The sequence below is a fragment of the Paenarthrobacter sp. CC6 genome, assembly GCF_040560085.1.
GTDB classification, from domain to species: domain Bacteria; phylum Actinomycetota; class Actinomycetes; order Actinomycetales; family Micrococcaceae; genus Arthrobacter; species Arthrobacter nicotinovorans.
Genome location: NZ_JARDAN010000009.1, coordinates 57,672 through 113,808 on the forward strand (window position 1 = coordinate 57,672; position 56,137 = coordinate 113,808).

Below are 56,137 nucleotides of genomic sequence, written 5' to 3' on the forward strand. Positions count from 1 at the left end.
GCCGAGTACGGTGAGGGCCAGGTTTCCAAGCTCCATGGCATGGGTCCAGTGGCCATCGCCCAGCTTGAGGATGCCATGGAGGAATCGGGAATCACCTACGGTACTGCCGGCGGCTAGGGTTTTGTTGCCCGGGGTGACTATCTTCCCGTGGGAGCGGGATAGGGTGAATTCATGACTGAATACCGACGCCTTGGCCATTCCGGACTGACCGTCTCAGCTGTAGGGCTGGGCTGCAACAACCTGGGGCGTGCCAATACGCCCACGGAGTCCCAGGAAGGCACTGACGCAGTTGTCCGCGCCGCCGTTGAAGCAGGGGTGACGTTCTTCGACGTCGCCGATGTCTACGGACGCGAGCCGGGGCTCAGCGAAACCATGCTGGGAAAGGCTCTGAAGGGCCGCCGGGACGATGTCGTGATCGGCACGAAGTTCGGCATGGACATGCGCGGGGTGAACGGCAATGACTTCGATGCCCGTGGTTCGCGGCGGTACATCGTCAAGGCCGTCGAAGCCTCCCTGCGCCGGCTGGACACTGACTGGATCGACCTTTACCAGTTCCACACGCCTGATCCCCGGACGCCGATTGAGGAAACTCTGGCTGCCCTGGATGACCTGGTCTCCAGCGGCAAAGTCCGTTACATCGGGCATTCCAACTTTGCCGGCTGGCAAATAGCGCAGGCCGAGTATGTGGGACGCGAATCAGGTGGTGTCCGCTTCATTTCCACGCAGAACCACTACAACCTGCTGGACCGCCGCGCCGAGCTTGAGGTCCTTCCCGCGGCACAGGCGTTCTCCCTGGGCGTGTTGCCGTACTTCCCCCTCGCCAACGGGCTGCTCACGGGAAAGTATTCGGCGGGCAAGGCGCCGGAGGGCTCCAGGCTGAGCCATACACGGACCAACCTGGTGCACGACGCCGACTGGGAGCAGCTGGGCCGCTTCGGCCAGTTCGCCAAGGAGCGCGGCATCAGCGAGTTGCAGTTGGCTTTCTCCTGGCTCGCTGCCCAACCCGGAGTCAGCAGCGTTATCGCCGGTGCGACGCGGCCCGAACAGGTCCGCGAGAATGCTGAAGCGGTCTGCTGGGTACCAACCCAGGAAGACCGTGACGAGCTGGACGACATCTTCCCGAAATCGCCCAAGGTGGCGCTCTTCTGATCCGATACAGAACTGGCCGGCCCCGGAGCAACTGCTCCGGGGCCGGCCTGTTTTACTGTTTGGCCTGTTCCACTCTTTGGATTAGGCCGGTGCGGAAGCTACGCCAGGCGCCAGGAAGCGCTTGCCGTTGACCCGCTCGGAGGCACCCACCCGGTCCAGGTAAGGGGTGATGCCGCCCAGGAACATTGGCCATCCCGCACCCATGATGACGCACAGGTCGATGTCCTCGGGGCCGGCCACGACGCCCTCTTCGAGCATGAGCCCGATTTCTTCGGCCAGGGCATCCTGAGTGCGGCGAAGCACTTCTTCCCCGGTGGAGGGGGTGTTGCCGAACGACATGATGGCCAGCGTCTCAGCGGGAATGACCGGTTTCCCATCGGATCCCGGGACCCACAAGGACTTCACGCCGTTGTCGATCAGTTTTTGCAGGTTCTGCGAAACCGGGAAGCGGTCCCCGAATGCCGCGTGCAAGGATTCCTGGACGTGCTGGGCCACCGGAAGCCCCACCATGGCGCTGAGGGTGAACGGGGACATGGGCAAGCCCATCGGACGCAGTGCGGTATCGGCAACCTCTGCCGGGGTTCCCTCGTCGAACGCTGCGATGACCTCGCCCATGAGGCGAAGCAGGATGCGGTTCACAACAAAGGCGGCCGCGTCCTTGACCAGCACTGCGGTCTTCTTTAGTCCCTTGGCCAGTTCGAAGGCTGTAGCGAGGACAGCATCGTCGGTCTTCGGTGCCTTTACGATCTCAAGAAGGGGCATGACGGCCACCGGGTTGAAGAAGTGGAAGCCGACCAGGCGCTCCGGGTGCTTCAGGTCTTCTGCCATGGCGGTCACGGACAGCGACGACGTATTGGTGGCCAAAATGCACTCCGGGGAGACAATTTCTTCCACCTCTGCGAAGACCTGCTTCTTGATATGCAGTTCTTCGAAGACGGCTTCAATCACGAAATCGGCGTCGGCAAAGGCTTCCTTGGAGACGGAGCCTGTGACCAGGGCCTTGGTCCTGTTCGCGGCGTCAGGCTTGATCCGCTTTTTCGCCAGCATTTTGTCCACCTCGGAGTGGACGTAAGCTACTCCCTTGTCCACGCGAGCCTGGTCGATGTCCGTCATGACCACGGGGACCTTCAGCTGCCGCGCGAACAGCAATGCCAACTGGCTGGCCATGAGGCCCGCACCCACGACGCCGATCTTGGTGACAGGACGTGCCAACTTGCGGTCCGGGGCTCCGGCCGGGCGCTTGGAACGCTTTTGCACCAGGTCCAGGAAGGCGTACACGGTGGAACGGAACTCATCGGTCTGCATGAGGCCGGCGAGGGTTTCGCATTCGAGCTCTGCCGACTCCTGCTGCGTCATGGTCCTGTTGGCTTCCATGACGTCCAGTACCTTGGCCGGTGCAGGCGAGGCGTTGGAGGTTTTGGCCTCAACGAAGGCACGTCCTGCCGCTACCGCAGCGGCCCAGCGGGCGGCCACCGCATCATCGCTTGCCTCAACGGCGTTCTTGCGCTCCGGCACCTCTTCACTTGCGATGACGCGTGCAGCCCAGGCCAGGGACTGTTCCACGAAGTCGGCGGGCTCAAAGATGGCGTCGGCTATCCCCAGCTCGTAGGCCTGCGGCCCGGTGAGCGTCCTGTTGTTGCTCAGCGGGTTCTCGATCATCACCTTGACCGCATTCTCCGGACCGACCAGGCGCGGGAGGATGTAGACGCCGCCCCATCCCGGGACCAGGCCGATGAAGGCTTCCGGAAGCGCCAGCGCGCCGGCACCCGTGGAGACGGTTCTGTACGTGGACTGGAGGGCGATTTCCAGGCCTCCGCCGAGGGCCAGGCCGTTGATGAACGCGAAACTCGGGACGCCGAGATCGGCCAAGGTTGCGTAGACGGCGTGCCCGAGCTGGGCCATCCAGAGACCGTGTTCGCGCTCCTTGAGGGTTTTCACGGCCGAGAGGTCGGCGCCGGCAACCAGGAAATACGGCTTGCCTGTGACACCGACACCCACGATTTCGCCCCGCGAGGCCCGTTCTTTGAGACCGTCAAGGACGCTGCCGAGCTCTACCAGCGTGTTGGGGCCGAGGGTGGTGGGCTTGGAATGGTCCAAACCGTTATCCAGGGTGATGAGGGCAAAGGTCCCCACTCCGCCGGGGAGCTGGATGTCCTGGACGTAGGAGTGTGTGACGACCTCGTCGGGGAACAGTGCGGCGAGCTTCTGGAATTCTGCGGCGCTCATGCGGCGGCTCCTTCAGTGGGGGCGGTGGTTGCGGTCGTGACCGGCTCAGGGGTGGACGATGCGTAGTCGGCGTGGTGGGGGTTCTCCCAGATCACCGTTGCGCCCATTCCCAGGCCGATGCACATGGTGGTGATGCCGTAGCGGACGGACGGGTCCTCTTCGAACTGGCGCGCGAGCTGGTTCATCAGCCTGACGCCTGAGGAAGCCAGCGGATGTCCGACGGCGATCGCCCCGCCATAGCGGTTGACGCGCGGGTCGTCATCGGCAATCCCGAAGTGGTCCAGGAAGCTCAGTACCTGGACGGCGAATGCCTCGTTGATTTCGAACAGGCCGATGTCCTCGATGCCCAGCCCGGCGTTCTTCAGTGCCTTCTCGGTGGCCGGGACAGGGCCGATGCCCATGACTTCGGGCTCGACGCCGGCGAAAGCGTAGGATACGAGGCGCATTTTGACGGAAAGCCCGAGTTCCTCGGCGGCTTCCGCTGAGGCCAGGACGGCGGCCGTGGCCCCGTCGTTCAACCCTGCGGCATTTCCCGCAGTGACGCGGCCGTGTGCGCGGAACGGAGTGCGCAGTTCAGCCAGGTCCTCAACGGTGGTGCCTGGACGCGGCGGTTCGTCCGTGGTGTGCAGCGCCCATCCCTGACCGGGTTTCATGGTGGCGACGGGCACGAGGTCTTGCTGGATCTGTTCGTTGCTGTAGGCGGCGGCCAGCTTGGCCTGCGAGGCTGCTGCGTAAGCGTCCGTCCGGTCCTTGGTGATCGCCGGGAAGCGGTCGTGCAGGTTTTCGGCGGTGTTGCCCATGTTCAGGGCTGCAGGGTCAACCAGTCGCTCGGACATGAAACGCGGGTTGGGGTCCGCGCCCGCGCCCATGGGGTGGTTGCCCATGTGTTCCACGCCGCCTGCGATGACGACGTCGTAGGCGCCGAAGCCGATGCCGCTGGCCGTCGTCGTTACCGCGGTCATGGCACCTGCGCACATGCGGTCGATGGCGAAGCCGGGAACGGAACGGGGGAGGCCGGCCAGGAGGGCCGCCGTGCGGCCGATGGTCAGGCCTTGATCTCCGGTCTGGGTGGTGGCGGCGATGGCTACTTCGTCGACGCGCTCCGCGGGAAGCGAGGGGTTTCGCCTCATGAGTTCGCGGATGCATTTCACTACCAGGTCATCGGCGCGGGTCCCGGCGTAGATACCCTTTTCGCCAGCTTTGCCAAAAGGCGTGCGGACACCGTCCACGAAGACGACGTCCCGGACGTTGCGCTGGGCAGTGCGTGATGGACTCATGTATTTACTCCTCGTTGAGACATGGCACCGTGTCCCGCGGGGCGGGGTCCGGTTGGCATTACTGCAATGTTACTCATGGGTAACTTAGCGTGCAAGGCCATGGGCTTCTGCCCACCGCATCCGGCACGCAAATGGCCCGCCGCCACGAACGTACGTTCGGGCAACGGGCCATTGCGACGGCGGTGACCACTAGGAGTCCTTGGACTGCTGTGCTTCGTTGGCCTTGGATTCCTTGGTTGGCAGCGGGCTCGGGTTTAAGCAGGCCTCGGTCAGGATGGGGGCGGCGATGGCGATTTGCCACTCCCTTGCGCCAAGCGTCCGAAGTTCCTGCGAAACGGTCTCCAGCGATACGTCCGTTGGTGGCCGCCAGGCTATGCGCCTGAGGTAGTCCGGAGTCAGCAGGTTCTCCACGGGCAAGTTGAGTTCGTCAGCCTTGGCTTGGAGGGCCGGCCTTGCCGTGGCCAGCCGCGCTGCTGCCTCCGGGTCCCGGTCTGCCCAGACCCGGGGAGGCGGCGGGGCATTTGTGGGCAGATGCAGCGGAGGAAGGTCCGTCATGGATCTGGCGTTCGTGATGCAGCGCAGCCATCGGGGAGCTTCCCGTTGCGCTGACCTGCCGTGGAACCCCTTTGTGGCCAGAAGCTGGGGGACGGTAGTTGGCATGGCCTTGGCGGCGGCCACCAGGGCTGAATCAGGGATGAGCCGGCCAGGTGCGACGTCGCGTTTGCGGGCCAGCTGGTCGCGTTCCTGCCACAGTTCCCGGACGGCTGCCAGCTGGCGGCGGTCACGGATCTGATGGAGACCGGAGGTCTTACGCCATGGTTCGACCCTGGGTGCCGGGACACCTGCGGCGAGGATGCCGGCGAATTCCTGTTCGGCGTACTCCAGCTTGCCGTCGGCCTCCAGGAGTTCAATAAGTTCTTCGCGCAGCTCGGCGAGGACTTCGACGTCGAGCGCTGCGTACCGCAACCAGGGTTCGGGCAGTGGCCGAGTCGACCAGTCAGCGGCAGAGTGTTCTTTGGCGAGACCGAAACCGAGCAGTTGTTCGATAACAGCCGCCAGGCCGACGCGGGGGAGCCCTGCGAGCCGCGCCGCAAGTTCCGTATCGAACAGCTTGTCCGGCCACATGCCGAGCTCGGACAGGCAAGGCAGGTCCTGGGTGGCGGCGTGAAGGATCCATTCCACCCCGCGCAGGGCGTCGTTGACGATGTCCAGGTTGTCGAACGGTTCGGGGTCGATGAGCCAGGTCCCGGCTCCTTCGCGACGGATCTGCACCAGGAAGGCACGCTGGCCGTAGCGGAAACCGGAAGCCCGCTCGGCATCGACGCCGGCAGGTCCGGTGCCGGCTGCTATTGCGGCTGCGCATCGTTCAAGTCCGGCAGGTGTGTCGATGACCAGGGGTACGCCCTCGCGTGGGGTGTCGAGATCAATGACTTCAGGGACGTGGCTGTCAAAGCCGTCAACCTTGATGTGGGTGGTGGGATCAGCAACCGGATCGCCGGCTGTGGTGTTTTCCAGGTTTTCAGGGGTCATGGTGGCTTAAGCTTACCGATTTGTCGCGTAACGGGGCGCTTTTGCCTTCGCCAGCGCAGCGGTTACGGCGCGGGTGGCCGTCAATTGCGCCTCCTGTTGGGCAGGCCGGTGACCCCGGGTGGCAGTGGAGGCAGTCCGGCGAAAGTGCACACCATGTCGGACCAGGCTTCCAGATGTGATTGGACATCCGCGCCGTCAGGCGTCCAGGAGGCCCGGAGTTCTATGTCGATGGTGTCGGGCCGCTCAGCCAGGGTGCCGAAGCTTTCGGAAAGGATCCGGGTAGCAGTGCCGCCGGCAGCCCGGTAAGGGGCTGAACGGTGTTCCAGGGCTTCGACGAGCCACGTCCAGGCCACGGAACCGAGCATGGAGTCGTTGCCCATTTCCGCATCCATTTGGGCCCGGATATACGTGACGATCCTGAACTCGCCCTCCCACACGGCCGATCCGTCCGGATCGTAGAGCAGGATGAAGCGGCCTGTGGCCAGTTCGTCCTCGTCTTCGCTGGAGGGGCTGCCGGCCTGGCTCTTGGCAAAGGCCTTGGCTGCCGGTCCATGCACGGGAACCTGGCGGGTGGCGGCGGTGGGGCTGAAGACTTCAGCGCCCAAGGCCACTGCATAAGGGGCCAAACGTGCGGGGGCGGGGATCTCATCAAGCCGCAACTCGCTGCGGCACTGGGCTTTTCGTAGCGTTCCCAAGGCGAAGAGAAAGTCCTGGGGAACTTGTGCGAGGGCGTTCACACTCGCAGATTATGCGTCCGGGGCGGCGAACCTGTGCAGGCTCGCCGCCCCGGACGGCAGGCGTATCAGCGTTACGCCAGTTCCTGCTTGATCGCCGCAACGAAGGTGTCGATGTCTTCTTCGGTGGTGTCGAACGAGCACATCCAGCGGACCTCGCGCCGGGCGGCATCCCAATCGTAGAACGCGAAGGACTTCCGCAGGCGGTCGGCAGCGCCTTCCGGGAGGATGGCGAAGACGCCGTTGGACTGCGTCGCCTGGGTGGGCTCGACGCCGTCGATCCCTTCAACGGCACTCCGCAGGCGGGTGGCCATGGCGTTGGCGTGAGCGGCGGACCGCAGCCACAGCCCGTCCTCCAGGAGTGCGATGAACTGGGCGGAGATGAAGCGCATCTTCGAAGCCAGCTGCATGTTCATCTTCCGCAGGAACTTCAGGCCGTCGGCGGCTTCAGGGTTGAGGGCCACCACCACTTCGCCGAAGAGCAGGCCGTTCTTGGTCCCTCCGAATGAGAGGATGTCCACGCCGGCGTCGCGGGTAAATGCACGCAAGGGAACGTCCAGGTGGGCAGCGGCGTTTGCCAGCCGCGCGCCGTCCATGTGCAGCTTCATGCCCTTGGAGTGGGCGTGGTCGGCAATGGCGCGAACTTCTTCCGGCGTGTAGCAGGTGCCGAGTTCCGTTGTCTGCGTGATGGAAACAACCAGAGGTTGTGCACGGTGCTCGTCGCCCCAGCCCCAGGCCTCACGATCGATGAGCTCCGGGGTGAGTTTTCCGTCCTCAGTGGGGACCTGCAGGAGCTTGATCCCGCCGATACGTTCCGGAGCCCCGTTCTCGTCCATGTTGATGTGTGCGGTGGAGGCGCAGATAACGGCCCCCCAGCGCGGCAGCAGCGACTGCAGCGACAGGACATTGGCGCCGGTGCCGTTGAAAACCGGGAAGGTCTCGATGCCTTCGCCGAACTGCTGCTCCAGGACGGCCTGCAGCCGGGCCGTGTACACGTCCTCGCCATAGGAAACCTGGTGTCCACCGTTGGCGGCCGCCAAGGCCGCAAGGATCTCCGGGTGCACGCCTGAGTAGTTGTCGGAAGCAAAACCCCTGACCGTGGGGTCGTGCAGCCGGCTGCCCTCGGAAATGTGGCCCGTGCTGGGCATTGCCTCTGTTGTGCTCGTCACTTGTTCATTCACGCTTTCAAGTCTATTTGGCCAGCAGGATCCGCTGGCCGTTCAGGATGGAGGCAGGTTGATCGAAAAGGCCGACGGCGGCAGTGGCCAGTTCTTCGACGTCGGTATGTCCGGGGAACCGCCGTTCGGGATGTGCGCGCCTCATGGTTTCGTCCACGAGCGCCTTGACCACGAACACCACGGCGGCACTGTGCTGTCCGCTGGCGTCTGTGTCGACGGACTGGGCGCGCCGGAAGCCATCAGCCACCGCAAGCGTCCAAGCTTCTGCAGCGGCCTTCGCAGCAGCGTAACTGGCTGCGGCCGCGGTTGGGCTGGATACCGCGGTTGACGACACCATGGCGAACCGGCCATGCGGCGACGCTTCGAGTTGGCTGTAGAACACCCTGGTCACGTTCCGCAGCGTGGTAACGGCGCTGTGTTCCAGCGCCTCCCAATCAGCATCCGTCTGGTCTTCGATGCCCTTGGCCCCGCGCCAACCACCGACGAGGTGGATTACTCCGTCGACGCCCCCAAAGCCGCGGTCCGCGATCATCGAAGCCAGCCCACGAACGGATTCCAGGTCGCCGAGATCGCACACGAGGGGAGTCACAGCGCCGCCGGCCTCCCGCGCGGCCGCCTCGATCCGGGTCTGGTCCGAACCAACAGTCAGGACCCGGTGGCCGGCAGTGGACAAGGCCCGGGCGGCAGCGACGCCCGAAGCGCCGCTGCCGCCCGTTACCAAAACTGTCAGTGGGGACATCAGGTCGCCGTGGCGCCCGTGATGCCGGTGGTGGATTCGATGACGGGACGCATCTTCTTCTCCAAGGCTTCGTAGAACATGGACAGGGGGAACTCATCGTCCAGGACCTGATCGGTCAGCCCGCGGGGGCCCCCGTCCAAGGGCAGGGCGTCCGGGCCCTTTGCCCAGACCGAAGCCGGGTGCGGGGTGACGGTGCTTGAGATCAGCTCATAGGCGGCCAGCCAGTGGGCAGCCTTGGGACGATCAATGGAACGCCAGTATAGTTCCTCGATTTTGGCGCCGAGTTCAACGACGACAGCCGCTGCGTCATCCCAGTCGATGGAGAGCTTGCTGTCGGTCCAGTGGAGTACGTGGTGCTGGTGCATCCAGGCGAACAGGAGCTGCCCGCCCAGGCCGTCGTAGTTGCGGACGCGGTTGCCGGTGATGGCGAAGCGGAAGATCCGGTCGAAGATGACTGCGTACTGGACAAGCTTTGCGTGCTTGCGGGCATCGGGGTCGGCGTTCTCGTCCTTTTCGATCAGGACGGATTCGCGGAAGGCGGTCAGGTCGCAGCGCAGTTCTTCAAGGGAGTAGAGGAAGAAGGGCATCCGCTGCTTGATCATGAACGGATCAAACGGAAGGTCGCCGCGCATGTGGGTGCGGTCGTGGATCAGGTCCCACATGACGAACGTTCGCTGGGTGAGCTCCTGGTCCTCGATCAGCTGGGCAGCGTCCTCGGGCAGTTCCAGAGAGGTTGTTTCCGCGGCAGCCTTGAGCACCCGGCGGAAGCGGGCGGCCTCGCGGTCGGCGAAGATGGCTCCCCACGTGAACGTGGGTGTCTCGCGCACCGCCACGGTCTCCGGGAAGAGCACTGCGGAGTTGGTGTCATAGCCGGGGGTGAAGTCAACGAACCGGATGGGGACGAAGAGCTTGTTGGAGTACTCCCCGGCCTCCAGGCCGTCAATGAATTCCGGCCAGATGACCTCGATCAGTACAGCCTCGACCAAGCGGTTGGTGCTGCCGTTCTGCGTGTACATGGGGAAGACCACCAGATGCTGGAGGCCGTCGATGCGCTGCTTCTGTGGTTGGAAAGCCTGGAGGGAATCCAGGAAGTCCGGGACGCCGAAGCCGTTGCCGGCCCAACGCTTGAAATCCTCCACGAGCAGCGCCAGGTACTGGGCGTCGTGATCGAAGCTGGGGGCGAGGGCCGTGATGGACTTGGTGATGGTGGCTACGAGCCTTGCCGCCTCATCGTGGGCAGAGGGATCGGCGATGGATCCGTCCTGCTCCTGGTACCCCTGGAGGGACGTGGCAGCGGCTTTGAGGGCTACCCATTCAGCGTTGTCGGCGGTGACACGCGGGAGGGTGGCGATAGCGGTGGTGGTCATGGTGCTCGGCCCTTTCCGAAGTTGTTATTGCTTCTGGGCCGAGCGTAGCAAGCGAATAGCATCGCTAATTCAAGAATGGACTGAGCATAAGAAACTCTTGCTCATAGCCCCCGAACTTGGACCTTTAGATCCAGTTCGGGGGACACAGAGCCGCCTACCGCTCTTCCGGGTCGACCAGACGGAGCGATATGGAGTTGATGCAGAACCGCTGGTCCGTCGGCGTGCCATAACCCTCGCCCTCGAAAACGTGTCCCAGGTGCGAATCACAGTTGGCACACCGTACCTCCACCCGGTCCATGCCCATGGTGCGGTCATGGAGGTACCTGACAGTACCTTCGGCCAACGGCGCCCAGAAGGACGGCCACCCGCAGTGCGAGTCAAACTTCTCCTTGCTGGTGAACAACTCGCTGCCGCAGGCCCGGCACTGGTAGACACCCTCGGTGTGCGTGTCCCAGTACTCGCCCGTATAAGGGCGCTCAGTGCCGGCCTGGCGCAGCACGCGGTATTCCTCAGGGGTCAACTCCTCGCGCCACTGGGCATCGCTCTTCTCCAGTGGCACTGAAGGTGTCTTGCTGATGTTTTCAGGAGTGTTCATGTCTTATGCAACGCTCACGAGTCGCCGATAAATCCCGAACCCGCGTACAAGTGGAGCACCGGAAGCCCCAACTGGTCCTGGGCCTTGTTGGCCCAATCCGTGTGGAGCGTGTCAGAGATGGCATGGGGCCGGGTAATGACCACTGCCTGCGCCGCATCCACCTCCCGGACCTTGGCCACCAAGCCGTCGACAGCACCGCCGTCGACGATTTCGCCGGTAACACCGCCACCCAGGCCTTCCAGCGCTGCCAGGGAAGTCGACAACGTCACCGCGGCTTCCGCACGCTCAGCCGCTGGATCCGGTGACTGGGCAGTAAGTTCCCGGAACGCCTTCGCCACATCAAGCAACGAAAGGTTCTCGAGGAAATCCACCAAAAGGTGGCGCTCAGTATTGGCAGGAACCAGCACTACCAACGGCGCGTCCCCGCCGTCGATCAGTTTGGCGATGTTCACGCGGTCGTCGGGGCCAAGGGGCTCTTCAGTCAGGATGACTATGGGATCACTCATGGCTACAGCGTAGTCCCGGGGAACGGCGTCCGCAGGGTTTCCGCGCCCGATTCGGCCCAACCTTCGCCGCGCGGGCCCAGCCTGCACCAGCCCACGCCGACTCACGGCAAAATGGAACCATGGCATCAATGACAAGGCCAGCGAGCGACGCTGCTGAGAAAAAACTGTCCCCCCGCGCCAAGTGGGCCATTGGAGGTTTCCTTGCCGGCGCCACCATTGCGGGACTTGTCGGCGCCGGTTCCTCTGCGCTCGCCGTCTACTTTGCCCGCCGGGTCATCACGCCCGCCGCACGGCACGAGGACCAGGAAGTCCTGGCCGTCATCCGGGGAGACAACGGCCTGCAGGTCATCCTGGCTGCCACGCCCGACTCGACCATCGACGGCGTCTTCAGCCTGTTCTTCTCAGGTGGAAAGGGACACGCCAGGATAGGCCGGATCGTCTCCTACCTGCCCGCCGAACAGACCGTCCTCCGGGAAGTCGAGGAGGTCTACAGCGGCGATCTTTCGGAAGCACGCCGGGCGTGGTGGAGCGGCGCTACCTACCCCGATCCGTCCGCGATCGGCCTTGCGGCCGAGGATGTTGAGATCGACGTCGACGGCGGAAAGGCGCCTGCGTGGTTGATCCGCGCCGATGCCTCGTCGCCGGCGCCGGTCTGGGCGATCATGGTCCATGGCCGGGGAGCCACCCGGCTCGAAGGTCTCCGGGCAGTCCGCACCGCCCGGGACCTTGGCCTGGACAGCCTGCTCATCTCCTACCGGAACGACGGACTGGCACCTTCCGCCCTGGACGGCCGCTACGGTCTGGGCTCCACGGAATGGCGTGATGTGGAGTCAGCGATCGAATACGCCTTGGAGAACGGCGCACGTGAAGTGGTGCTTTTCGGTTGGTCCATGGGCGGTGCAATCAGCCTGCAGACTGCGGACCTTTCCAAATACCGGCAAGTCATCAGGGCCTTGGTTTTGGATGCTCCGGTGATCAACTGGGTGGACGTCATGGCCCACCACGCCGAAATGAACAGGATCCCCTATACCGTGGGGCGTTACGGGCAACTGATGCTGGGCCATCCCCTGGGACGCAGGCTGACGGGGCTCGCAGCACCCGTGGACCTCAAAGCCATGGACTGGGACAGCCGCGCCGTTGAGTTGCGCACTCCAACGTTGCTGATCCACAGTGTGGACGACGACTACGTTCCTTTCGGGCCCTCGGCCAGTCTCGCCGAAAAGAACCCCGAGATGGTGACATTCGAGCCGTTCCACGGTGCCCGCCACACCAAGGAATGGAACGTGGATCCGGAGCGTTGGGAGCGCTTGGTGCGGTCGTGGCTCCAGGCCCAGCTCGCACCCCGGAAGAACCCGGGCCAGTCGGGCGACGCCGAGCGTCCGGCGGCCGCGGGGCCAGCAGTCTGAGGTCAGTTGCGTCCTGTGCCGATCGGCCCGGTGACGCCGTTGGTGAGCCGAAGCAGGTCCGCAGGAGCGAGCTCAATGTCCAGGCCCCGACGGCCACCGGAGACCAGTATGGTCTCAAATACCAGGGCTGATTCGTCCAGGACCGTGGGGGAGGGCTGGCGTTGCCCCAGCGGTGATATACCGCCCAGGACGTAGCCAGTGCGGCGTTCAGCAGCTTTGGGATCTGCCATCGCCGCTTTCTTGGACCCGAGGGCCGCAGCTGCGGCCTTCAGGTCCAGGTTCCCGGACACGGGGACAATGGCAACGGCCAACTTGCCTTCCACGTCCACCATCAGCGTCTTGAAGACACGGTCGGGATCAATGCCCAGGACCTCCGCCGCTTCCAACCCGTAGCTGCTTGCAGCGGGATCATGCGCGTAGGGGTGCAGGACGAAGGGAACGCCGGCCGCAGCGAGTGCTGCTGTTGCCGGCGTTCCCTGTGAAGTCAATTTCCTTGCCATACCGAGTGGCGTTGCCTTTCAGTGTTCCAAACGGCTTGCGGCCGCAACCTTCCGCTTGATGCGGCCGAGCATCGCTGTCATTCCCCGCATCCGCAAGGGCGTGATGGCCCGGGTCAGGCCCAGGAGCTCGGGCATGTCGTCAGGCACCGCAAGGATCTCCTTGGCAGTCAGTCCGTCCAGCCCCTCATGCAGCACCCCTGCGAAACCCCGGGTAGTCGGTGCTTCCGGCGGTGCTTTGAAGAAGAGACGGTATGAACGCTCGCCGTCGGCGTTCTTCTCTGACTCAATCGTCAGGAACAGCGGGGACTGGCATTCCACGACCTGCTCCAGCAGTTCCGGGTGGTCCTTCAGACGCTCCGGCAGCTCAGGCAGGCCTCTGGAGAACTCCAGGAGGAGCTGGAGGCGGTCAGGTTCCGTCAACGCCTGGAAGTCGTCAACAATTTCCGCCAGGGCGGTGGGCAAGGTGTTCGTACTCATCTCTTCCAGCTTACGCACAAAGGTGCTGAGAGCGCGGTACTAGCTGTGGACCAAGGCGGAGGGAACTGTACCCCGTTCGGCTCCCTTGACGATGGGAACCCGCACTGCGTTGCCCCACTCGGTCCACGAGCCGTCGTAGTTGCGCACTGTGTCGAAGCCCAGGAGGTACTTCAGGGCGAACCAGGTGTGGCTGGACCGCTCGCCGATGCGGCAGTACGCCACGACATCGTCGCCCGGCTTCAGCCCCGCCTCGCCCAGGTAGAGGGCTTCAAGTTCTTCGCGGCTGCGGTAGGTGCCGTCTTCCGCTGCAGCCCGGGCCCACGGGATCGAGGCGGCCGTGGGAATGTGGCCGCCACGCAAGGCGCCCTCTTCGGGGTAGGCAGGCATGTGGGTGCGCTGGCCGGTGTATTCCTCGGGGGAGCGGACGTCGATCAAGGGGTTGCCCAAATGTGCCAGGACATCCTCCTTGAAGGCCCGGATGGGAGCGTCGTCGCGCTCGACCTCGGGGTACTCGCCCGCAGCAGGCCGGGAGACCTCAGTGGTCAGCTCGCGGCCCTCGGCGATCCATTTGTCGCGTCCGCCATCAAGGAGGCGGACATCCTGGTGACCGAACAACGTGAAGACCCACAGGGCGTAGGCAGCCCACCAGTTGGACTTGTCGCCGTAGATCACCACAGTGCTGTCGCGCGAGATGCCCTTGGAAGCGGCGAGGGCAGCGAAGGCTGCCCCGTCGACGTAGTCCCGGGTGACTTCATCGTTCAGGTCGGTGTGCCAGTCGATCTTGACTGCTCCCGGGATGTGCCCGGTTTCGTACAGCAGGACGTCCTCGTCGGACTCGACCAGCACCAACTTGCCGTCGGCTACAGCGCCGTCAGCAATTGCTGCCGCGAGCCACTCGGTGGAAACGAGGCGTTCAGGGTTCGCGTAAGAGGCAAACTTTTCGTTTTGTTCAACGGGGTAGGACATGATGGCCTTTCACTGACAACGGACGGAGCCAGGCCGTGGAAGGTGGTGCAGGTGCGGGCCCGGCCTGCTTCAACACTAACCACGGGCTGCGCGGATTGCTTCCCGGTGGTCATACGGTGAAACATGGGCTTGGTCACGTGTCAGTTACCGTGGCGTCCGTTGCCGGTATTCTTGCTGGGGACCCAATGCCGAAGGAACGGACCACCGTGGTAAAGATCGAACAACTGGCTGCCCGCACGCCGGCAGTTTCCGTGGAGGAACTCCTCAAGGGTTTCTACCCGTCTCCCCGGTTCGGAGAGGTTTCGTTCGACAGTTACAGGCCCGATCCTTCCCAACCAAGCCAGGCCAACGCCGTGAAACTCCTGTCGGCATTTGCCGATGGCGTAGGCAACGGCAATGACGCTGGACTCTTCAAGAAGCTCTTCGCCAAGAAGGCACCGGCCACGAGGGCCGGGATCTACCTCGATGGCGGATTCGGCGTGGGTAAGACCCACCTCCTGGCGTCCCTTTGGCACAGGTCTCCAGGCCCCAAGGCGTTTGGAACGTTCGTGGAATACACCAACCTGGTGGGGGCGTTGTCGTTCCGCAAGACCGTGGAAGCGCTGAGCAACTACAAACTGGTGTGCATCGACGAATTCGAACTCGATGATCCCGGAGACACGGTGCTGATGTCCCGCCTCATGCGGGAACTCGCCGACGCCGGTGTGAAGCTTGCTGCCACGTCGAACACCCTGCCTGGTTCACTGGGCGAAGGCCGCTTCGCCGCCGTCGACTTCCAGCGGGAAATCCAGGTACTCGCGGACCAATTCGACGTCGTCAGGATCGACGGCGAGGACTTCCGCCACCGTGGCCTTCCCGCCGCGCCGGCACCGCTCAAGACCGAAGAACTCAAGCACCGGATGCGCACTGAGTTCGACGGGAAGACCGTGGCGGTGGATGATTTCCGCACCTTGGTCAACCATCTGGCTGCGGTGCACCCCAGCCGGTACCGTCAACTCATTTCCGGCGTGGAGGCCGTGGTGTGGAGCGACGTCGAAACCATTACGGAACAGGCCGTCGCGCTCCGTTTCGTGGTGCTGGCCGACCGGCTCTATGACAAAGATGTGCCCATTCTGGCCAGTGGCGTTCCCTTCGACCAGCTCTTCACCGAAGAGATGATGACGGGCGGATACATGAAGAAGTACTTCCGCGCCGTTTCGCGCCTGACCGCCCTGGCCCGCGAAGCACAAAATCACGAACCTGCCTGAATCAGACCGCTTTTCGGGGTCCGCGGTCCTTCAACACCCAGCGGATAACGATTCCGCCTGCCAAGGCCCAGAACGCTGCGCCGACACCGGCGAAAGCAATTCCTGAAGCTGCCAGCAGGAAAGTGATGCAGGCCGGTATCCTCTCCTCAGCCACTGCCAGCGCAGACGAGATCGAGGCTGCCAAAGTACCCAGCAACGCGAGGCCCGCGACGGCCTCAAGGAGTCCCGGGGGCGCTGCCGCGACAACCGTAACGAGCGCTGCCGACGCCGCCGCGAGGACCAGATACGCCAAACCGGAGACGAAGGCGGCGATCCAGCGCCGGCCGTGATCCTTGCCTGCTTCCTCCCCGGCGGCAAGCGCGGCGCTTAGCGCTGCCAGGTTGATCGCATGGCCGCCGAACGGTGCGCCGGCAATGGTTCCGGCTCCGGTCACCAGCATGGACGGCCGCCACGGGGTGGTGTATCCAAAGGACTTCAAGACAGCTACGCCGGGAATGTTTTGCGACGCCATGGTGACCACGAACAACGGCAGCGCCAAGCCGATGGCAGCCTCCACGGAGAACACCGGCGTTGTCCATTCCAGCCGCGGGAGGAGGCTCTCAGCCGGGATCTGTACGCCCGAGGACATGATGTGGATCCCAATCACGGCCAGTGCCACCAGCAGCGATGCAGGAACGGACCAGCGCGGCGCGAATTTCATCAGCACAATCCAGCACAACAGCACCGGGGCGATCAACGCCGGTGCCGTACCCAGCGACTTGAAGGGTGCAAGGCACAAGGGGAGCAGGACACCTGCGAGCATGGCCTGGGCCAAGGCCGTGGGAATCTTTGCCATCAACCTCCCGAGCAACGGAACCAACCCCGTGAGGACGATCAGCACCCCGACCAACAGGAAGGCACCCACGGCCGCCGGCCACCCGCCGTCGACCGTTCCTGCGGTCACAAGGAGCGCCGCACCGGGAGTTGACCACGCGAGGGTCACCGGCATCCTGCTCCGCCAGGACAGCCAGAGGATGCCCAGACCAAAAGTCAGGGTCAGGGCCAGCAATCCGCTGGAGGCTTGTCCTTGATCCGCGCCTACTGCCCTGAGTCCAGCAAGGACGACAGCGAATGATGAAGTGAACCCGACCAAGGCTGTCACGATGCCTGCAGTGATCGGCGGTCCCAAAGCGTCCCGGGTGGCACGGCTGTTGGTGGTTGTCGGGGAGGCTGAAGGCATAAGCTCCAAAATACCTGACCTGTTGGCGGCCGTTGCAAACGCCAACAGCACCGGTTAAACGCCAAGGGCACCGGTGGCGCCTCTCGGCGGGACCGGTGCCCCCTTGACGTATCTGGTACGGCGGCTCAGGCAGCTACGGCTGCTTCGGCTCATCCGTGACGGGAGCCTGCTCAGGCTGACCGTCGTTCTTGGCCACGAAGTCGGAAGCGGCGTTCTGGACCTTGTCGACGTGACCGGCGTACTTGCCGCCCGTCTTTTCGTCCACAAAATCCCCGGCCTTTTCGATGCCATTCTTGATGGCTTCTTCGTTGCCTTGAATGAGACCCTGAGCCTTGCCCTTCAGGTCGTCAATTAAACCCACGGGCACCTCCCTTCCATCGCGGAGCCAGTTCGCTCCTCCGCGTCCGACCCTAACACCAGTTCCCTGAGGTGCCAAGGGCTCAAACGCGGCCTGTGGATAACTAGGCCAACGGTTCGTTGGCGACCTTGTGCCGCGGGCTGTCCGGGTTCATCAGGGAATGCTTGCGGCCGTAGGCGAAATAGATCACCAGGCCGATGATGAGCCAGACGCCGAACCGTACCCAGGTTTCCCAATGGAGCTGGAACATCAGGAACGCCGATGCCAGCACGCCGAAGGCGGGAACAAGGGGCATGAGCGGCAGGCGGAAGGTACGCGCTGCGTTCGGCTTGGTGTACCGGAAGACGATCACCGAAACACAGACCACGACGAAGGCTGCCAGGATGCCGATGTTGGTCAGGTCCGCAACTTCCTTGATCGGGAAGACACCAGCCAGGAAGGCCGAGGCGATGCCTGCGATCCACGTGACACGCTGCGGGGTGCCGTGGCGGTCAGTCTTGGCAAACCAGCCGGGCAGCAGCCCGTCGCGGCTCATGGAGAACCAAACGCGGGTGACACCCAGGAGGAACGTCAGCATCACGGTCAGGATGGACAGCACCGCGAACACCGAAATGATGGTGGCAATGACCGGGAGGCCGACGCCGGTGAACGCCGAGGCGAAGCCGGCGGTCGGGTTGATGTCCTTGTAGTTCTGCATTCCTGTAAGGACGAGGGTTGCGGCAACATAGAGCAGCATGGCGATGATCAGCGACAGGATGATGGCCTTGGGCATGTGCTTCTTGCCGTCCTTGGCTTCCTCCGCTGCAGTACTCATGGCGTCGTAACCAAAGACCGCGAAGAAGACGGTCGCGGCACCAGCCACAACGGGGCCGAAACCGCTGGGCATGAACGGGTTGTAGTTCTCGGTGTTCACGTAGAAGATGCCGAGCCCGATGATGAACAGGATCAGGATGACCTTGATGGCCACGGCCACCAGTTCGAATCGGCCGAACGCCTTGGTTCCACGGCTCAGGATCCAGGTCACCAGAAGGCAGACGAGGATGGCGGGAAGATTGATGATGCCGCCCTTGCCTTCATCGGCAGTGGACGTCATCCAGGTTGGCATGTGGATGCCAATGCCGGAGAGGAAGGCGTCGAAGTAGCCGGAAATGCCGATAGCTACCACCGCCACGATGGCGATGTATTCAAGCAGCAAGTCCCAGCCGATGAACCAGCCGATGATTTCGCCCAGCGCAACGTAGCCGTAGGTATACGCCGATCCGGCGCGGGGGATCATGCCGGCGAATTCGGCATAGGACAAGGCAGCCGCCCCGGAGGCGAGTCCGGCGATCAGGAAGGAAAACAGAACGGCCGGGCCTACGCCCGGGTTGCTCTCGCTGCCGTGGGCAACCAGGCCCGCAAGGGAGAAAATTCCGACGCCGATAATTCCGCCGACGCCGATGGCCGTCAGCTGCCAAAGGCCAAGACTCTTAAAGAGCCCGCTGTGCTTGCTTTCTTCCTCGATATCGTCGATGGGCTTGCGCCTCAGGACGGACTGTGAAGCCGTCTTTACATTCATGGGGGGGTACTCCTGCCGGTAGGCGTGGAACGGTGATGAGCTCGCAGTACATTATTGCGAGCGGAATCACATTAGATAAAGCGACTTCTTCCGAGGGGTATCGGTTACTTCTCATGATGAATTGGGTCGCAGGTAAATGAGGGCATAAAAAAAGCAGCTCCTGGGAGCTGCTTTTCGTGGAGCGGACGACGAGATTCGAACTCGCGACATCCACCTTGGCAAGGTGGTGCTCTACCAGCTGAGCTACGTCCGCACATGTTGCCTGCCAGACTGGGTCTGGCTTTCAACAACAAACAAGTTGCCTTGTTCTGGTGGGCGATACTGGGATCGAACCAGTGACCTCTTCCGTGTCAGGGAAGCGCGCTACCGCTGCGCCAATCGCCCGTTACCGGGTCCTGCAATGAGGAGAGCGGACGACGAGATTCGAACTCGCGACATCCACCTTGGCAAGGTGGTGCTCTACCAGCTGAGCTACGTCCGCACATGTTGCCTGCCAGACTGGGTCCGGCTTTCAACAACAAACAAGTTGCCTTGTTCTGGTGGGCGATACTGGGATCGAACCAGTGACCTCTTCCGTGTCAGGGAAGCGCGCTACCGCTGCGCCAATCGCCCATGCATCCAGCAAAAGCCGGAAGACATGGTTTTCACCGAGGTGGGTACGGGATTCGAACCCGTGTATACGGCTTTGCAGGCCGCTGCCTCGCCTCTCGGCCAACCCACCGTGTAAGCAGGATTCCGGGGAATACTTGCCTTGACAGTGCCTTGCGAGCGGACGACGAGATTCGAACTCGCGACATCCACCTTGGCAAGGTGGTGCTCTACCAGCTGAGCTACGTCCGCAGTGCGGTTCCGACGGGCAACCCTGTAGGCATTCCGTCGCTTTCCGACGAGTAAAAACTCTATAGGAGGTTCCTGCATTCTCCAAATCGGTAGCTTGGATCCGGGTGCGGCGGGCCTTGGTTCCTTGTACTGACGCGGATTCGGGCGAGTTTCACTGCTGTAATTCCACAGCTGTAGTTCACCGGCCTTCGGCAGCCTTCCGCTCGTTTTGCAATCCGGCCCAGGTCCGTTAGTGTTTTCTATGCACCCGGGCGATTGGCGCAGTGGTAGCGCGCTTCGTTCACACCGAAGAGGTCACTGGTTCGAACCCAGTATCGCCCACCAAAGGAAGGCCCCCGGGGACCCGGGGGCCTTTTGGGTTTCTGGGCCTTTCCACAAATTCCTGGTAGCTGCGCGGGACTCGTGACCGGGTTTCCTGTCTGCGGACCTGAAGTACCCCTGGGGCACTACGGCGAGTGCCGGGCAAGTCGCAGGCTCGCCAGGTTACCGGGGACACCTCCAAGTACACCGTCGAGCCGGCAACCAAAGCAACCAGCGGAGTTACTGCAGCCGATGTTGCGTATCGCGAACTCAAAGGCCCTGCTACGTGTACAAAAGTCATGTCAGCGGAAGCACGGCTTCCGTCGAGGAAAAGCGAAAGTCCGGCAGGGGGTAATTCCGTCACTCCGCCGTTACTGTGAAGGTACGCCCCGCCAAGTACGGACATCTGAGCGTGATGCTGACCCAGACCTCGGATACTACGGAAGGAAGGTCAATTGTGACGTACGAAGTGAATGAGCAAGGTCAAAGCTACGGGGCGCTGACTGATTCACGTGCACCGGGTGACGAGCCTGATTTGATTGAAGCATTCGGTGACGATCATAAGACGGTCGGGTATGTCCGCAGGTCTGATCTGGAGAGGCGCGCACAGCCGGTGTCCCCTGAAGAAGTGGCAGCCCATGTCGCTTCCAAAGCCGATGGGCGTGTCGGTGACGTCCAGGTCCCATTGCTGGCCAAAGACGGTGTAACAGTTCTTGGCACCTACACAGTAAAGGGCTGGTCTGTTTCGAATGGTGAGCAATTTCCGCCTGTCAACTAACAACGTTCCCTGCTGCAGCGCCCATCAGCCCAAGCAACATGGGCAGTAAGGGGAAATGAGGCCATTCCGACGGCCAAACGGCGCACGAAATCTGATTAATTGGGTCTTTCAAAGCCCCCCAAGTCTCGGCATTGTGCTTGCGGAAGGCAGGTCTGGTTCCAATACGTGCCCGTTGCCGTCTGTCTCCACAACGTGCCCGTTGCCGTCTTGAACGACGAATTCACCGACTACGGTTTTCCCGTCAGAGTCGTAGACGGGGATCGCGTAGCTCTTTCCTTGGCGTTCGGCCTGCCAGGCAAGGGCCTCCTCGGGGGTTCTGAACGTTTGGGCCCGGGAAGCTCCTGTGGCGTCATCCAGTTCGGCTTTTCGAACATACCCGTACTCGCCGTTGGTGGCTTTCACGGCGACCAATTCCGGTTGTCCATTGTCGTTCTCGGCGCCGTACGTTTCTCCGTTCGCATTTGTGGCCCAGTCGGTCGACTCAACGTCGACAAAGGTCCAGGTCAGTCTCCACTGGCTCTGTGCTTGGGTGTTGATCGTCGTAGTCTCTTTGCCCGGCGCGACAGGTATCTGAAACCTCGTTGTAGCGGCACGTCCGTCGAGGTCATGTTGCTTGCAGGTACTGGTGGCCCCTGATTCGTACGCCCAGGAGCCGGTTGTCAGGCACGTCATTTCGAGGCGGATTGCTTTGGCTTCCTTCGGTGCCGTACCTAGATCGATGGTGGCAGGACCCGTGTGGGTTTCGGTTGTTGGGGTACCCAGGGGTGTGATGATCGGCGCCCCCGGAAGGGTCAGAAGTCCGGCTGCGGTTGCTCCAACTCCACCGAGCAGCGCGGCGCCGACAAACACGCCTGCGCCGAGCCACCAACGCGTGGCTTTTCGGGGCTGGTTGGAGGCTGCCGTGTTTACCCGGGAAACAAGTTCAGCGCGTAGTGCTTTACTGAAGCCCTCATCGACTCTGAGATCAATCATGATCCGTTTCCTTCCATGACAAATTGCGAGGGGGGCGCTGGCTTCGGCTGCAGGACTTCCTTGATCTTTGAGCGGGCCCGATGCATCCGGCTCTTGGCGGCGGCGGGCGAAAGATTGAGGAGCTCCGCGGCCGCATTTACCGGGTACCCCTCGAAGACAACCAGACTGATCAGGTGGAGATCGATAGGGCTAAGAGTCTTCAGGGCGTCAACGACGTCTTGATCCAGCACCGCTTGAAGGTACGTAGCCTCACCGCTGTCTACTTGCGCTTCTTCTTGTCGTGGCAGTGCGTCGAGCATCTTTCGATACCGTACTGTCGCCCTGTTGGTATTCCTGGCGACATTCGTTGTTGTCACCAAGAGCCAAGGAAGGATGGAGTGCTCTACCAGTTTGACCTTCCGGCGCTTCTTCCACAGCTCAAGGAATGCTGTCGCCAGGATGTCCTCGGATGTATGGCGATTGCCGCAGAGGCGGTATGCGTGCCGGAAGACCCTGTCACGGTGCCGATCGAACAGTACGCCGAATGCTGCACCGTCACCAGTCAGACTCCGCGTCCATAATCCGGCATCGTGAGATTCCAAGTTCCCCATAACCTGTAGTGTCCGCAAGATCACAAAGGGTTTCACGATTGCGCAAAAAAGTTTTGAACTGATGAATCAGGCGTCCGCTCCAGCAGGCACATGCTTGGCATAAGGATCTCATCGACGGCATCATGAATTGCCTTGCTTCAGCACATACTTAGCATGCAGGAACCTGAGGATGCTGAACAGCTTCGCACCGCGGAGCAACCCCGCCCGCCGTTTGAGGAGCTGGCCCGGAGCGCGCCCGTCCTTGCCGGCAAGCTTGCCCGGCTCTCTCCGGAGCAGCTCCTCAGGATCTTCCCGCCGGAGAATTCTGTCGGTCCTCTATGACAAAGTCTTTATATGACTGCTCCACTGCTTGCCCACGCTACTGACTACGGCCGGATGTATGCCCGCTCCACCACAGAGCAATTCTCCGTGCCATCCATCACGACGGTGATCGGCCAACAGGCCCATGCACTGGACGGTTGGTTCAGCTACATGGGGGCAAGCAGCCTGGCGGCGGATCCTGACCTCCCGGCGATCCTCGGAAGTCCGGCAAAAGTGCGGCAAGCAGTCAATAAGGCATCCAAGGCAGCCGAGGTGTACCGGGACGCGGCTGCGGCGCGTGGTGATCGCGTCCATACATACTGCGAGCAGGTAGCTTTGCGGGCCCTGGGACGCCCGCACCGCATGCAGGAATGCAGGGACGAACTTGCAGCCAACGGTGAGCAGGCGTTTGCGGCCCGCTTCGATGAATGGTGGGAGTTGTACCGGGTGGAGCCGCTGGCGCCCGAAATTACGGTGTGGAACAAGACAGTGGGCTATGCGGGGACGCTGGACCTGGTGGCCAAAATCAATGGACGTATTTGTCTCATTGACTACAAAACCAAGGGCACCACCCGTGACGGAACGGTTAAATCCCTTGACGACAAAGTGGTCATGCAGCTTACGGCCGGGATGAAAGCCGAAGAAAGCCTGGTGGACCCCGTTTCGGGTGAGTGGGAACCCTGGAGGTACGGGGACAATCCCATGTTGCTGGCTGTTGCCATCGGAGAAACCGAGGTGAGGCCCATGCGGGCAAACCCGGAGATTCTCAAGCACCACTGGTGGAAGTTCTGTGCCCTTCGGCGGGTGTGGGAGATGTCGGCGGATGTCACTGCTGCCGGACAAGCCCTGCTGCCGGTTGCGCCACCGGTGTTTACTGCGGCCGGTGCCGCGCCGGCCAACAGCGGCGGTGCCATGACCTCAACTAAACTGGCTTAGGCTCCGCAACGCGAGGGCCGGGTTCGACGATCGTGAGGACAGGCAGAGCATGGCAATTTTGAGTATCCGAATCATCGGGGATCCGGTGCTGCGCACCGTGGCCGACCCCGTCACCGACTTCGGTCCGGAGCTCGCCAAGCTGGTAGCTGACATGACAGAAACCATGGAGGACGTTGAGGGCGCAGGCCTGGCCGCTCCGCAGGTCGGCGTCAGCCAGCGCGTCTTCACTTACCGCATCGGCGGAGTGGAGGGCCACATCATTAATCCGGTCCTGGAAAACAGCGAAGACTTCCAGCCTGACGAGGTAGAGGGTTGCCTCTCGATTCCCGGCCTTGGATTCCCCGTGCGCCGCTACAGGGCCACCCGGGCAACTGGCGTGGACCTGAACGGCAACCCGGTGTCGGTGGAGGCCGAAGGCATGCTGGCACGCTGTTTCCAGCACGAGACCGATCACCTTGACGGCGTGCTGTACACAGACAGGCTGGAAGGGGAGGACCGCAAGGCTGCCCTTCGCGCCATCAGAAACGCCAACTACCACGCCATAACCGAAAAGACGACGTCGAAGCGTGCTAACAGTGTGGGTTCAAGCTTCGGTGGGGGCAGTTTCGGGGTTCCCGAGTGAGGGTACTCTTCGCGGGGACGCCGGCCGTAGCTGTACCGTCGCTGGACGCTTTGGTTAAGGCCGGTTTCGACGTCGTTGCCGTCCTGACCCGCCCGGACGCTCCACTGGGCCGCAAACGCGTCATGACTCCCTCCCCAGTAGCGGCCCGCGCCGGGGAATTGGGCATCGAGGTCATTCGCGCGGCCAAGGTTGACGCCGATACCACGGCCCGCATCGCGGGTTATGCGCCTGATGTGGCCGCCATCGTTGCCTACGGCGGGATTGTTCCGCGCGCTGCCCTGGGCGTCCCCACGCATGGCTGGGTCAATCTGCACTTCTCTTTGTTGCCGGCTTGGCGCGGTGCTGCTCCTGTTCAGCGTTCCATCATTGCCGGAGACGACGTCACTGGCGCCGCAACGTTCCAGCTCGAAGAGGGCCTCGATACCGGGCCCGTGTTTGGAACCCTCACGGAAACTGTCCGGCCGGAAGATACTGCCGGGGATCTCCTTGAGCGGTTGTCCATCAGCGGAGCCGTGCTGCTGAGCCAGACGCTCTCCGCCATCGACGCCGGACAGGCTGCTCCGCAACCGCAGTCAGGAGAGGTGTCATTGGCTCCCAAGCTGACATTGGATGACGGGCGCCTGGACTGGCGGCAGCCGGCGCTGGCACTGAACCGCCGTTCCAGGGGAGTGACCCCGGAACCGGGAGCATGGACAACATTGGAAGGCCAGCGGGTCAAACTGGAACCTGTGACGTTGAGGCCCGGGATCGACGATCTCGCGCCCGGAACCATCCGGGTGGATGGCAAATCCGTACTCGTGGGCACCGGTTCCCACGCCGTAGAGCTTGGCCGGATTCAACCGGCCGGCAAGAAAATGATGTCGCCGGCCGATTGGGCCCGCGGCTTGGCAGCACCTGAGAGAGTGGTATTCGAATGAGTGAGTCCGGCCGTCGAGGCCCCAACAACAGCGGGAGCCGGGACGGCGGCGGGCAGGGCAACCGCGGGGCCAGGGGCGGTAGCCAACGCAACGCCCAAGGCAGGGAGCGGAACAGGGGACCCCAGCGCGGATTCACCAACAATGCGCCGTCGCAGCGTACCCGCCGGGCCGACCCTGCGCGCTTGGTCGCATTCGAGGTACTCCGGGCTGTCGCCTCGGAGGACGCCTACGCCAACCTGGTCCTCCCCGCGAGAATCCGGGAGCACCGCCTGGACCGTCGAGATGCCGGGTTCGCCACCGAGCTGAGCTACGGGGCACTGCGTGGCCAGGGTACCTATGACGCCATTCTGGCCCGTTGTGTTGACCGGCCCCTGGAGCAGCTGGACCCCGCGATCCTGGATGCCCTGCGGATCGGTGCGCACCAGCTACTGTCGATGCGGGTTCCTGCCCATGCCGCGTTGGACCAAACAGTAGGTTTGGCCCGTGCAGTCATTGGCGCCGGTCCATCGGCCCTGATCAACGCGGTACTCCGCAAGGTCACTGCCCACAGCATGGACGAGTGGTTGGATATCCTGCTGGACCAGGAAACCGACGAGACCAAGATCGCTGCCCTCCGCCATGCACACCCTGAGTGGATCGTCCGCGCGCTGCGGCAGTCACTGGTGAACCACGGCAGGCCCAAGGCCGAGATTGACGACCTCCTGGAAGCCGACAACGCGGCGCCGGTGGTCAACCTGGTGGCTCTACCGGGTCTGGGTGACCTGGATGAGGCCTTTGACAACGGAGCCACTCCCGGTGAACTCGTAGAAGGCTCGGCGCTCTCCGCAGGCGGGGACCTTGGCCGCTTCGAATCAGTACGGCGGGGCACCACGCGTGTCCAGGACGTGGGATCCCAGCTTGTTGCACGTGCGTTGGCCGGCGTAGAGCTCGGGGAGCGTGCCGCCCATGGCGAGAAATGGCTGGATCTTTGCGCAGGTCCCGGTGGCAAGGCGGCGCTGCTGGCCGCCCTTGCCTATCGCGACGGAGCTACCCTCCTGGCAAACGAGCCGGCACCACACCGGGCCAAGCTTGTCCAACAGGCGCTGTCCGCTGTGCCCACGGAATCCTGGAGTGTGCGCACGGGCGACGGGCGCGAAGTCGGCGCCGAGCAGCCAGAAGCTTTTGATCGTGTCCTGGTGGATGTTCCGTGCAGCGGCCTTGGCGCCCTGCGCAGGAGGCCGGAGTCACGTTGGCGTCGCTCGCCCAAGGACATCGGCGATCTCGGTCCGCTGCAGCGGGATCTCCTGAAATCGGCGATCGACGCCGTCAAACCCGGCGGCGTCGTGGCCTACGTGACGTGTTCTCCCCACCCTGCTGAGACCACCGCAGTGGTTGGCGACGTACTCAACAAGCGGGACGACCTCGAATTGCTCGACTCCGGGCAGGCACTCGACCACGTCAGCCTGACCGGAAATCTGGGTGCGGGACATGAGCTCACTGCCCAGCTGTGGCCGCACATCCACCAGACGGATGCCATGTTCATGGCCATTATCCGAAAGAAGCCGTAGCCGCAAGATCCCCCGGCTGCGGTGGAACCATTTCTTCGCTGCAGCCGTACCATGACCCATACCGACCCGAAGGGGCTGCCTTGTCTCAGTGCTGTATCAACCCGAGCATCTTGTCCGCGGACTTCGTCAACCTTGAGGCGGAGTTGCAGAGGATCAGCAACGCCGACGCCGTCCACGTCGACGTCATGGACAACCACTTCGTACCCAACCTGACGCTCGGATTGCCGGTGGTACAGCGGATTCAGGCCGTAAGCCCCGTTCCGCTGGACGCGCATCTGATGATTTCCGACGTCGACCGCTGGGCGCCTGCCTACGCAGACGCCGGCGTCGCGTCCGTGACGTTCCACGCCGAGGCCGCCATGGCCCCGGTGAAACTGGCCCGTGAACTGCGGGAACGGGGATCCAAAGCAGGCATGGCTTTACGGCCTGCGACACCGGTAGAGCCCTACCTGGACATGCTCAGTGAGTTGGACATGCTGTTGATCATGACGGTGGAGCCCGGCTTCGGCGGGCAATCGTTCCTTGACATCACCCTGCCCAAGATCCGCCGCGCCCGTGCTGCCATCGAGGGTTCGGGCATTGCTGTAGCGATCCAGGTGGACGGCGGCATTACGGAGGAGACCATCGTCCGGGCTGCTGAGGCCGGCGCCAACGTCTTTGTTGCGGGCTCGGCTGTCTACGGTCACGAGGACCCGGCTGCGGCGATCGATCGGCTGCGTGCAGCAGGCCAGGCCGCGACGGCGGCCTAGGCCTTTACGCCGTCACCGGATATTACGAAGATGGCCGGGAATAGCCTGGTCATCGCTCTGGTTATGGCACAATAACAACACACATACGTGCTCCGGGGTCGGTGTAAGTCCGAACCGGCGGTTATAGTCCGCGACCCGCGAGCCACCGATGTCCTGAGCAATCCGGATAGAGATGGCGGACGGTTGAACCGGTGGAATTCCGGTACCGACAGTTAAAGTCTGGATGGGAGAAGCACGTACAGTCATGCCGTGGGCGTTCCTTCAGTGACGCCCGGCATTGCGCTGTCGTACACCCCCGGAGTCATCGCGGCTTACTGGGAAGGAACGGCATGGATTTTCTGCGATGGCTCTTCGAAGCACAGATCCCCGTTGGAGGATCTGCTCTTGTCTTACGCGAAGTGCTTGGAAACATCTTTGGGTTACTCAGCGCCCTCGGCGGAATGCGCCGGAAAGTCTGGGCTTGGCCGGTAGGAATCATCGGCAACATCCTTTTGCTCACCGTGTTCCTCGGCAACGTATTCGGTGCTGCTGCGCCCGCAACCCTCTGGGGACAGGCCGGCCGGCAGGTGATGTTCATCGCCGTTGCACTTTATGGCTGGTACCGGTGGCGTCAAGGCCGGCAGTCGAGCACCCAGGGCCGGGCCGTGGTCCCCGGCTGGGCCGGTAACAAGGTGCGCCTGATTCTGATCGGCGCGATGGTAGCCGGTACTGCGGCCCTGACGCCCCTGTTTGACGCCCTCGGCTCCTACCCACCTGTGTGGGCAGACGCCTGGACCTTCATGGGCTCCCTCCTGGCCACTTACGGCATGGCCCGGGGATGGACTGAATTCTGGTTGATCTGGGTTGCCGTGGACATCGTGGGCGTGCCTCTGCTGTTCAGTGCCGGCTACTACGCCAGTGCTGTGATGTACCTGTTCTACGGGTTCTTTACCCTGACCGGATTCTTTGTGTGGTGGCGGGCCGAAAAGCGTGAGCGTGGCGCTGTTCAACCACTTCCGGCGCCCGCAGGAGCCGTGCGATGAGCGCGCAGGCCGTTGAGTTTTCGGCTACTGAAAAGGCCGCCATGGACGCAGCTCTCACCGCCGCCCTGGCTGGCCCGCGAGGAGCGAATCCGCTGGTTGGTGCAGTGATCCTCGGCGCGGAAGGCGAGCAACTTGCCACCGGCTACCATCGCGGTGCCGGGACGGCCCACGCGGAGGCCGACGCCATCTCCGAAGCCCGGCGCCAGGGAATCGACATCAAGGGCACCACCATGGTGGTCACCCTGGAGCCTTGCAACCATGTAGGCCGGACAGGTCCCTGTGCCCAGGCCATCATTGCAGCCGGCATCGCAAAGGTGATCTACGCAGTCGACGATCCGCACGACCCCGCCGCCGGCGGTGCCAAGACGCTGCGCGCGGCAGGAATCGATGTCACGTCCGGGCTCGGCTACGACCAATCCCTGGACTTGAACCGGGAATGGTTCGACGCCGTTGCCGCCAAACGCCCGTTCGTCACCTTGCATATTGCACAGACCTTGGACAGCCGGATCGCTGCGGTTGACGGCACCAGCCAGTGGATCTCCAGCGCAGAGTCGCTGGCAGACAACCACGCGTTGCGGCGCCTGATCGATGCGATCCTCGTAGGGACCGGAACCGTGCTCATCGACAACCCCCGGCTGACGGCGCGCACTCCTGACGGTGAACTTTCCCAGCGCCAGCCCGTCCGGGCAGTCATGGGCCTGCGGGATGTCCCGGAGGGGGCAGCGGTACGGGGAACCGACGGCCGCTTCAGGCATCTGCCAACCCGGGATCCTTCAGAGGCCCTGGGCATGCTCTTCGAAGAGGGTGTCCGGCATGTGATGGTCGAAGGGGGTTCGAGCATTCTGAGTACCTTCCTTGCGGCGGAGTTGGTGGACGAGTTGATTGTCTACCTGGCGCCGACCCTGCTGGGGTCCGGTACTCCGGCGCTGAACGACTTGGGTATCGGCACGCTCGCCGAAGCCCAGCACTGGGCGTGGGACGAGGCATCAGGGGGTCCGGTACGGACCCTCGGCAACGACCTGCGGCTCCATCTCCGGCCGGCCGGACGTGCTGCCAACACCACTAAGAATTCGATTCCGCAGAAGAATATGGTTTCACGCAGTGACGCCGCGGAATATGTCACAGGAGGACACTGATGTTTACCGGAATCGTTGCAGAACAAGGCACTGTCCTGGGTATTGAGCATGACGGCGATGCCAGCGCAACACTGCGCTTGAAGGCCCCCACCACTACCGGGGACCTGCCGTTGGGCGGCTCCATTGCCGTCAACGGTGTCTGCCTCACGGCCACCCGCATTGATGGACAGGACTTCAGCGTCGATGTCATGGGCGAGACCCTGACGCGCACCACCATCGGGGAATTGGCTGCGGGCGACACCGTGAACCTGGAACGCTGTGTTCCTGCCGGCGGACGGCTGGATGGCCACGTCGTGCAAGGCCATGTTGACGGCGTGGGGGAGCTGCTCGAGCGCGAAGCGCTGGGTAACTGGGACCGCTTGCGGTTCGGCGTCCCCGCCCCGCTGGCACGCTACATCGCCGAAAAAGGTTCCATCGCCGTCGACGGGGTATCGCTCACGGTGACCGCCGTCAGCGCGGCTTCCGAAAAGGACGCGTGGTTCGAAGTCGGCCTCATCCCCACCACGCTGGAGGAGACGGGCCTGGGAGCGAAACCGGTTGGCGGGCACGTCAACCTGGAAGTGGATGTCCTGGCAAAATACACCGAACGGCTTCTGTCGTTCGCTCCGCGGCAGGAGGGCACCCGATGAGCGCCCCCACGACCCCGCAGCCGGCGACGTCGCAGCGTCCGGGCCTGGACTCCGTGGAATCCGCCATCGCAGCCATGGCGGCCGGGCGGGCCGTCATTGTGGTGGACAACGAGGACAGGGAAAACGAAGGCGACATCATTTTTGCCGCTGAACATGCCACCCCGGCCCTGATGGGTTGGACCATTCGATATTCCTCCGGCGTCATCTGTGTTCCGTTGGAAGGCCAGCGGGCCGACGCGCTGATTCTGCCCCCGATGGTCGAAATCAACGAAGATGCTAAGGGTACTGCCTATACTGTTTCCTGTGACGCTGCGGTAGGAGTCAGCACGGGTATTTCTGCCACGGACCGGGCTCTGACGGCCCGGATCCTGGCGGACCCGAGCAGCACTCCGGCGTCACTCACCCGCCCCGGGCATATTTTTCCGCTTCGGGCCGTTAAGGGGGGAGTGCGAGAACGTCCGGGACACACGGAAGCTGCCGTGGACTTGTGTCGCCTGGCCGGGCTCGCCCCGGTGGGTGTGATCGCAGAGTTGGTACATGACGACGGTGAAATGATGCGCTTGGACAGCCTGCGCGGGTTCGCCGCTGAACATGGATGCCCCCTCATCTCCATAGAGGACCTGGTGTCGTATGTTGAGGCGACGGAGTCCCGGGCGGCGCAGGTTTCACGGGTAGACGAGGAGAAGCGATGACCGCATCGACAACACGCAGCAGTGAGCACACGGAGCCCGGTCCGCACCCCGTAAGCGGGGGACCGATCGTCCAGTTGCCGACGGCCTTTGGTGAATTTGTGGCGCAGGCGTGGACGGATCATGTCACGGGGGTTGAACATCTCGCGGTCAGCTCGCCCAATCCGCCCAAGGGCGGCCAGGCACCCTTGGTCAGGCTGCACTCTGAATGCCTGACCGGAGATGTGTTCGGTTCCTACCGCTGCGATTGCGGTGAACAGCTTGCCTTCGCCCTGGAGCTCATCCACCGGGAAGGCGGCACGCTGCTCTACCTGCGTGGACAGGAAGGGCGCGGCATCGGACTCGCCAACAAGATCAAGGCCTACGCCCTGCAGGAAGCCGGTTTTGACACTGTCGAGGCCAACGAGCAACTGGGCCTGCCGGTCGATGCCCGTTCCTACAGCGCAGCGGGTCAGATCCTTGCCGAAATGGGCCTCAACGAAGTCCGGCTGTTGAGCAACAACCCGGACAAACAGCACCGCCTGGACAAAGCCGGGGTGACTGTCGTGGAGATGGTGCCTACGGAGGTGCCGTCCCGGGAGCAGAACCTTCGGTACCTGCAAACCAAGAAGGACCGTATGGACCACCGGCTGACGCTCGACGTCGAGCCGGTCAGCAACGGCAAGAAGACAGCTTCACCCCAAACCTCAAACAGCAACCAAGACTGAACGGATCCCCAGCACACCATGAGCGGACACGGCGCGCCCACAATCGACCTCACTACCCTCAACCCTGAAGAAACCTCGCAGCTCAAGCTCGCCATCGTGGCCGCGAGCTGGCACACCCAGATCATGGACGGCCTGGTGGACGGTGCCCTGCGTGCCGCGAAGGAAGCAGGCATCGCCGAACCCACCCTGGTGCGGGTTCCAGGCAGTTTTGAATTGCCGGTTGCAGCCGCCCGGCTGGCACCGCACTTTGACGCCGTCGTGGCCCTGGGCGTTGTTATCCGTGGCGGAACCCCGCACTTTGACTACGTTTGCCAGGCCGCGACGTCGGGACTCACCGATGTCAGCGTCCGCACCGGAGTGCCGGTGGGCTTCGGCGTACTCACCTGCGATACGGAACAACAGGGCCTTGACCGGGCCGGCCTCCCGGGTTCCCAGGAAGACAAGGGCCACGAGGCGGTCACCGCTGCCCTGGCCACCGCCGTGACGCTCAAGCAATACAGCTGATTCCAGCGCGAACGGAGGGGATGTGAGTGTGTGTTCACTCACATCCCCTTCGTCATGCAACGCCCCAACAAGCGGCGCCGGGCCCGGAGCAAGTAGTCTGGAGGGCGTGAAGAATTTCGAGACGCTGTTCGCAGAACTGAGTGAGAAAGCAGCGACCCGTCCGGCAGGCTCGCGCACGGTAGCCGAGCTGGACTCCGGAATCCACGGCATCGGCAAGAAGGTGGTCGAAGAGGCCGCCGAAGTCTGGATGGCCGCGGAGTACGAATCGGACGAGGCCGCTGCTGAGGAAATCTCCCAGCTGCTGTACCACCTGCAGGTCCTCATGCTCGCCAAGGGCCTCAGCCTGGAAGACGTTTACAAGCATCTCTAGCCACGCCCCTCCGCACGCATTTCAAGCGGAGTCAGCCGCGTGGCCGATGTGCCTGAAACCTCCATTCCAAAAAGAAAGTCTCTCCCAATGCTCCGTGTAGCAGTCCCCAACAAGGGATCCCTGTCCGAAGCCGCCTCGGCAATGCTTTCCGAGGCCGGCTACCGCCAGCGCCGCGACTCCCGCGAACTGGTGATGGTTGATCCTGACAACGACATTGAGTTCTTCTTCCTCCGTCCCCGTGACATCGCCGTCTATGTAGGCCAGGGAACCCTGGACGTTGGCATCACCGGCAGGGACCTCCTGCTTGACGCGAAGGTGGAAGCCGAAGAGTTGCTCCCCTTGGGCTTCGCGCCTTCGACATTCCGTTTCGCCGGCCCTGTTGGTGACTTCACCGGCGTCGAGCAGCTTGAAGGCAAGCGGCTGGCCACAAGCTATGACGGCCTCCTGCGTGACTACCTCGCTGAACGCGGCGTCAACGCCACAGTGGTCCGTCTCGATGGGGCCGTGGAATCATCCGTCCGCTTGGGCGTGGCCGACGCTATTGCCGATGTCGTGGAAACCGGCAATACCCTCAAGGCCGCCGGCATGGAGATCTTCGGCGACCCCATCCTGAAGTCCGAAGCCGTCCTGATCCGTCGTACGGGCTCCGCTGGCGCAGCCAACGGAACCGCGAAGGAAATCGACATCCTCATCCGCCGCCTTCAAGGCGTTCTGGTTGCGCGCCAGTACGTGCTCATGGACTACGACATCCGCAAGGACCTTGTGGAAGACGCCGCGGCGCTGACTCCCGGACTTGAATCGCCCACGGTCTCGCCGCTTCGCGATTCCGAGTGGGTAGCCGTGCGGTCCATGGTCCCCAAGAAGGAAACCAACCGCATCATGGATGAGCTTTACGACCTCGGCGCGCGCGCCATCCTGGTCAGCAGCATCCACGCCTGCCGGATCTGACCCACACTGACCGACTAGAGCCCAGCAGAACTGAGGAGCAGCACATGGCTGTAGCCGTACGCGTCATTCCATGCCTGGACGTGGACGCCGGCCGCGTCGTCAAGGGTGTCAACTTTGAAGGCCTTCGCGACGCCGGAGACCCGGTGGAACTCGCCCACCGGTACGACAACGGCGGGGCAGACGAACTGACGTTCCTGGACGTCACGGCGTCGTCAGGGAACCGCGAAACAACGTTCGACGTCGTTCGCCGCACCGCAGAGGAAGTGTTCATTCCCCTCACCGTGGGTGGTGGCGTCCGCGGGGTGGCCGAGGTGGACAAGCTCCTGCGCTTTGGTGCGGACAAGGCGTCCATCAACACAGCCGCCGTCGCCAGGCCCGATGTCATCGATGAAATTACCCGCCACTTCGGCTCCCAGGTCCTGGTGCTCTCCGTCGACGCGCGCCGGACCCGGGAAGGCGACACCCCGACGTCGTCCGGGTTTGAAGTCACCACGCACGGCGGCCGGACCGGTACCGGAATCGATGCCATTGCCTGGGCGAAGGAAGCCGCGGACAGGGGAGTGGGGGAGATCCTGCTCAACTCCATTGACGCCGACGGCACCAAGGACGGCTTCGACCTTGAGCTGATCCGTTTGGTTCGGGCAGCCGTGAATATCCCGATTATCGCCTCGGGCGGTGCCGGTGCCCCGGAGCACTTCCCGCCCGCTGTACAGGCTGGGGCTGACGCTGTGCTGGCCGCCTCGGTGTTCCACTTCGGTCCGGATGACATGATCGCTCAGGTCAAGGCCGCGATCCGCGAGGCCGGCTTCGAAGTCCGCTAGGCAACGCAAACGCGGGGTCGCTGATGGCCATCACCCCTTGCGGGATGGGCCATCAGCGACCCCGCGTTGCTTGGTTAGAGGCCGATGTCCGCTGACTGCAAGAGCGCGACGGCGTCCGGCTGGCCTTCGAAGGTGACCAGGGCCTGGTTGGTGCGGCCGTGGGCGTGCATGAGAAGCTCGCCCGGCTCGCCAACGATGGCGACGGATACGGGTGCGCGCTTGGCCACGTGCCGCGGCCCCGTGGGCCTGACAAGGACGATGCCGAGGTCCACGCCGCGGTACAGGAACGCTGCACGCTTGATGAGGTCATTCCAGAGTGCATCCGAATAGGCCTCGTCCAGTGCCCTCGGCGCCCACCTGTCGCCAGCGCGGCGGATGTCCTCGGTGTGCACGAAGTACTCGATGAGGTTGGAGGTCTCGTCCAGCGCCTTGATCTTCAAAGGAGAGAAAGCGGGAGGCCCGGAGCGGAACGTCTTGACGAGGTCCGCGTACGCGTCCGTGGTCTTCAGCTGGGAGGCCAGCTTGGAGGTGGCTTTTTCCGATGCCTTGCCCAGACTGGGAATCAACAGTCCAAGACCGACAGCGATTTTCCGCTCCCGCAAGTACAAATGCGCGGCAAGGTCACGGGTCCGCCAGCCTTCACAGAGCGTGGGGGAGTCAGGCCCGGCCGCCAGCAGGGTTTCGGCCAGTACTTCTCGGGAGGGATCGACGAAATGCATCACTTGTGAAACTAGCACGATCGGAGCGCTCTTGCGCAGTGGAACCGCCGCAGAACCGCCAGTCCCGTCAAAGGCACTAGACTTGATCTGATGTCAGAGCAGTCCGCCCCCAGCCCCTCTCCCGCCGTGGAGCTTTCCAGCGACCCCGCGGGTCCGTTGCCGCAGGAGATCGCGGACGCTCTCAAGCGCGATTCCGCTGGCCTGGTTGCTGCTATTGTGCAGCAGCACGACACCAACGAGGTCCTCATGCTCGGATGGATGGATGACGAGGCACTGCACCGCACCATGACCACCGGGCGCGTCACGTTCTACTCCCGCTCCCGCCAGGAATACTGGCGTAAGGGCGACACTTCCGGACACGTACAGTTCGTGAAGTCCGTCGCCCTTGATTGCGACGGCGATGCCCTCCTGATCCGCGTGGACCAGATCGGCGCAGCCTGCCACACCGGAACCCGGACCTGCTTCGACGGTCGCGACTTTACAGTCGTTACGGGCCACCGCGACTAAGGCACCCAGCACTTACCACTGACGCACCACCTCATACCAAAAGGCGGAGAACAATAGCCATGCAGGACCTTGGAATCATCAGCCCGGGCCTGGAAGAGTTCCGGGAACTCGCCGTCCACAGCCGTGTCATCCCCGTGCGGCTCAAAGTCCTGGCCGATGCAGAAACCCCCATTGGCCTTTACCGGAAGCTCGCCAAGGGACAGCCCGGCACCTTCCTCCTGGAATCAGCAGCAGTAGGCGGGGCCTGGTCGCGTTATTCGTTCATCGGTTCAAAGTCCCGCGCAACCCTGACCACCAAAGACGGCCAGGCACACTGGATCGGTGAGCCGCCCGTCGGCGTGCCAGTTTCCGGGAACCCGGTGGAGGCCGTACGCGACACGATTGCCGCACTGCAGACCGATCGTTTCGAGGGCCTTCCACCCTTCACCTCCGGCCTGGTCGGCTTCCTTGGCTGGGAATCCGTGCGCCACTGGGAACGCCTGACGTCCCCACCAGAGGACGACCTGCAGTTGCCGGAGATGGCGCTGAACCTGGTCACCGACATGGCGGTTCATGACAACGTCGACGGCACTGTCCTGCTCATTGCCAATGCCATCAACTTCGACGGCAGCAGCGAACGCGTCGATGATGCCTGGCACGATGCCGTGGCCCGAGTGCAAGCGCTCTTGGACCAGATCAGCACGCCCGTTCCCCAGCCTGTTTCCGTTTTGGACACGGCAACCCTGGACTTTGCCTCAAGCGTGCAGGAACGCTGGGAGGAAGCGAAGTACCTGGAAGCCATCGACCGTGGCAAGGAAGCGATTGTTGACGGCGAAGTGTTCCAGGTGGTGATTTCGCGCCGCTTCGAGATGGAATGCGCCGCAGATCCCCTGGATGTCTACCGCGTTCTGCGCAACACCAACCCGAGCCCCTACATGTACCTCTTCAGCCTCGAAGATGCAGACGGCCGCGAGTACTCGATTGTCGGGTCCTCGCCGGAAGCGTTGGTGACGGTGACCGGTGAGGAAGTCATCACGCACCCCATCGCCGGTTCACGTCCCCGAGGGAAGACTGTAGAGGCCGACAAAGCCCTGGCCACAGAGTTGCTAGCGGACCAGAAGGAACGCGCGGAACACCTGATGCTGGTGGACTTGTCCCGTAACGACCTTTCCAAAGTGTGCGTGGCCGGGACAGTCGATGTCACCCAGTTCATGGAAGTGGAGCGCTTCAGCCACATCATGCACCTCGTTTCAACTGTGGTGGGGCAGCTTGCTCCCCACGCCAAGGCATACGACGTCCTCAGGGCAACCTTCCCTGCAGGTACGTTGTCCGGCGCCCCGAAGCCCCGTGCGCTGCGGCTCCTCGATGAACTCGAACCGCACCGCCGCGGCATCTACGGTGGCGTGGTGGGCTACCTGGACTTCGCCGGTGACATGGACATGGCCATTGCCATCCGTTCGGCACTGCTCCGTGAGGGCCGCGCCTATGTGCAGGCCGGCGGTGGAATCGTGGCCGATTCGCACAAGCCTTCGGAAGCGCTCGAAACGGTAAACAAGGCAGCCGCGCCGCTTCGCGCCGTGCACACCGCAGGCTCATTGCAGAACATTGCGGTGGACGCCGGCCGGGCCGAAGTTCCCGACGACGGGACGCCTGCCTCGTGAGCGCCGCCGCATCCGCACTTCCCGCCAGGACTTCACCGCGCTGGGCCCGTAAATCCACACTGGTGCTCGCCGCGGTCGTGCTGGCCCTCGCTGTCTTCGGAACCACCACCCAGACCTGGATTGAAGTGCAGCTTGACCCCTCCGGTGTATCCAGCAGCAACCTCCAGGTTCCCGGAAACAAGGCTGCTACCGCAGTCACGGCTCTGGCCTTGGTGGCCCTGGCCGGTGGCCTGGCGGCATCCATTGCAGGCAAGGTGGCGCGCTGGATTATTGCGGTCATCATTGCTTTGTCCGCGGTAGGGATCATCCTGGCGGCCACTACCGTGCTGACTGATCCGCTCGGCGCAGCGCAGGGTGCCATTGCAGCTGCGACGGGCCTTGCGGGTGGACAGGCGAGTGTCGCTGCGACGGCCTTCCCCGTAGTAGCCATAGTTGCCGGGGCGCTGCTGGCAGTGGTTGCGGTGGGCTTGCCGGTGGCCGGGCGTTACTGGAAGACCCGCACCAAGTACGACACCAATGCCGTCAGGAATGACGGCGAACCGGTGGATGAGATCGACAGCTGGGACAGCCTGTCGCGCGGCGAGGACCCTACGTAGGTAGCCGGGAGCGGGTTTCGCGCAGCTTCATTGCGACTTTGCCGCCACCGTTGCCCCGGACGTCGGTCCATGTCCCCGGCTGACGTCAATAAATGGCAGAATGTAAGCAGTATTCATCCTGAGGAGATTTCACATGAGCAAAACCACAGTGTCCGCAAACCAAACTGAATCCACCATGGCCAGCCACGCTGACGCCATCGGTCACGGAAACAGCCCGGCTGCCTGGACCTGCGTGATTGTCATGCTGGTTGGTGCCTTGATTTCCTCCATCGCTTTCGTCATCGCCAGCACGCCGATCTTCGTCGGCGGCCTGGTTGTCATGGTTATCGGCCTGATTGTTGGCCTGGTTATGCGCAAGGCGGGCTACGGAGTGGGCGGCAGCAAGCTGCAGAACAACGGCCACTAATCGTGACCGTTCTTGATGACATCATCGTTGGCGTCAAGGAGGACATGGAGGCCCGCCGGGCTCAAGTGTCCCTCGAGGAGCTAAAGGACCGCGTCGCCGGTGTTGCACCTGCACGGGATGCCTGGGCGGCCCTGGGCGGACCCGCATCCGACCGCAACGACCTCAAAGTCATCGCAGAGATCAAGCGCCGCAGTCCGTCGAAGGGCGACCTCGCTTCCATCGCAGACCCCGCATCGCTCGCAGTGCAGTACGCGGACGGCGGCGCCTCCGTCATCAGCGTGCTGACCGAACAGCGCCGCTTCGGCGGCTCGCTGGCCGACCTCGATGCCGTGCGTGCCGCCGTCGAAACGCCGTTGCTCCGCAAGGACTTCACAGTTGACGAGTACCAGATCTGGGAAGCCCGTGCCCACGGTGCCGACCTCATCCTGCTCATCGTCGCAGCGCTGACCGACGCCGAACTCGTCCGGTTTAGTGCCTTGAGCCATGAACTGGGCATGAGCGTGCTCGTGGAGACCCATACCGAAGAAGAGATCGAGCGGGCGGTTGCGGCCGGCGCCAGGATCATCGGCATCAACGTGCGCAATTTGAAGACGCTCGACGTCGACCGCTCGGTTTTCGGTTCGCTGGCCGGTTTGATTCCGGCCGGGGCAGTCGTGGTCGCGGAGTCTGGCGTCAGGGGTGCCGACGACGTCGCGCATTACGCAGCCAATGGCGCCAATGCCATCCTGGTGGGCGAAGCGCTGGTCAGCGATTCAACCCCGCGTGAACGAATTACCGAATTCAAGGCAGCAGGAGCTGCCGCCATCGCCGTCAGGAACTGAGGCAGTTACTGAACTACGGCGAGCAGTCATGAGGCAGCCCGGGCACCAGCCCGTGGCTGCCTTGTGGCACGTGGAACTACCCAAAGAACTAACTGGAACAGGACGGTGAGACTGATGGTCGACGCGCCAACAGCCGGCTCAGAAGAGAATGCGGCAGACGCATTCCTGCAAGGTGGCCCTTCGCTGCGCAACGCATCGGGACCCTACTTCGGCAGCTACGGCGGACGCTGGATGCCGGAGTCTCTCATTGCCGCCTTGGATGAAGTCCAGGACACCTTCGAAAAAGCCAAGGCCGATCCCGATTTCATCGCCGAGCTGAAGGACCTCAACAAGAACTACTCGGGCAGGCCTTCGCTGTTGACTGAGGCCAAGCGCTTCTCGGCGCATGCCGGTGGTGCCCGCATCTTCCTCAAGCGTGAGGACCTCAACCACACGGGTTCCCACAAGATCAACAACGTCCTGGGCCAGGCGCTCCTGGCGAAGCGGATGGGCAAGACCCGCGTCATCGCCGAAACCGGAGCCGGACAGCACGGCGTCGCAAGTGCCACGGCTGCAGCGCTGCTGGGACTTGAGTGCGTGGTCTACATGGGTGCCGAAGACTGCCGCCGCCAAGCACTCAACGTCGCCCGCATGCAGCTTCTTGGTGCCACAGTCGTGCCCGTGACCAACGGTTCGCAGACACTCAAGGACGCCATCAACGACGCCCTCCGCGATTGGGTCTCCAACGTCGAGGACACGCACTACCTCCTGGGTACTGCGGCCGGAGCGCACCCGTTCCCGGCCATGGTCCGCTACTTCCACGAGGTCATCGGCGAAGAGGCGCGCAGCCAGATCCTGGAGCAGACGGGCAAGCTTCCTGATGCCATCTGTGCGTGCATCGGTGGCGGTTCCAACGCCATCGGCTTGTTCCACGCATTCCTCGATGATGCTTCCGTGAAGATCTACGGCTTTGAAGCCGGTGGCGAGGGTGTGGAAACCGGCCGTCACGCTGCGGCCATCTCCCTTGGCCGCCCGGGTGTGCTGCACGGCGCCCGTTCCTACCTCATGCAGGACGAAGACGGCCAGACCATCGAGTCGCACTCCATCTCTGCCGGTCTTGACTACCCCAGTGTGGGCCCGGAGCACTCGTACCTCGCCGACATCGGCCGGGTCACCTACGAGGCCGTCACGGACACGGAAGCCATGGACGCCTTCAGCCTGCTCTGCCGGACTGAGGGCATCATCCCCGCCATCGAGTCCTCGCATGCCCTGGCCGGTGCCATCAAGATCGGCCACCGCCTCACGGAAGGCAAGGAAGACCCCTCGGAAGTCACAATCATCGTGAACTTGTCCGGGCGAGGCGACAAGGACGTGGAAACCGCCGCCGCATGGTTCAACATGTTGGATGACGAGGGGCACGTCAAGGGGACCACCCTGTCCACCCGTAAGCCCAAGGGCCCTTCAGAGCGAGCCTCTGAAGCATCCGCGGATGACAACGAGGACCAGAACTGATGAACGAATCAACAGCCAGCAAGTCCGCTGCGGCCATTGACAAGGCCAGGGCCGAAGGCCGCGCCGCTTTGGTGGGTTACCTGCCCGCCGGCTACCCCACGGTCAAGGAAAGCATCGAGGCCGGCATCGCGCTTGCCCGGAACGGCGCCGATCTCATTGAGATCGGAATCCCGTACTCCGATCCCGTGATGGACGGTCCTGTCATCCAGGCGGCCACTACCGAAGCGATTTCGAACGGTTTCCGCGTAGCCGACGTCTTCGAAGTCGTTGCAGGGATTACCGCAGTTACGGATGCTGCCGTCCTGGTGATGACGTACTGGAACCCGGTCATGCGCATGGGCGTGGACGAGTTCTCGCGCCGTCTGGCAGAAGCCGGGGGAGCAGGTCTCATTACTCCCGACCTCGTTCCCGATGAGGCTGCAGAATGGTTCGAGGCCTCGGACAGGTACGGCTTGGACAGGGTGTTCCTCGTGGCCCCGTCGTCCACTCCTGAACGTCTGGACATGACGGTCAAGGCCAGCCGCGGTTTTGTCTACGCTGTTTCGATCATGGGTGTCACTGGAGCCCGCACCTCCGTCAGCAGCGCTGCCGAAGAGGTGGTGGCCCGTGCCCACGCAGCCGGTGCGGATCGGGTATGCGTAGGCCTGGGTGTCTCCAGTCCCGACCATGTCCGTGAAATTGCTGCCTATGCCGACGGTGTCATTGTAGGCACCGCCCTGGTGGCAGCCCTCCGCGATGGCGGGGTGGACGCCGTCGGGCAACTCACCAAGAACCTCAGCGCCGGCTTGGGCCGCGCAGCTGCAGAAGCCTAGAAAAGGAAACAGCGAAGCGCATGCAGACGGTCCTCCACGCAGCGGCAATGGTCCCCTTGAGTATCCCGAGCCCATCCTGGTCCGGTTTCGACATTCCGCTGCCGTGGGGGACGTTGCGTATCCACGCCTACGCCTTGTGCATCCTGGCGGGCATCATTGTTGGCCTTTGGCTGACGTCTGCCCGGTGGAAGCAGCGCGGCGCGCCCGAAGGCAGCCTGTGGGACATCGCCATTTGGGCGATTCCATTCGGAATTATCGGCGGTCGCCTGTACCACGTCTTCTCTTCGCCCGATGCCTACTTTGGCCCGGGCTTCGACGGCACCGGCGACCTCTCGCTGATTCCCCAGATCCAGCGCGGCGGACTGGGCATCTGGGGCGCGGTGGTCCTCGGCGTCGTGGGCGCATGGATCGGATGCCGCCGTGCCGGTGTCCGGCTGACGGCCTTCCTGGACGCCGCTGCACCTGGCCTGCTTCTTGCACAGGCCATCGGACGACTGGGGAACTGGTTCAACCAGGAACTTTTCGGCGCGCCCACCACTTTGCCATGGGGCCTGGAGATCGATCCTTCCAACGCGAACTTCCCGCCCGACATGGCCGCCGGAACCCTCTTCCACCCGACGTTCCTCTACGAGATGCTGTGGAACCTCGCCGGCGTAGCGCTCCTCCTGGTGCTGGACAAGAAATTCGCCTTCCGCTGGGGCCGGCTGTTCTGGCTCTACGCCATGTATTACACGCTGGGCCGCGTGTGGATCGAAGCGCTCCGGATCGACGACGCCGAGCAGATCACCCTTTTCGGAATCACGACCCGTCTCAATGTGTGGACCAGCATCTTTGTCTTCATCGCGGCCTTGGTTATCTTCCTGCTGCTCGCCCGGCGCGGCCGACCGGTGCCGGACACTCCTTATCTGCCAGGGCGCGAGCCGGAAGAAGAGGCCGTCAAGGACCCCGCGACGGTGACGAGCGTCACCAGTCATGATGTGGACGCACCTGTCTCGGATAGTGGTTCGCGTGATAATCTCCCAGATAACCAAAGTGATCCGGGCAACGTCGACGGGCCGCGGGATGCATCAGTGAAGACCGTCCAGGACACCACGTCCACAACGGAGCCGTCATCTGATGCCACCGCCGCCAGGAAAACATCCGGATCCTCGCCTGGGGCTGACGACACCAAGTAGTCGCCGAAGGTAAAGGGGCAACAGAGTCACCGCTCGTAGGGCCCAGTCCACAGCGTCGTGGCACCCCGGAAACCGGATCGCAGCATACCGATGTTCACTGGTCAAGCCGGGGCCAGAGGTCTGCGTAACTGTTCGTTGCGCTGGATCGACTGGCCTACAATTCCAATAACTAGCGCTTTGTTGTGCCCGTCACAGGGCAGGCAAGGTGGGGCCAACGTTGTCCCTTCCATACGCACGATCTCGAGGAAGGACGTCTCCCATGACCCATCTTCATAACCCCGGTTGGTCCGAAAATATCGAACCGCAGGGTGCCATGTCTCCGTTCAAGCGTTTTGCTGCGCTCCCGGAGGCCCAGGGTCTTTACAACCCTGATAAGGAGAAGGACGCCTGCGGCCTGGCTATCATTGCCACGCTCCGCGGGGAACCGGGATACGACATCGTGGAAGCGGCACTGACCGCCCTCCGCAATCTCGAACACCGCGGCGCCGTGGGCGCCGACGAAGGAACCGGCGACGGAGCGGGCCTGCTGATGCAGGTCCCCGACGAGTTCTTCCGCGCCGTCACCGAATTTGAACTGCCGGCACCCGGACAGTACGTGGTGGGTACCGCGTTCCTTCCGGCTGAAGCCCGCGAAGCTGCGACAGCGAAAGCCGGCATCGAGGCACTTGCCGCCGACGAAGGCCTTACAGTCCTTGGCTGGCGTGAGGTTCCTGTGGTCGCTGACCTCGTGGGAGCCATGGCACGGGCATGCATGCCCTACTTCTCCCAGCCGTTCTTCGCCTCTGCCAACGGTGAGCAGCTTGAACACAACGAGCTGGACTCCCGCGCCTGGCGGATCCGCAAGCGCGCCCAGAACAAGTTCGGCGTGTACTTCCCCTCGCTGTCCTCGCGCACCATCGTGTACAAGGGCATGCTGACAACGGCCCAGCTGGAGCCGTTCTACCCCGATCTTTCGGACAAGCGCTTCAAGACCAAGCTGGCCATCGTCCACTCGCGCTTCTCCACCAACACGTTCCCGTCCTGGCCGCTGGCACAGCCGTTCCGCACTATCGCGCACAACGGTGAGATCAACACAGTCAAGGGCAACCGGAACTGGATGCGTGCCCGCCAGTCGCAGCTGGCCAGCCCCTTGCTGGGCTCGGTCCCGGAAGAGCTGTACCCGATCTGCACCCCGGGTGCCTCTGACTCCGCCTCCTTCGATGAGGTAGCCGAGCTGCTGTGGCTCTCAGGGCGCCCCATCACGCACTCCATCATGATGATGATCCCGGAGGCGTGGGAGAACCACGCCACCATGGATCCGGCACGCCGTGCCTTCTACGAGTACCACTCCCTCCTCATGGAGCCGTGGGATGGTCCCGCTGCAGTGTCCTTCACCGATGGCAGCCTCGTTGGCGCCACGCTGGACCGCAACGGCCTGCGACCGGGACGCTACTGGATCACCGAAGACGGCCTGATCATCTTCGCCTCCGAAGTTGGCGTGATCGAGGTCGAGCCCTCCAACGTGGTGAAGAAGGGTCGCGTTGCTCCCGGCAAGATGTTCCTGGTGGACACTGAAGCCGGCCGCATCATTGACGACGCCGAGGTCAAGGCCGAGGTAGCTGCTGCCAACCCCTGGGCCGAGTGGCTCAAGGACAACCTGATCGATATCAACGAGCTTCCCGAGCGTGAGCACGTGCTCCACACGGCAGCATCGGTGAACATCCGCCAGCGTACCTTCGGCTACACCACTGAAGAGTTGAAGATCCTGCTTGGACCGATGGCCCGCACCGGTGCCGAGCCCCTGGGCGCCATGGGTTCGGACACTCCGGTAGCTGTGCTGTCAAAGCGTCCGCGTCTGCTGTTCGACTACTTTGTGCAGTCCTTCGCCCAGGTCACCAACCCGCCGCTGGATGCCATCCGCGAAGAATTGGTGACTTCCCTGAAGTGCGCCATCGGTCCCAACGGCAACCTCCTGGACGGCAAGCAAGTCCGCCAACCGCAGATCTCGCTGCCGTTCCCCGTGATCAATAACGACCAGCTCGCCAAGATCGCGAACATTGAAAGCCCCGACGGCGACCGCATCGCCATGAAGGTCCGCGGACTTTACCGCCCCGAGGGTGGGGAAGCGGCTCTCCGTGCCCGCCTGACGGAGATCTGCGAGCAGGTATCCGGTGCCATCAACCGTGGCGTCCAGTACGTGGTGCTGTCCGACCGCGACTCGAACGCCCAGTGGGCACCGATTCCCTCGCTCCTGCTGGTCAGCGCGGTCCACCACCACTTGCTTCGCAGCGCCAACCGCACCAAGACCGCCCTGGTGGTCGAAGCCGGTGACGTCCGCGAGACGCACCACGTTGCCGTGCTCATCGGTTACGGTGCCTCCGCTGTCAACCCGTACTTGGCCATGGAATCGGTGGAACAGCTGATCTCCAACGGTGACGTGACGGGCGTGACCCCGGAAGACGGCGTCTACAACCTCATCAAGGGCCTGGGCAAGGGTGTCCTGAAGATCATGTCCAAGATGGGCATCTCCACTGTGGCTTCCTACACGGGTGCCCAGACCTTCGAAGCGCTGGGCTTGTCCCAGGAACTCGTGGACGAATTCTTCTCCGGCACACACTCCCAGCTCGGTGGCGTTGGCCTGGATGTCATCGCCGCGGAGGTTTCGGCACGCCACCAGATGGCGTACCCCGAAGGTGGCATCGAGCACCCGCACCAGCCGCTGCTCGGCGGCGGAGAGTACCAGTGGCGCCGCGACGGCGAACCGCACCTCTTCAACCCGGAGACAGTGTTCCGTCTGCAGCACGCTACCCGCGAACGCCGCTACGACATCTTCAAGTCCTACACCAAGGGCGTTGACGACCAGTCCGAGAACCTGATGACCCTGCGTGGGCTCCTCAAGTTCAAGGACGGCGTCCGTCCGCCTGTGCCGCTGGAAGAAGTGGAGTCCGTTTCCAGCATCGTGAAGCGTTTCTCCACTGGTGCGATGAGCTACGGCTCCATCTCTAAGGAAGCGCACGAGACACTGGCCATCGCCATGAACCGTCTGGGCGCCAAGTCCAACACGGGCGAAGGCGGCGAGGACGTGGACCGCCTGCTTGATCCGGAACGCCGTTCTGCCATCAAGCAGATCGCTTCAGGCCGTTTCGGTGTCACCAGCCTCTACCTCACCAACGCCGACGACATCCAGATCAAGATGGCACAGGGCGCCAAGCCCGGCGAAGGCGGCCAGTTGATGGCGCAGAAGGTCTACCCCTGGGTAGCCCGGACCCGTCACTCTACTCCCGGCGTCGGGCTGATTTCCCCGCCCCCGCACCACGACATCTACTCGATCGAAGACCTCGCGCAGCTCATCTACGATGCCAAGCGCGCCAACCCTTCGGCCCGGGTGCACGTGAAGCTGGTTTCGGAAGTCGGGATCGGTACTGTGGCGTCCGGCGTCACGAAGGCCAAGGCCGACGTCGTGCTTGTTTCAGGTCACGACGGCGGCACCGGCGCCTCGCCGCTTAACTCGCTCAAGCACGCGGGCGTGCCGTGGGAACTCGGACTGGCCGAAACCCAGCAGACCCTCATGCTCAACGGCCTCCGCGACCGCGTGGTTGTACAGGTGGACGGTCAGCTCAAGACGGGCCGCGACGTCGTCATTGCTGCCCTGCTGGGTGGCGAGGAGTATGGTTTCGCGACTGCTCCGCTGGTGGTGTCCGGCTGCATCATGATGCGTGTCTGCCACCTGGACACCTGCCCGGTGGGTGTTGCCACGCAGAACCCTGAACTTCGGTCCCGGTTCAATGGCAAGCCCGAGTTCGTGGTCAACTTCTTTGAGTTCCTCGCTGAAGAAGTCCGTGAAATCCTTGCCGGGCTTGGCTTCCGCAGCCTCGAAGAGGCCATTGGCCACGCCGAGATGCTTGACACCCGCGAGGCCATCGACCACTGGAAGGCCGAAGGCCTGGACCTGGACCCGATCCTGCACGGTCTCGAGTTCGACGACGACGTGCCGCTGCGCAACATGACCGGCCAGAACCACGAGCTGGACAAGCACTTCGACCAGCGCCTGATCACCATGGCCCAGGAAGCACTCAGCGACCGCATGCCTGTCAAGATCACCTTGGACGTCATCAACACGGACCGTTCCGTGGGCACGATGCTCGGCCACGTGGTGACCAAGACGTTCGGTACCGATGTACTGGCGACGGACACCATCGACATCACGCTCAATGGCACCGCGGGCCAGTCACTGGGCGCTTTCCTGCCTGCCGGCATCACGCTGCGCATGTTCGGGGACTCCAACGACTACGTGGGCAAGGGACTTTCCGGTGGGCGCATCATTGTCCGCCCGGACCGTACCAACGTTTTCCAGGCGGAACGCAACGTCATCGCCGGCAACGTCATCGGCTACGGTGCGACCAGCGGCGAGATGTTCCTGCGTGGCCAGGTCGGCGAACGGTTCCTGGTCCGCAACTCCGGTGCCACCGCCGTCGTCGAAGGCATTGGAGACCACGGTTGTGAATACATGACCGGTGGCCAGACGCTGATCATCGGCCGTACCGGCCGCAACTTCGGCGCCGGCATGTCCGGTGGTACCGCCTACGTGCTGGACCTGCAGCCTGAGCGCGTCAACAAGCTCGCCCTGGACACGGGTGAACTCCAGCTCCTGGAGCTCGACGCCGAGGATCGTGACATTGTCCACGGCCTGCTCACCAAGCACGTTGAGGAAACCGAATCCGTCCTGGCCGGCCGTCTGCTCGAAAACTTCGACGACACTGCCGCCCGCATCACCAAAGTACTGCCGCGCGATTACGCCGCAGTCCTGCAAACCCGTCTCGACGCCATCGAAGAGGGCCTGGACCCTGATGGCGAAGAAGTATGGTCTCGAATCCTGGAGGTAACCGGTGGCTGATCCACGCGGATTTCTGAAAGTCCGGCAGCGCGAGACGCAGCCACGCCGTCCCGTTCCCGTCCGCATCATGGACTGGAAAGAAGTGTACGAAGCCCAGGAGAAGGGCGTCCTGAAGAGCCAGGCCGGGCGCTGCATGGACTGCGGCGTTCCCTTCTGCCACCAGGGCTGCCCGCTGGGCAACCTGATTCCGGAATGGAACGACCTCGTTTGGCGGGACAAGGGTGAGGAAGCGATTGAGCGCCTTCACGCCACGAACAACTTCCCGGAGTTCACCGGCCGGCTGTGTCCTGCACCCTGTGAAGCGTCCTGTGTGCTGGGCATCAACCAGCCTGCCGTGACCATCAAGCAGGTCGAAGTTTCCATCATCGACCAGGCGTTCGACAACGACTGGGTCCAGCCCCTTCCGCCGACGCGCCTCACCGGCAAGACGGTCGCCGTCGTCGGTTCCGGCCCCGCCGGCCTGGCCGTGGCGCAGCAGCTGACGCGTGTTGGCCACACCGTTGCCGTGTACGAACGCGACGACAAGATCGGTGGCCTGCTCCGGTACGGCATCCCCGACTTCAAAATGGAGAAGGAACAGGTCGACCGCCGCCTCGAGCAGATGAAGGCCGAAGGCACACGCTTCCGGACCGGCGTCGCCGTCGGAACGGATGTCACGTGGGAGCAGCTGCGCCGCCGTTACGACGCCGTCGTTGTCGCCACCGGGGCTACCGTCCCGCGCGACCTGCCGATCCCGGGCCGCGAGCTTGAAGGCGTGCACTTCGCCATGGATTACCTCGTGCCGGCCAACCGCGTAGTGGCGGGGGAGACCCCGGAGAACCACATCGACGCCCGCGGCAAGCACGTTGTCATCCTCGGTGGTGGCGATACCGGTGCCGACTGCATCGGAACCGCCCACCGCCACCAGGCAGCGTCGGTGACGACGCTGGCGATCGGCAAGCAGCCGCCGTCGGAACGCGCAGCCCACCAGCCGTGGCCGACGTTCCCCACCTTGTTCGAGATGGCCAGCGCCCACGAAGAAGGCGGCGAGCGTACGTACCTTGCGTCCACCGTTGAGTTCGTTGGTGAAAATGGCAAGCTCACCGGCGTCAAGGTTGCCGAAACCGAGTTCGTGGACGGCAAGCGACTGCCCAAGGCAGGCACGGAGCGGATTATTCCGGCTGACCTGGTGTTCCTGAGCCTCGGCTTTACCGGCGCTGAGCCGGCAGGTATCACCGAGCAGGTCAGTGCAGAATTCGACGGTCGGGGCAACGTAGCCCGCGACGGCTACTACATGACAAATACCGAGGGAGTGTTTGTTGCCGGCGATGCCGGACGTGGCCAGTCACTGATTGTGTGGGCCATTGCGGAAGGCCGTGCGTGCGCGGCCGCAGTGGACAGGTTCCTGATGGGAAGCACCATTCTCCCGGCACCGGTCGCCCCCACCGACCGGGCGATAGCGGTCTTATAGCGCCGGCAGGAACTGATCTTTTACTCAATCAGCATGAACTACTTAGGGTAGGTATATGAGACGCGCGAAAATTGTGGCAACTTTCGGCCCGGCTATCTCCAGCTTCGACAACACCCTCGCGGTGCTGGAGGCCGGCGTCGACGTTGCTCGCATGAACATGAGCCACGGCGACTACTCCGTGCACGACAACACCTACGAGAACGTCCGCAAGGCTGCGGCCCAGCTGGGCAAGCCCGTGGCCATCATGGCCGACCTCCAGGGACCCAAGATCCGCCTTGGACGTTTTGTTGACGGCCCGCACGAGCTGGCTGTCGGCGACACCTTCACCATCACCACTGAAGACGTTCCCGGCACCAAGGACATCTGCTCCACCACGCTCAAGAGCCTCACCGAGGACGTCAACGTCGGCGACGCACTGTTGATCGACGACGGCAAGGTGGCGCTGCGCGCCATCGAAGTTGACGACGTCAAGGTTGTCGCCACGGTCACCGTCGGTGGCAAGGTGTCCAACAACAAGGGCATCAACCTTCCCGGTGTTGCCGTCAACGTTCCCGCGTTGAGCGAAAAGGACGAGGACGACCTCCGATGGGCCCTCAAGCGCGGTGCTGACCTCATCGCCCTCTCGTTCGTGCGTGATGCCTCCGACATCAAGCGCGTCCACGAGATCATGGACGAAGAAGGCCGCCGCGTGCCGGTAATCGCCAAGATCGAAAAGCCGCAGGCCGTGGAGCAGCTCCACGAAATCATCGACGCGTTCGACGCCATCATGGTTGCCCGTGGCGACCTCGGCGTCGAACTGCCGCTCGAAGAGGTGCCGATCGTCCAGAAGCGTGCCATCGAACTGGCACGCCGCTGGGCCAAGCCGGTCATCGTGGCCACCCAGGTCCTCGAATCCATGATCGACAACCCACGCCCGACCCGCGCCGAAGCCTCCGACTGCGCCAACGCAGTCCTCGACGGCGCCGACGCGGTCATGCTCTCCGGCGAAACCTCCGTGGGCCAGTACCCCATCGAAACCGTCAAGGTCATGGCACGGATCATCGAGTCCACCGAAGTCCACGGCCTTGAGCGCGTACCCCCGCTGGGTACCAAGCCCAAGACCCGCGGTGGCGCCATCACCCGTGCCGCCGTCGAAATCGCCGACCAGCTGGATGCAAAGTACATCTGTACTTTCACCCAGTCCGGTGACTCGGCACGCCGCCTTTCGCGCCTCCGCCCGGTCAAGCCGGTCTTCGCGTTCACGCCGGTGGAGCACGTCTGGAACCAGCTGGCCCTCACCTGGGGCATCCAGCCGGTACTGGTTCCCTCCGTGGGCCACACCGACGAGATGACCGCACAGGTGGACAAGAGCCTGTTGGAAATGGATCTCGTGGACGAAGGCGACCTGGTCGTCATCGCAGCCGGTTCCCCTCCAGGACAGGCCGGTTCCACGAACTCGCTGAAGGTCCACAAGGTAGGCGACCTCGCCGACACCTCCAAGACCGACGACGGTTCGCGTAAGGAACCTGTTGGTCCTTGGCCCGAAAAGAAGTCCAAGGCCAAGAACTAAGCCTCAGCTTTGACGCAGCCGGCCCCGCCATTTGGCGGGGCCGGCTGTGTTTTGTCTTGGGTTTCTTTAATTCGTGGTGAGTACGACGGCGGCCGCGCACCTCATGCGAGGTACGCGGCCGGCGTCGTGCGTTGCGTTTAGTTAGTTGACCTGGTTGATGATGGTCTCGGCAACCTCACGCATGCTGAGGCGGCGGTCCATGGAGGTCTTCTGGATCCAGCGGAAAGCTTCCGGTTCCGTCAGGCCCATCTTGGTGGTCAGGAGGCTCTTGGCGCGCTCTACAAGCTTGCGCGTGGCGAACTGCTCCTGGAGGTCGGACACCTCGTTTTCCAGGGCCTTGATTTCCTCGTGGCGCGAGAGGGCGATCTCAATGGCCGGGATCAGGTCCGCGGGGGAGAACGGCTTGACGACGTAAGCCATGGCACCGGCGTCGCGGGCGCGCTCCACCAATTCCTTCTGGCTGAACGCGGTCAGCAGGACGACGGGAGCAATGCGGGCCTTGACGATCTTCTCGGCTGCCGAGATGCCATCCATGACGGGCATCTTCACATCCATGAGGACAAGGTCGGGCTTGAGTTCCTCAGCCAGCTGCACGGCCTTCTCGCCGTTGTCCGCCTCGCCTACGACGTCATACCCTTCGCCCTTCAGGATCTCGATAATGTCCAAGCGGATGAGGGTTTCATCCTCGGCTACGACAACGCGTCGGGCCGGCTGGGCTGTAGACGTGGACTCCGTCTGTTCGGTCACGGGATCTCCTTGAAAAGGTTCGGCGGGTTCATGTCCATCTTAGTGTGGACTCTTTGATGGCAGGTTTTGTTGCATCAGCGCGTCCGGTTCTTTGAATCAGCCTATCTGCATGTATAGTAATTTCGCGTGCTGGGAAAGGATCGCGTTGCTCACAGAAGTGAGCAGTCAGCGAGATTTAACTTCCCGGTAATCCGCGCCCGAGTGGCGGAATTGGCAGACGCGCTGCACTCAAAATGCAGTATCGAAAGGTGTGTGGGTTCGAGTCCCACCTCGGGCACGGCATGACCCCTCTTCGGAGGGGTCTTTTGCTTTAACGTGTGTACATTCCGTTTGGTCAGGTCCCTCTGACACTGGCCGCGGGGTGTGCCTGGCGCCGCGGGTCACCTGTTTGGTTGTGGGGGAGCGGGGTCAGGGTCGTGGCTGGAAGGCCCTCCGTTTGCTCTGAACTGGGGCTATGCCTTCCTGTCCTGGTTCGTTCGGTAGGTCGTGGTCGGCCTACACCTCTTCATGGGTAGGGATGCTGCGCACGACATGACTTCGAGATCCTGCATCAAAGTCCTTGGTTTTGGCTCGCTGCTGGAGTCAAGAGGCCTGACTCAGGAGAACTTTGTCAGGCCAAAGTGGGTGTGGACATTGTCCACACTTAAATCTCCTTTATTGATGCGGGGTGCAGCCATTCGCTTCCCCTCGTACGGCTTACATCTACTCATCGCTTGAACGTGGCGTGAGCGTCATGATGTACATTCCCAGGCTCACCCACCTACAGGGCCACGGCGACCTGACTCGCCAGCCGCCACGGCGGGCCGAGTGCCTTGGGCGAGGTCTCATCGGCAACCTCGACGCGTACTACGGGGGAGTGTCCAGGCGCAGGTTGAGCCTTACCAGAGCCGCCGGAGCATGGGAGTTCACACGAGCGCCGGGAGCGCATGCCGAAGCCGGCGAGTCTGCCGATAAGGGCCCATATATCGGCTATAAGCCGGGAGTGTCAGGTTTGGATCAAGGGCCTAGTCTGCCAAGCATTCGGGCGGAGATCTGACGTCAGGTGGGGTGTGCGTCAACACGGCAGGGCTGTGGAACGCGAGCCGTGGCCGGTACGGACGTGGCCTCCGTGAAGCAGAGCCGGAGTAAGGGTCCCTCATCTTCTAACCGAAAATCTGTTTTGTCGTCATCCTGTAGGTTAGGTTGTTTGAGAGCTCCTGAGGGGTGACCCAGACCTCGTGGCCTTCGCAAACTTCGAAGATTTGGCGCGGGCCAGTGCTGTCGGCGGCGATCCACAAGGCTGAGGAGTCGGGCATGACTTCGTCTACAAAGCCCGTTCTGATGTTTTGGCCGTTCTGTCGGATTTCGACTAAAACGTTCAGCAACTGACACCACTTCGTGTGTTGCCGGCGTAGGTTAAATGTCATGTGATGTTCCTGAGATGAGACAGCAGTGCAGTGGTTCTCTTAGCCGTGATCCATTTGCATGGCACGACGGGACTACGTCTGGCTCGGCATTGATTTTCGCGCTGCCTCTGGAGATAAACAAGAATTAGGCAATCACGGGTGCACGACAGCTGCTGCTGGCAGCTCCCTGATCCGATCAGGCGGGTGACCTTAAATACCCTAGCAACAGGGTTCGTCGGCATGCGATCTTTCACCATGAGGCACACAGTGGTGAAACCGACTCGGCGTAGTTGGTGACACGAACGCCGCCCGTGGAATGCGAAGCCATCCCTGATGGTTCCACATTCCACAGGTACCGCTCGTTTGTTGGTAGGCAAGGAAATTCACATCATCGCTCCCACAGGCACTTAGCTATAGGGTTTGAACTTCAGCGAGTATGCCCGCAAGTTGACCGCCGTCGACCACTAATTCGGTTCCGGTCAGGTAGCTCGATTCGTTGCTGGCGAGAAAGAGGACGAGGTTTGAAACCTCTTCCGGCTCGCCTGCCCGGTGCAGAGCGCCGACGTTTGCCGCTAGATCCAGCCCAGCGATCATCGGCGTGTTGATAACTCCTGGATGAACGGAGTTCGCACGGACGTTAAATACACCCAGCTCGAGTGCGACTGACTTCGTGAGCCCTCTGACAGCAAACTTGGAGGCGACGTATGCGTGCAGTCCCGGGGTTCCCTGGATTCCTGCCGTGGATGAGATGTTGATGATGGACGATGGGGCCGAGGAGACGAGCGCGTCGCGGGCAGCGGTAATGCCGAGAAACTGCCCAGTTGCGTTGACGTTGATCATCGTGTGCCACTGGTCCTCGGTGTACTCGCCGATCTTGCCAAAGCCGGTGATGCCAGCATTGTTGACCAGAACGTTAAGCCCGCCGAAGGTGCGCACGGCGAGGTCGACGGCATTCTTCCAGTCCACCGATGAGGTGACGTCGAGGTGCACGTACACGGCCCCTTCGCCTAGCTCTTCAGCGAGCCGGCTTCCTTCGTCATCGAGGAGATCCCCGATGACAACCTTTCCTCCCGCATCGACGATCGCGCGTGAGTGTGAAGCACCCATGCCGCGAGCTCCGCCGCTGACGAGGGCAATCTTTCCAATAAGTGATGGCATACTTTTACTCCCTATTCTTGTGCCTTACTGCATTGCCGGCGGGAAACGCCGGCCACGGTAGCCGCAGCGTTTACGCTCATTTTCGGCTCCGGCGTCCTGTCATCATCGTTTTGGCGACGTGCATGACGGGCGCGTCCCACTGCTGCTGCCAGACGTCTTTCGCTTACCGCTCCAATCGGAATCCAAGCCTTAGTGTTACTTGCCAGTCCGCAATTACGCCGTTGTCCAGATGGCCACGGACTTCCTTGACCTCAAACCAGTCCAAGTTCCTTAGGGTCTTTGATGCGTCCGCTATTCCGCTTCGAACGGCTGCATCGACGCCCTCCGGTGAGGACCCTACAATCTCAGAGATGCTGTATGTGTGTCCGGGCATTGTTTGACTCCTTATATATTTGGGTGACTAGCGGGGCGGGCAGCGACGACCTGCAGTTTGGATTTCTGATAGCGAACCTGGTTGCCACTTCCTTTAGGCCGTCCCGTCGGTGTTTTCGGTGGCTGGACGGCCTGAATAGTCAAGTCCTAGGGCGTGGCGAACCCCTACCAGTTGCCCCTAGTCGGCGCGGGTACCGGGGGAAGCGCGGCCGGGAAAGGCGAATAGCACCTTCCCCGTGCTACTGCTGGTATTCGGCGGCCCAAGACCGCACATAGTTCACGTCGTCCCTTATCTGGGTTACGAGTTCCTCGGTGTCACGAAATCTCCTTTGGGCGCGGACGTGGACGTGCAAGGTCACCAAGACGGTCAGCCCATACAGATTCGCGTTGAAATCCAGTAGGTGGGCTTCGAGCAGTCGGAGCCCTTTGCGGTAGTAGGTCGGGCGGCGGCCAATGGAGACGGCTGCGAGGTAGGTATTTCCGTGGGTGGCGGGCTCCACCTGTACAGTGCCTGCCCAGACGCCGTCGGGAATGTCTGCATGAGGAACGGAGATATTGGCCGTCGGAAATCCAAGTTCACGCCCTCGTGCATCGCCACGTTCTACCACCCCGGCGAGGCTTGCCGGGCCTTCCGCCCCAAGATGGCCCGCATCATTTATCCGAATGATGGCTTCGGGGGTGGCGCCTGGGGCTGAGGCAGCAGACTGCCTTCGCTGTCGATTGATAGTCATGTCTCCTGCTGCTGTGCCGGCGTCCGCTGCACCTGAGAGAGGACGTGGGGTAGGTGGCCCGTTGCTTCCAGGACGTTGTCCAGCCAATTGACGCGGTTGGTGAAGCGCTTAGTCTTTGTTGCCGTTGCCCAGCGGTAGGAATCATGCTCCCAGTCGAGGCGGAGCCGACGGCGGGTCGTCACAGCTGTAAAGGTGTGTACAAGCCACGGCGCGCCGGTACTGTCCGCGATCACGAGAGGCGGCCCTGGTCGTAGGTCCAGAAGGTCTTTGGCTTCCAACCCGGTCTCTTCGGACAGCTCTTCCAGTGCCTGTCGTTCCGGTGCGGTGCCGGGCTCCAGGAATCCACTGATGCAGTGCCACAAGCCGCTGTCGTAGCCGACACCCTTGCTCCTTCTGAAGAGCGCAATCTTGCCTCGCCACTCGATCACCGCGGCAATCACGGTACGTTCGGTGGGGATCCCTTTTACCGCGGTACCGGGACAATAGAGACCGGGTGAGGTTTCCATGCTCATCTTTCTTCCTTACAGAACTTCCTGTTGCGAACCTGCAGCTCTATCGATCCAATGCACTGGCAATAGCGCGCAGTCCTCGAGGATTAGGCGAGTTGGTAGGTTCTGGGAGGAACCGCCGGGCTTGCGGGAGTGAGCCACTCCCGCAAGCCCTATAGACCACGTTCAGTTCCACTGAGCAATTGGCCCGCTCGCTGGTGCCGGATCTTCGTCAGGCGATGTTCTCTTCTTCGCGGAGGTAGCGGTATTGCCCTTTGAAGTAGAGGAGGGGTTCGTGGATGTGCCAGTTGGCCGGACTCATTTCGTTGACTTTGCCCAGGACGATGAGGTGGTCGCCTGCATCGTGTTCGGCCCAGATGTCGCAGTCAAGCCACATCAAGGTGTCTTGGATGACCGGGTTGCCCGCCTGGGTTGGAGTCCACGCGATGCCGGCCCACTTGTCGGAGCCTTTACGCGCGAATTGGTTCGACACTTTGTCCTGGTGTTGTGAAAGGACATTGACGGCGAACTTTCCGGTTTCCCGGATCCGGGGGTATGTTGTCGAGGTTTTCATGACGCTGAAGGAGATCAGGGGCGGTTCGGTAGACACACTGTAGAACGATTGGCAGGTAAAGCCGATCGGTCCGGTCTCATCGCTGCCGCTGATGATGGTGATTCCTGAGGCATAGTGCCCGAGAGTGTCCCTGAAGGCCCGGGGGTCGATACTCTGCTGCTCAACTATTGTGGTCATGACTGGCTCACCAGGCTTTCTGGCTTGAGGGCGAATTGGTTTTCAGGGCGGGCGAAG

Annotated in this window: 56 protein-coding genes, 8 tRNA genes and 1 riboswitch (2 of these 65 only partly in view); of the genes, 33 read left to right on the forward strand and 31 right to left on the reverse strand. The window is 62.8% G+C overall.

Going from position 1 to position 56,137, the window contains the following annotated elements; all coding sequences use genetic code 11:
• Positions 1–117, forward strand: the 3' portion of a protein-coding gene (locus PV760_RS10515; RefSeq protein WP_018778674.1) for a helix-hairpin-helix domain-containing protein. The gene continues 108 nt to the left of window position 1, outside the view; the window shows 117 of its 225 coding nt (coding positions 109–225); the start codon falls outside the window, past its left edge; its stop codon occupies positions 115–117.
• Between the two features lie 54 nt (positions 118–171).
• Complete coding sequence (locus tag PV760_RS10520; RefSeq protein ID WP_354627692.1) at positions 172–1,149, forward strand: aldo/keto reductase; 978 nt, start codon at positions 172–174, stop codon at positions 1,147–1,149.
• 81 nt (positions 1,150–1,230) lie between these two features.
• Here PV760_RS10520 and PV760_RS10525 read toward each other — a convergent pair whose 3' ends face one another.
• The 9 genes from PV760_RS10525 to PV760_RS10565 all read right to left on the reverse strand — a co-directional run bounded on the left by PV760_RS10525 (position 1,231) and on the right by PV760_RS10565 (position 11,301).
• The gene (locus tag PV760_RS10525) at positions 1,231–3,375 is read right to left on the reverse strand and encodes a 3-hydroxyacyl-CoA dehydrogenase NAD-binding domain-containing protein (RefSeq protein WP_354627693.1); all 2,145 of its coding nucleotides are present in this window, start codon (positions 3,373–3,375) and stop codon (positions 1,231–1,233) included.
• A complete protein-coding gene (locus PV760_RS10530; RefSeq protein WP_055977686.1) occupies positions 3,372–4,652 on the reverse strand; it encodes a thiolase family protein in 1,281 nt (426 codons plus the stop codon). The genes PV760_RS10525 and PV760_RS10530 overlap by 4 nt, the downstream gene beginning before the upstream one ends.
• A 189-nt stretch (positions 4,653–4,841) precedes the next feature.
• Positions 4,842–6,182 carry an HRDC domain-containing protein gene (locus tag PV760_RS10535; RefSeq protein WP_018778670.1) on the reverse strand — a complete coding sequence of 447 codons (1,341 nt, stop codon included), beginning with the start codon at positions 6,180–6,182 and terminating at the stop codon, positions 4,842–4,844.
• An 80-nt stretch (positions 6,183–6,262) separates the two neighbouring features.
• The gene (locus tag PV760_RS10540) at positions 6,263–6,919 is read right to left on the reverse strand and encodes a DUF3000 domain-containing protein (protein WP_026267289.1); all 657 of its coding nucleotides are present in this window, start codon (positions 6,917–6,919) and stop codon (positions 6,263–6,265) included.
• Positions 6,920–6,990: 71 nt separating this feature from the next.
• Complete coding sequence (locus tag PV760_RS10545) at positions 6,991–8,064, reverse strand: threonine aldolase family protein (protein WP_018778668.1); 1,074 nt, start codon at positions 8,062–8,064, stop codon at positions 6,991–6,993.
• Positions 8,065–8,107: 43 nt separating this feature from the next.
• Entirely contained in the window at positions 8,108–8,833 is a 726-nt protein-coding gene (locus tag PV760_RS10550) for an SDR family oxidoreductase (RefSeq protein ID WP_354627694.1), read from the reverse strand.
• Positions 8,833–10,200 carry a DUF6421 family protein gene (locus PV760_RS10555; protein ID WP_354627695.1) on the reverse strand — a complete coding sequence of 456 codons (1,368 nt, stop codon included), beginning with the start codon at positions 10,198–10,200 and terminating at the stop codon, positions 8,833–8,835. The genes PV760_RS10550 and PV760_RS10555 overlap by 1 nt, the downstream gene beginning before the upstream one ends.
• A 154-nt stretch (positions 10,201–10,354) precedes the next feature.
• Positions 10,355–10,795, reverse strand: a complete 441-nt coding sequence (gene msrB / locus PV760_RS10560; protein WP_018778665.1) for a peptide-methionine (R)-S-oxide reductase MsrB — start codon at positions 10,793–10,795, stop codon at positions 10,355–10,357.
• A 14-nt stretch (positions 10,796–10,809) separates the two neighbouring features.
• A complete protein-coding gene (locus PV760_RS10565; RefSeq protein ID WP_018778664.1) occupies positions 10,810–11,301 on the reverse strand; it encodes a hypothetical protein in 492 nt (163 codons plus the stop codon).
• Between the two features lie 119 nt (positions 11,302–11,420).
• Here PV760_RS10565 and PV760_RS10570 point away from each other — a divergent pair, with 119 nt between their 5' ends.
• Positions 11,421–12,707, forward strand: a complete 1,287-nt coding sequence (locus tag PV760_RS10570) for an alpha/beta hydrolase family protein (protein ID WP_354627696.1) — start codon at positions 11,421–11,423, stop codon at positions 12,705–12,707.
• 2 nt (positions 12,708–12,709) lie between these two features.
• Here PV760_RS10570 and ybaK read toward each other — a convergent pair whose 3' ends face one another.
• Genes ybaK through PV760_RS10585 form a run of 3 tightly spaced genes read right to left on the reverse strand, consistent with a single transcriptional unit; the run spans position 12,710 to position 14,650 of the window.
• Positions 12,710–13,207, reverse strand: coding sequence for a Cys-tRNA(Pro) deacylase (ybaK, locus tag PV760_RS10575; RefSeq protein WP_354627697.1), 498 nt, complete (start codon positions 13,205–13,207; stop codon positions 12,710–12,712).
• 18 nt (positions 13,208–13,225) lie between these two features.
• Positions 13,226–13,684, reverse strand: a complete 459-nt coding sequence (locus tag PV760_RS10580) for a SufE family protein (RefSeq protein ID WP_018778661.1) — start codon at positions 13,682–13,684, stop codon at positions 13,226–13,228.
• Between the two features lie 39 nt (positions 13,685–13,723).
• The gene (locus PV760_RS10585) at positions 13,724–14,650 is read right to left on the reverse strand and encodes a sulfurtransferase (protein WP_039240804.1); all 927 of its coding nucleotides are present in this window, start codon (positions 14,648–14,650) and stop codon (positions 13,724–13,726) included.
• 206 nt (positions 14,651–14,856) lie between these two features.
• Between PV760_RS10585 and zapE the strand changes: the two genes are divergently transcribed.
• The gene (gene zapE, locus PV760_RS10590; RefSeq protein ID WP_035733964.1) at positions 14,857–15,897 is read left to right on the forward strand and encodes a cell division protein ZapE; all 1,041 of its coding nucleotides are present in this window, start codon (positions 14,857–14,859) and stop codon (positions 15,895–15,897) included.
• 1 nt (position 15,898) lies between these two features.
• Here the strand turns inward: zapE and PV760_RS10595 are convergent, their stop codons facing one another.
• The 9 genes from PV760_RS10595 to PV760_RS10635 all read right to left on the reverse strand — a co-directional run bounded on the left by PV760_RS10595 (position 15,899) and on the right by PV760_RS10635 (position 19,872).
• Complete coding sequence (locus PV760_RS10595; RefSeq protein ID WP_354627698.1) at positions 15,899–17,116, reverse strand: benzoate/H(+) symporter BenE family transporter; 1,218 nt, start codon at positions 17,114–17,116, stop codon at positions 15,899–15,901.
• A 133-nt stretch (positions 17,117–17,249) separates the two neighbouring features.
• Complete coding sequence (locus PV760_RS10600) at positions 17,250–17,483, reverse strand: antitoxin (RefSeq protein WP_018778655.1); 234 nt, start codon at positions 17,481–17,483, stop codon at positions 17,250–17,252.
• 94 nt (positions 17,484–17,577) lie between these two features.
• Complete coding sequence (locus tag PV760_RS10605; RefSeq protein WP_055977667.1) at positions 17,578–19,032, reverse strand: amino acid permease; 1,455 nt, start codon at positions 19,030–19,032, stop codon at positions 17,578–17,580.
• Positions 19,033–19,209: 177 nt separating this feature from the next.
• Positions 19,210–19,285 (reverse strand) — tRNA-Gly (locus PV760_RS10610).
• A gap of 56 nt (positions 19,286–19,341) precedes the next feature.
• Positions 19,342–19,416 (reverse strand) — tRNA-Val (locus PV760_RS10615).
• 24 nt (positions 19,417–19,440) lie between these two features.
• A tRNA-Gly gene (locus PV760_RS10620) sits at positions 19,441–19,513 on the reverse strand.
• Positions 19,514–19,569: 56 nt separating this feature from the next.
• Positions 19,570–19,644, reverse strand: a tRNA-Val gene (locus tag PV760_RS10625).
• Between the two features lie 38 nt (positions 19,645–19,682).
• Positions 19,683–19,753: transfer RNA gene (locus tag PV760_RS10630), tRNA-Cys, on the reverse strand.
• A gap of 46 nt (positions 19,754–19,799) precedes the next feature.
• A tRNA-Gly gene (locus PV760_RS10635) sits at positions 19,800–19,872 on the reverse strand.
• Positions 19,873–20,121: 249 nt separating this feature from the next.
• Between PV760_RS10635 and PV760_RS10640 the strand changes: the two genes are divergently transcribed.
• Together PV760_RS10640 and PV760_RS10645 are read left to right on the forward strand one after the other, a co-directional pair.
• Positions 20,122–20,196 (forward strand) — tRNA-Val (locus tag PV760_RS10640).
• A 433-nt stretch (positions 20,197–20,629) separates the two neighbouring features.
• Positions 20,630–20,950: a hypothetical protein gene (locus PV760_RS10645; RefSeq protein ID WP_079581336.1), complete on the forward strand. Its 321-nt coding sequence runs from the start codon at positions 20,630–20,632 to the stop codon at positions 20,948–20,950.
• Positions 20,951–21,058: 108 nt separating this feature from the next.
• Here PV760_RS10645 and PV760_RS10650 read toward each other — a convergent pair whose 3' ends face one another.
• Positions 21,059–21,922 carry a peptidase M56 family protein gene (locus PV760_RS10650; protein ID WP_354627699.1) on the reverse strand — a complete coding sequence of 288 codons (864 nt, stop codon included), beginning with the start codon at positions 21,920–21,922 and terminating at the stop codon, positions 21,059–21,061.
• Positions 21,919–22,512: an RNA polymerase sigma factor gene (locus PV760_RS10655; protein WP_354627700.1), complete on the reverse strand. Its 594-nt coding sequence runs from the start codon at positions 22,510–22,512 to the stop codon at positions 21,919–21,921. Before PV760_RS10655 ends, PV760_RS10650 begins: the two co-directional genes overlap by 4 nt.
• A 153-nt stretch (positions 22,513–22,665) precedes the next feature.
• On the opposite strand from PV760_RS10655, the gene PV760_RS10660 reads away from it, so the two are divergent.
• From PV760_RS10660 to hisF, 15 genes are all read left to right on the forward strand, one after another.
• A complete protein-coding gene (locus PV760_RS10660; protein WP_179128352.1) occupies positions 22,666–22,833 on the forward strand; it encodes a hypothetical protein in 168 nt (55 codons plus the stop codon).
• A 12-nt stretch (positions 22,834–22,845) separates the two neighbouring features.
• On the forward strand, positions 22,846–23,748 hold the full coding sequence (locus tag PV760_RS10665; protein ID WP_039240808.1) for a hypothetical protein: 903 nt from the start codon (positions 22,846–22,848) through the stop codon (positions 23,746–23,748).
• A gap of 49 nt (positions 23,749–23,797) precedes the next feature.
• Positions 23,798–24,370, forward strand: coding sequence for a peptide deformylase (gene def, locus PV760_RS10670; RefSeq protein ID WP_018778648.1), 573 nt, complete (start codon positions 23,798–23,800; stop codon positions 24,368–24,370).
• On the forward strand, positions 24,367–25,287 hold the full coding sequence (gene fmt / locus PV760_RS10675) for a methionyl-tRNA formyltransferase (RefSeq protein ID WP_079581333.1): 921 nt from the start codon (positions 24,367–24,369) through the stop codon (positions 25,285–25,287). Before def ends, fmt begins: the two co-directional genes overlap by 4 nt.
• The gene (locus PV760_RS10680) at positions 25,284–26,834 is read left to right on the forward strand and encodes an RsmB/NOP family class I SAM-dependent RNA methyltransferase (protein ID WP_354627701.1); all 1,551 of its coding nucleotides are present in this window, start codon (positions 25,284–25,286) and stop codon (positions 26,832–26,834) included. The genes fmt and PV760_RS10680 overlap by 4 nt, the downstream gene beginning before the upstream one ends.
• An 80-nt stretch (positions 26,835–26,914) precedes the next feature.
• Positions 26,915–27,583 carry a ribulose-phosphate 3-epimerase gene (rpe, locus tag PV760_RS10685; RefSeq protein ID WP_018778645.1) on the forward strand — a complete coding sequence of 223 codons (669 nt, stop codon included), beginning with the start codon at positions 26,915–26,917 and terminating at the stop codon, positions 27,581–27,583.
• Between the two features lie 83 nt (positions 27,584–27,666).
• Positions 27,667–27,823, forward strand: a riboswitch (FMN riboswitch).
• 89 nt (positions 27,824–27,912) lie between these two features.
• Positions 27,913–28,605, forward strand: a complete 693-nt coding sequence (gene pnuC, locus PV760_RS10690; RefSeq protein ID WP_354627702.1) for a nicotinamide riboside transporter PnuC — start codon at positions 27,913–27,915, stop codon at positions 28,603–28,605.
• Positions 28,602–29,741 (forward strand): bifunctional diaminohydroxyphosphoribosylaminopyrimidine deaminase/5-amino-6-(5-phosphoribosylamino)uracil reductase RibD, encoded by a 1,140-nt coding sequence (gene ribD, locus PV760_RS10695; RefSeq protein ID WP_354627703.1) that lies wholly within the window; start codon positions 28,602–28,604, stop codon positions 29,739–29,741. Before pnuC ends, ribD begins: the two co-directional genes overlap by 4 nt.
• A complete protein-coding gene (locus PV760_RS10700; RefSeq protein ID WP_039240817.1) occupies positions 29,741–30,370 on the forward strand; it encodes a riboflavin synthase in 630 nt (209 codons plus the stop codon). Before ribD ends, PV760_RS10700 begins: the two co-directional genes overlap by 1 nt.
• Positions 30,367–31,062 (forward strand): 3,4-dihydroxy-2-butanone-4-phosphate synthase, encoded by a 696-nt coding sequence (gene ribB / locus PV760_RS10705; protein ID WP_018778641.1) that lies wholly within the window; start codon positions 30,367–30,369, stop codon positions 31,060–31,062. Before PV760_RS10700 ends, ribB begins: the two co-directional genes overlap by 4 nt.
• The gene (gene ribA, locus PV760_RS10710) at positions 31,059–31,766 is read left to right on the forward strand and encodes a GTP cyclohydrolase II (RefSeq protein WP_039240819.1); all 708 of its coding nucleotides are present in this window, start codon (positions 31,059–31,061) and stop codon (positions 31,764–31,766) included. The genes ribB and ribA overlap by 4 nt, the downstream gene beginning before the upstream one ends.
• Before the next feature lie 18 nt (positions 31,767–31,784).
• Complete coding sequence (gene ribH, locus PV760_RS10715; protein WP_018778639.1) at positions 31,785–32,270, forward strand: 6,7-dimethyl-8-ribityllumazine synthase; 486 nt, start codon at positions 31,785–31,787, stop codon at positions 32,268–32,270.
• Between the two features lie 106 nt (positions 32,271–32,376).
• Positions 32,377–32,640, forward strand: a complete 264-nt coding sequence (locus tag PV760_RS10720; protein WP_018778638.1) for a phosphoribosyl-ATP diphosphatase — start codon at positions 32,377–32,379, stop codon at positions 32,638–32,640.
• Positions 32,641–32,727: 87 nt separating this feature from the next.
• Positions 32,728–33,588: an ATP phosphoribosyltransferase gene (hisG, locus tag PV760_RS10725; RefSeq protein WP_018778637.1), complete on the forward strand. Its 861-nt coding sequence runs from the start codon at positions 32,728–32,730 to the stop codon at positions 33,586–33,588.
• A gap of 44 nt (positions 33,589–33,632) precedes the next feature.
• Entirely contained in the window at positions 33,633–34,409 is a 777-nt protein-coding gene (hisF, locus tag PV760_RS10730) for an imidazole glycerol phosphate synthase subunit HisF (protein WP_064722914.1), read from the forward strand.
• Positions 34,410–34,483: 74 nt separating this feature from the next.
• Here the strand turns inward: hisF and PV760_RS10735 are convergent, their stop codons facing one another.
• Complete coding sequence (locus tag PV760_RS10735) at positions 34,484–35,128, reverse strand: TIGR03085 family metal-binding protein (protein WP_018778635.1); 645 nt, start codon at positions 35,126–35,128, stop codon at positions 34,484–34,486.
• A gap of 90 nt (positions 35,129–35,218) precedes the next feature.
• On the opposite strand from PV760_RS10735, the gene hisI reads away from it, so the two are divergent.
• The 11 genes from hisI to pyk all read left to right on the forward strand — a co-directional run bounded on the left by hisI (position 35,219) and on the right by pyk (position 50,448).
• Positions 35,219–35,635: a phosphoribosyl-AMP cyclohydrolase gene (hisI, locus tag PV760_RS10740; RefSeq protein WP_018778634.1), complete on the forward strand. Its 417-nt coding sequence runs from the start codon at positions 35,219–35,221 to the stop codon at positions 35,633–35,635.
• Between the two features lie 59 nt (positions 35,636–35,694).
• The gene (locus tag PV760_RS10745) at positions 35,695–37,275 is read left to right on the forward strand and encodes an anthranilate synthase component I (RefSeq protein WP_354627704.1); all 1,581 of its coding nucleotides are present in this window, start codon (positions 35,695–35,697) and stop codon (positions 37,273–37,275) included.
• Positions 37,272–37,871, forward strand: a complete 600-nt coding sequence (locus PV760_RS10750) for a Trp biosynthesis-associated membrane protein (protein WP_018778632.1) — start codon at positions 37,272–37,274, stop codon at positions 37,869–37,871. The genes PV760_RS10745 and PV760_RS10750 overlap by 4 nt, the downstream gene beginning before the upstream one ends.
• 133 nt (positions 37,872–38,004) lie before the next feature.
• On the forward strand, positions 38,005–38,277 hold the full coding sequence (locus PV760_RS10755) for an HGxxPAAW family protein (protein WP_018778631.1): 273 nt from the start codon (positions 38,005–38,007) through the stop codon (positions 38,275–38,277).
• Between the two features lie 2 nt (positions 38,278–38,279).
• A complete protein-coding gene (gene trpC / locus PV760_RS10760) occupies positions 38,280–39,098 on the forward strand; it encodes an indole-3-glycerol phosphate synthase TrpC (RefSeq protein WP_200942190.1) in 819 nt (272 codons plus the stop codon).
• 114 nt (positions 39,099–39,212) lie between these two features.
• Positions 39,213–40,589 carry a tryptophan synthase subunit beta gene (gene trpB, locus PV760_RS10765; protein ID WP_039240824.1) on the forward strand — a complete coding sequence of 459 codons (1,377 nt, stop codon included), beginning with the start codon at positions 39,213–39,215 and terminating at the stop codon, positions 40,587–40,589.
• The gene (gene trpA / locus PV760_RS10770; RefSeq protein ID WP_018778628.1) at positions 40,589–41,401 is read left to right on the forward strand and encodes a tryptophan synthase subunit alpha; all 813 of its coding nucleotides are present in this window, start codon (positions 40,589–40,591) and stop codon (positions 41,399–41,401) included. Before trpB ends, trpA begins: the two co-directional genes overlap by 1 nt.
• 20 nt (positions 41,402–41,421) lie before the next feature.
• Positions 41,422–42,576, forward strand: a complete 1,155-nt coding sequence (gene lgt / locus PV760_RS10775) for a prolipoprotein diacylglyceryl transferase (RefSeq protein ID WP_281444765.1) — start codon at positions 41,422–41,424, stop codon at positions 42,574–42,576.
• 259 nt (positions 42,577–42,835) lie between these two features.
• On the forward strand, positions 42,836–47,449 hold the full coding sequence (gene gltB, locus PV760_RS10780; protein ID WP_018778626.1) for a glutamate synthase large subunit: 4,614 nt from the start codon (positions 42,836–42,838) through the stop codon (positions 47,447–47,449).
• Entirely contained in the window at positions 47,442–48,899 is a 1,458-nt protein-coding gene (locus tag PV760_RS10785; RefSeq protein WP_018778625.1) for a glutamate synthase subunit beta, read from the forward strand. The genes gltB and PV760_RS10785 overlap by 8 nt, the downstream gene beginning before the upstream one ends.
• A gap of 55 nt (positions 48,900–48,954) precedes the next feature.
• Positions 48,955–50,448: a pyruvate kinase gene (pyk, locus tag PV760_RS10790; protein WP_035733916.1), complete on the forward strand. Its 1,494-nt coding sequence runs from the start codon at positions 48,955–48,957 to the stop codon at positions 50,446–50,448.
• 141 nt (positions 50,449–50,589) lie between these two features.
• Here pyk and PV760_RS10795 read toward each other — a convergent pair whose 3' ends face one another.
• A complete protein-coding gene (locus tag PV760_RS10795) occupies positions 50,590–51,195 on the reverse strand; it encodes an ANTAR domain-containing response regulator (RefSeq protein WP_011774540.1) in 606 nt (201 codons plus the stop codon).
• A 195-nt stretch (positions 51,196–51,390) separates the two neighbouring features.
• On the opposite strand from PV760_RS10795, the gene PV760_RS10800 reads away from it, so the two are divergent.
• Positions 51,391–51,472: transfer RNA gene (locus PV760_RS10800), tRNA-Leu, on the forward strand.
• A gap of 1,519 nt (positions 51,473–52,991) precedes the next feature.
• Here PV760_RS10800 and PV760_RS10805 read toward each other — a convergent pair.
• From PV760_RS10805 to PV760_RS10830, 6 genes are all read right to left on the reverse strand, one after another.
• Positions 52,992–53,738: an SDR family oxidoreductase gene (locus tag PV760_RS10805; protein ID WP_354627705.1), complete on the reverse strand. Its 747-nt coding sequence runs from the start codon at positions 53,736–53,738 to the stop codon at positions 52,992–52,994.
• A 163-nt stretch (positions 53,739–53,901) separates the two neighbouring features.
• Positions 53,902–54,111: a dodecin gene (locus PV760_RS10810; protein WP_354627706.1), complete on the reverse strand. Its 210-nt coding sequence runs from the start codon at positions 54,109–54,111 to the stop codon at positions 53,902–53,904.
• Positions 54,112–54,349: 238 nt separating this feature from the next.
• Positions 54,350–54,841, reverse strand: coding sequence for a riboflavin kinase (locus tag PV760_RS10815; RefSeq protein WP_354627707.1), 492 nt, complete (start codon positions 54,839–54,841; stop codon positions 54,350–54,352).
• Positions 54,838–55,353 carry an NUDIX domain-containing protein gene (locus PV760_RS10820; protein WP_354627708.1) on the reverse strand — a complete coding sequence of 172 codons (516 nt, stop codon included), beginning with the start codon at positions 55,351–55,353 and terminating at the stop codon, positions 54,838–54,840. Before PV760_RS10820 ends, PV760_RS10815 begins: the two co-directional genes overlap by 4 nt.
• A 208-nt stretch (positions 55,354–55,561) precedes the next feature.
• Positions 55,562–56,080: a flavin reductase family protein gene (locus PV760_RS10825; RefSeq protein WP_354627709.1), complete on the reverse strand. Its 519-nt coding sequence runs from the start codon at positions 56,078–56,080 to the stop codon at positions 55,562–55,564.
• A protein-coding gene (locus tag PV760_RS10830) for an NtaA/DmoA family FMN-dependent monooxygenase (RefSeq protein WP_354627710.1) crosses the window boundary here: on the reverse strand, positions 56,077–56,137 show its end. The gene runs 1,286 nt beyond the window's last position; only the last 61 of its 1,347 coding nucleotides appear in the window; its start codon lies beyond the right edge, outside the window — the gene reads right to left on this strand; its stop codon occupies positions 56,077–56,079. The genes PV760_RS10825 and PV760_RS10830 overlap by 4 nt, the downstream gene beginning before the upstream one ends.

Coding starts and splice junctions, on each gene's coding strand:
- ribB (WP_018778641.1), top strand. CDS start 30,367: ATGAGCGCCCCCACGACCCCGCAGCCGGCGACGTCGCAGCGTCCGGGC.
- pnuC (WP_354627702.1), top strand. CDS start 27,913: ATGGATTTTCTGCGATGGCTCTTCGAAGCACAGATCCCCGTTGGAGGA.
- PV760_RS10755 (WP_018778631.1), top strand. CDS start 38,005: ATGAGCAAAACCACAGTGTCCGCAAACCAAACTGAATCCACCATGGCC.
- PV760_RS10825 (WP_354627709.1), bottom strand. CDS start 56,080: ATGACCACAATAGTTGAGCAGCAGAGTATCGACCCCCGGGCCTTCAGG.
- PV760_RS10605 (WP_055977667.1), bottom strand. CDS start 19,032: ATGAATGTAAAGACGGCTTCACAGTCCGTCCTGAGGCGCAAGCCCATC.
- PV760_RS10565 (WP_018778664.1), bottom strand. CDS start 11,301: ATGAGTGATCCCATAGTCATCCTGACTGAAGAGCCCCTTGGCCCCGAC.
- PV760_RS10520 (WP_354627692.1), top strand. CDS start 172: ATGACTGAATACCGACGCCTTGGCCATTCCGGACTGACCGTCTCAGCT.
- PV760_RS10745 (WP_354627704.1), top strand. CDS start 35,695: ATGCAGGACCTTGGAATCATCAGCCCGGGCCTGGAAGAGTTCCGGGAA.
- lgt (WP_281444765.1), top strand. CDS start 41,422: ATGCAGACGGTCCTCCACGCAGCGGCAATGGTCCCCTTGAGTATCCCG.
- def (WP_018778648.1), top strand. CDS start 23,798: ATGGCAATTTTGAGTATCCGAATCATCGGGGATCCGGTGCTGCGCACC.
- hisF (WP_064722914.1), top strand. CDS start 33,633: ATGGCTGTAGCCGTACGCGTCATTCCATGCCTGGACGTGGACGCCGGC.
- PV760_RS10665 (WP_039240808.1), top strand. CDS start 22,846: ATGACTGCTCCACTGCTTGCCCACGCTACTGACTACGGCCGGATGTAT.
- PV760_RS10550 (WP_354627694.1), bottom strand. CDS start 8,833: ATGTCCCCACTGACAGTTTTGGTAACGGGCGGCAGCGGCGCTTCGGGC.
- PV760_RS10680 (WP_354627701.1), top strand. CDS start 25,284: ATGAGTGAGTCCGGCCGTCGAGGCCCCAACAACAGCGGGAGCCGGGAC.
- ribA (WP_039240819.1), top strand. CDS start 31,059: ATGACCGCATCGACAACACGCAGCAGTGAGCACACGGAGCCCGGTCCG.
- PV760_RS10585 (WP_039240804.1), bottom strand. CDS start 14,650: ATGTCCTACCCCGTTGAACAAAACGAAAAGTTTGCCTCTTACGCGAAC.
- ribD (WP_354627703.1), top strand. CDS start 28,602: ATGAGCGCGCAGGCCGTTGAGTTTTCGGCTACTGAAAAGGCCGCCATG.
- PV760_RS10570 (WP_354627696.1), top strand. CDS start 11,421: ATGGCATCAATGACAAGGCCAGCGAGCGACGCTGCTGAGAAAAAACTG.
- PV760_RS10660 (WP_179128352.1), top strand. CDS start 22,666: ATGCAGGAACCTGAGGATGCTGAACAGCTTCGCACCGCGGAGCAACCC.
- hisG (WP_018778637.1), top strand. CDS start 32,728: ATGCTCCGTGTAGCAGTCCCCAACAAGGGATCCCTGTCCGAAGCCGCC.
- PV760_RS10810 (WP_354627706.1), bottom strand. CDS start 54,111: ATGCCCGGACACACATACAGCATCTCTGAGATTGTAGGGTCCTCACCG.
- PV760_RS10700 (WP_039240817.1), top strand. CDS start 29,741: ATGTTTACCGGAATCGTTGCAGAACAAGGCACTGTCCTGGGTATTGAG.
- PV760_RS10650 (WP_354627699.1), bottom strand. CDS start 21,922: ATGATTGATCTCAGAGTCGATGAGGGCTTCAGTAAAGCACTACGCGCT.
- PV760_RS10655 (WP_354627700.1), bottom strand. CDS start 22,512: ATGGGGAACTTGGAATCTCACGATGCCGGATTATGGACGCGGAGTCTG.
- hisI (WP_018778634.1), top strand. CDS start 35,219: ATGTCAGAGCAGTCCGCCCCCAGCCCCTCTCCCGCCGTGGAGCTTTCC.
- PV760_RS10535 (WP_018778670.1), bottom strand. CDS start 6,182: ATGACCCCTGAAAACCTGGAAAACACCACAGCCGGCGATCCGGTTGCT.
- trpA (WP_018778628.1), top strand. CDS start 40,589: ATGAACGAATCAACAGCCAGCAAGTCCGCTGCGGCCATTGACAAGGCC.
- PV760_RS10525 (WP_354627693.1), bottom strand. CDS start 3,375: ATGAGCGCCGCAGAATTCCAGAAGCTCGCCGCACTGTTCCCCGACGAG.
- msrB (WP_018778665.1), bottom strand. CDS start 10,795: ATGAACACTCCTGAAAACATCAGCAAGACACCTTCAGTGCCACTGGAG.
- PV760_RS10815 (WP_354627707.1), bottom strand. CDS start 54,841: ATGACTATCAATCGACAGCGAAGGCAGTCTGCTGCCTCAGCCCCAGGC.
- PV760_RS10820 (WP_354627708.1), bottom strand. CDS start 55,353: ATGAGCATGGAAACCTCACCCGGTCTCTATTGTCCCGGTACCGCGGTA.
- ybaK (WP_354627697.1), bottom strand. CDS start 13,207: ATGGCAAGGAAATTGACTTCACAGGGAACGCCGGCAACAGCAGCACTC.
- gltB (WP_018778626.1), top strand. CDS start 42,836: ATGACCCATCTTCATAACCCCGGTTGGTCCGAAAATATCGAACCGCAG.
- PV760_RS10580 (WP_018778661.1), bottom strand. CDS start 13,684: ATGAGTACGAACACCTTGCCCACCGCCCTGGCGGAAATTGTTGACGAC.
- PV760_RS10545 (WP_018778668.1), bottom strand. CDS start 8,064: ATGCCCAGCACGGGCCACATTTCCGAGGGCAGCCGGCTGCACGACCCC.
- trpB (WP_039240824.1), top strand. CDS start 39,213: ATGGTCGACGCGCCAACAGCCGGCTCAGAAGAGAATGCGGCAGACGCA.
- ribH (WP_018778639.1), top strand. CDS start 31,785: ATGAGCGGACACGGCGCGCCCACAATCGACCTCACTACCCTCAACCCT.
- PV760_RS10735 (WP_018778635.1), bottom strand. CDS start 35,128: ATGCATTTCGTCGATCCCTCCCGAGAAGTACTGGCCGAAACCCTGCTG.
- pyk (WP_035733916.1), top strand. CDS start 48,955: ATGAGACGCGCGAAAATTGTGGCAACTTTCGGCCCGGCTATCTCCAGC.
- PV760_RS10530 (WP_055977686.1), bottom strand. CDS start 4,652: ATGAGTCCATCACGCACTGCCCAGCGCAACGTCCGGGACGTCGTCTTC.
- PV760_RS10805 (WP_354627705.1), bottom strand. CDS start 53,738: ATGCCATCACTTATTGGAAAGATTGCCCTCGTCAGCGGCGGAGCTCGC.
- PV760_RS10595 (WP_354627698.1), bottom strand. CDS start 17,116: ATGCCTTCAGCCTCCCCGACAACCACCAACAGCCGTGCCACCCGGGAC.
- PV760_RS10555 (WP_354627695.1), bottom strand. CDS start 10,200: ATGACCACCACCGCTATCGCCACCCTCCCGCGTGTCACCGCCGACAAC.